A 54827-nucleotide genomic window follows, 5' to 3' on the forward strand; every position below is an offset into this window, starting at 1 on the left:
CTCTCACCGGCTCACTGAGAGCGGTACATCTCCGCCACCAGGAAAGCCAGGTCCAGAGACTGGCTGCGGTTCAGCCGCGGATCGCAGGCCGTCTCGTAGCGCTGGTGCAGATCGTCCACGAAGATCTCGTCGCCGCCGCCCACACACTCGGTGACATCGTCGCCCGTGAGCTCGACGTGGATGCCGCCCGGGTGCGTGCCGAGCTCCTTGTGGACCTCGAAAAAGCCCTTGACCTCGTCCAGCACATCGTCGAAGCGGCGGGTCTTGTGGCCGGAGGCCGCCTCGAAGGTGTTGCCGTGCATCGGGTCGGTCACCCACACCACCGTGGAGCCCGAGGCGGTGACCTTCTGGACCAGCTCCGGGAGCTTGTCCCGCACCTTGTCCGCGCCCATCCGCACCACGAAGGTCAGCCGACCGGGCTCGCGCTCCGGGTCGAGCTTGTCGATGTAGCGCAGCGCCTCGTCGACCGTGGTCGTCGGGCCCAGCTTCACACCGATCGGGTTGCGGATCTGCGAGGCGAACTCGATGTGCGCGCCGTCCAGCTGGCGGGTGCGCTCGCCGACCCAGACCATGTGGGCCGAGACGTCGTACAGCCGGCCCGTACGGGAGTCGACGCGGGTCAGGGCGGACTCGTAGTCCAGCAGCAGTGCCTCGTGAGAGGCGTAGAACTCGACCGTACGGAACTCCGCCGGGTCGGTCCCGCAGGCCTCCATGAACGCCAGCGCGTTGTCGATCTCCCGGGCGAGCTGCTCGTAGCGCTGGCCGGAGGGGGACGACTTCACAAAGTCCTGGTTCCAGGCATGCACCTGGCGCAGGTCGGCGTAGCCGCCGGTGGTGAAGGCGCGCACCAGGTTGAGCGTCGCCGAGGAGGCGTTGTACATCCGCTTCAGGCGCTCGGGGTCCGGAATGCGGGACTTCTCGGTGAAGTCGAAGCCGTTGACGGAGTCGCCCCGGTAGGTGGGGAGCGTCACACCGTCGCGGGTCTCGACCGGCTTGGAGCGCGGCTTGGAGTACTGCCCCGCGATCCGGCCGACCTTCACCACCGGCACGGACGCGGCATAGGTGAGCACCGCGCCCATCTGGAGGAGCGTCTTGAGCTTGTTACGGATCTGGTCGGCGGACACCGCGTCGAAGGCCTCGGCACAGTCACCGCCCTGGAGGAGGAACGCCTCGCCCTTGGCGACGGCTCCCAGTCGGGCGCGCAGCTGGTCGCACTCGCCCGCGAAGACGAGTGGCGGATACGACTCGAGGTCGGCGATCACATCGCGCAGGGCCTCGGCATCGGGGTACTCCGGCTGCTGCGCCGCGGGCAGGTCTCGCCAGGTGTTGCCACCGGCAGAGGTGGTCTTAGCGGGCGTATTAGCGTTCACGGTCACGCCGCCAACATTACGGGGTCGACGCGTACGACCATCCGGCAGACCACTAAATGAGACGGGAAATTCATTGTCCGCCGGCACGCGCCCGGCGAGGACGGCCGGCGCTTTCCCCTGACGGGCGCGGCCGACCGGGCGGATCCGGCGGCGGCGAGCGGTCCGCTCAATCGATACGCGAGCCCGGCCGCCGCACCTCGGTTTCCGGCCAATAGGACTCACACCGAGCCGTGTCCGGAATGTCGTGTCGCTCCAAGCCACCCCCTCCCACCTGCTACCCTCTCGCCGCTTCCACGATCTGCAAACAGTGAATAAGGGGTGGGCAGTGGCCAGAACACATCGTCGGAACCGCAAGAAACAGTTGCTTATCTACGGGATCGCCACGGCCGTGGTCGCCACCGCCACCATCGGAACCATCGCGGTCGCCTCCCCCGGCCTCCTCGACTCGTCGGCCGACGCCAAGGCGACAGCCCCGGAATCGGCGCTCCAGGCCCAGTTCGAGAACGCGGCACGAGAGTTCGACGTCCCCAAGAGCGTGCTGATGGCCGTGTCGTACCGGCAGACGCGCTGGGAGAGCCACGACGGGCTGCCGAGCACGTCCGGCGCGTACAACGTCATGGGTCTGACCCAGGTGACGCCGGAGGACATCGAAGAGCACTCCGACGAGGACCTCCTCTCGCACCTCAACCGCAGCGGCGACCCGGTGGTGACGAAGAAGTTCAACCGCGCCCTCGCGCTGAAGGCCGTCAAGGACCACGTCGACACGACCGACCCGCGCCTGCACACGCTGGATGAGGCCGCCAAGCTCATCGACAAGTCGGCGGACACGGTCCAGAAGAGCCCCGAGGAGTCCATCCGCGCGGGCGCGGCGCTGCTCGCCGAGTACCAGCGCGACGCCACCGGCTCACTGTCCGACGACCCGGGCAAGTGGTACCCGGCCGTCGCCCGGTTCAGCCAGGCGCCTGACGCCAAGGGCGCGGAGCTCTTCGCCAAGCGCGTCTACGAGTCGATCAAGACGGGTGAGCGCGCACTGACCACGGACGGTCAGCTGCTCTCGCTCCCCGCCGACCCCTCGGTGACCCCCGTCATTCCGTCGAAACTCCCGCTCGCCGCGTCGTTCGCGTCCACTTCGGCGACCCCGACACCTGAGTGCCCGACCGGCCTGAACTGCAATTTCGTCGCGGCCGGCTATGCCGAGAACAAGGGCAACTACAACATCGCCAGCCGCCCGGCGAACGGCTTCGACATCCGTCAGATCGTCATCCACGACACGGAGGGCGGCTACGCGGGTTCGCTGGCCCACTTCCAGAACCCGGATGTCTGGGCGAGCGCGCACTATCTGATCCGCGCCTCCGACGGCCTGGTCACACAGATGGTGGAGACCAAGAACGAGGCGTGGCACGCGGCCAACAAGACCGTGAACATGCACTCGGTCGGCATTGAGCACGAGGGCTTCGCCATCAAGGAGGGCAGCTGGTACACCGAGCCTCAGTACGAGTCCTCGGCGGCCGTGGTCAAGTACGTGGCGGCCAAGTACTCCATCCCGCTGGACCGCGAGCACATCATCGGCCATGACGAGGTGCCCGGCGTCCTGGACGCCAACGTCAAGAGCCAGCACTGGGACCCGGGCCCGTTCTGGGACTGGAACCACTACATGTCCCTGATCGGCGCGCCCACGGGCGCCGGTGGCGCGGGCTCCCCGGTCAAGGCCGGACAACTCGTCCGCATCGTGCCCCCGTTCACCACGGCGAACCAGCCCAAGCTGACCAACGGCGGCACGGCGGTCGCCACGCAGCCGGCGAACTTCGGCTACCTGTACACCTCGCCCGTGGCGGACCCGGAGGCGACGGTCCAGGACGTCTACATGGGCAGTGTCACCTATAGCGACGGCGCGAACTGGGAGAACAAGGTCCTCGCCGGCGGTGAGTACGTTGTCGCCGAGGCCCGGACCAACTGGACGGCGATCTGGTACGGCGGACAGAAGGCCTGGTTCCACAACCCGGGCGGCCAGTTCACCGCGCCGGTCGGCAAGACCTCCCAGACCGTGCTGGCCGCCAAGGCAGGAGCCACGTCGGTCCCGGTCTACGGGCGCGCCTACCCGGAGGACGCGGCGTACGAGGGGACCGGTGTCCCCGTCCAGCCCAACAACACCGCGTCGCTGACCAAGTACAGCCTGCCTGCCGGGCAGCGCTACGCGATGGCCGGTGCGGCAGTCAACGGTGACTACTACTACAGCGCGTTCGCCACGGACGGCACCCTGGTCAAGGGCACCAACTCCTTCTACCCGATCCGCTTCAACCACCGCCTGGTCTACGTCAGGGCGAGCGACGTCCAGGAGGTCAGCAGCACCGCTCCCGACCTGGGCACCACCCGCTACAACACGCTGGCCCGGGACCCCTCGGGCGTGCTGTGGCAGTACCAGGGCACCGGCTCCGCCACCGCGCCGTATCTCACCCGCTACCGCCTCGGCAGCGGCTGGAACGCCTACAACGCGGTGACCTCGATGACGGCGCTGCGCGCCGACGCCGTGGGCGACACCGTGGCCCGCGACACCACCGGAGTGCTCTGGTACTACCGGGCGAGCGGCAACCCGTCCGCGCCCTTCCTCAACCGCCTTCAGGTGGGCAAGGGCTGGCAGATCTACAACCAGCTGACGGGCGCCCGGGACGTCACCGGCGACGGCAAGCCCGACCTGATCGCCCGCGACGCGGCAGGCGTGCTCTGGCTCTACAAGGGCACCGGTACCCCCGCGACGCCGTTCGCCGCGCGCGTGCAGGTGGGCAAGGGCTGGCAGATCTACAACCAGCTGACCGACACCGGGGACATCACCGGCGACGGCAAGCCCGACCTGATCGCCCGCGACACCTCCGGGGCGATGTGGCTCTACAAGGGCTCCGGCAGCGCCACCTCGCCGTACGCCGCCCGTACGGCCGTCGGCAAGGGCTGGCAGATCTACAACACCCTCGGCGGTCCGAGCGACCTCTCCGGCGACGGCAGGCCGGACCTCATCGCGCGGGACGCGGCGGGTGTGCTGTGGCTGTACAAGGGCCGCGGCAGCGCCACCGCGCCGTTCGAGGGCCGGGTGCAGATCGCTACCGGCTGGCAGATCTACAACCTGCTGGTCTGAGTGACTACGCGTCCGCCCGCGGTGCTGCGGCACCGCGGGCGGATGCGTTAGGGTCTGCGTCATGTTCGCGCACTCGACCCGAAACTGGTGGTGGACCGCTCATCCGGCGGCCCGCTGATTGCGCGCGTACATCTGACGCGAAGGCCGCCCGAGGGGCGGCCTTCAGTGTTTTCCGGGCCCCGCGCCCACGGGAAGCGGCCGTTCCTCCCACTCGGAAGGAACACACCCGTTGATCATCAACCGACTGCTGGACGAGGACTGCCCGCCCTTCGCCCTGCTGCGCAGACGTACCCCCGGCCGCGACCACGACACCGTCGAGGTCCTGATCGGCGCCGTGCACGAGGCCGAGCGGCTCGCCGACATCCCGGTGGGCGACCGGCCCTCGCTCGCCCTGGTCCCGTTCCACCAGATCAGGGAGCGCGGTTTCGACGTACGGGACGACGGGACGCCGCTGTCCGTCCTCGTGGCCGACGAGAGCTGGGAACTCCCGCTCAGCGAAGCCCTGGAGAGCCTGCCCGCGCATGAAGTACGGGTCGACGGCGGCGGTTTCGACGTCGACGACGAGGAGTACGCGGGCATCGTCCGGCGGGTCATCGAGGACGAGATCGGCCAGGGCGAGGGCGCGAACTTCGTCATCCGCCGCACCTACAACGGCCACATCCGGGGCTTCGGCCGGGCCGACGCGCTGGCCCTCTTCCGGCGGCTGCTGGCCGGCGAGCGCGGCGCGTACTGGACCTTCGTCGTACACACCGGCGAGCGCACCCTCGTCGGCGCGTCGCCCGAGGTCCATGTCCGTATGAGCGGCGGTACGGTCGTGATGAACCCGATCAGCGGGACGTACCGCTATCCGCCGCAGGGCCCGACCCCCGAGGGGCTGCTCGGCTTCCTGGACGACCGCAAGGAGCGCGAAGAGCTCTCCATGGTCGTCGACGAGGAACTGAAGATGATGTGCACCGTCGGCGACATGGGCGGCGTCGTCGTCGGGCCCCGGCTCAAGGAGATGGCGCATCTCGCGCATACGGAGTACGAGTTGCGGGGGCGCTCGTCGCTCGATGTGCGGGAGGTACTGAAGGAGACGATGTTCGCGGCGACGGTCACCGGGTCGCCCGTACAGAACGCCTGCCGGGTCATCGAACGCCATGAGGTGGGCGGCCGGGGTTACTACGCGGGCGCGCTGGCCCTGATCGGCGAGGACGCGAGCGGGGCGCGGACACTGGACTCCCCGATTCTGATCCGTACCGCCGACATCGACGCAGAGGGATTCCTGCGGGTGCCGGTCGGTGCGACGCTGGTCCGGCACTCCGACCCGGCGGGCGAGGTCGCGGAGACCCACGCGAAGGCAGCGGGTGTACTGGCGGCGCTGGGGGTGGTGCGTCCGGCGGGGCAGCGGTCGGCGGCGGGTTCGGCGGTCGCGCGACTCGCCGACGACCCACGCGTCCAGGCCGCCCTCGACGCCCGCCGCGCGGGCCTGGCGCCGTTCTGGCTGCGGATGCAGGAACGGTCCGCGCGGCTGACCGGCGACGCGCTGGTCGTCGACGGCGAGGACACCTTCACGGCGATGCTGGCGCATCTGCTGCGGTCCTCGGGCTTGGCGGTGACGGTACGGCGGTACGACGAGCCGGGTCTGCGGGAGAGGGTGCGGGCACACGAGGGGCCGGTGGTACTGGGCCCGGGGCCGGGTGATCCGAACGATCCCGGCGATCCGAAGATGCGGTTCCTGCGGGGGCTGGCGGCGGAGCTGCTGCGCGAGCACCGGCACGGAGTGCTCGGGGTCTGCCTCGGGCACGAGCTGATCGCGTCGGAACTGGGCCTGGAGATCGTACGGAAGGACGCGCCGTACCAGGGGGCGCAGGAGCGGATCGACTTCTTCGGGCGCGAGGAGACGGTGGGCTTCTACAACAGCTTTACGGCGCGGTGCGACGAGGAAGGGGCGGCGGGGCTGGCGGCGCGGGGGATTGAGCTGAGCCGGGACGGGGTGAGCGGGGAGGTGCATGCGGTGCGGGGGCCGGGGTTCGCGGGGATCCAGTTCCACCCGGAGTCGGTGCTGACGCTGCGGGGACCGGGGGTGGTCCGGGAGCTGCTGGCCCTTGTCGGGGGCGCTGCCCTGGGGCCCTTGTCGGGGCTCCGCCCCGAACCCCGCGCCTCAAACTCCCCCTACGCCTAGCGGCGTGGGAGGTGCCCCCAGCGAGGCTGGGTTTTCCGCCGGCGGGGCTTGAGGACACGCCCGGAGGGTGTACGGGGGGGCGGGGGCGGGGCGTAACCCGCACCCCGCCCCCCGAACCCTCAGCCGAAGAACACCCCCACCTCCGCGTACAACGCCGGCTCCACCGTCTTCAGCTTCGCCGTCGCCTCCGCGATCGGCACCCGCACAATGTCCGTCCCCTGAAGCGACACCATCTTCCCGAAGTCCCCGTCCCGCACCGCCTCAATCGCGTGCAGCCCGAACCGCGTCGCCAGCCACCGGTCGAACGCGCTCGGCGTACCCCCGCGCTGGACATGGCCCAGCACCGTCGTACGCGCCTCCTTGCCCGTGCGCTTCTCGATCTCCTTCGCCAGCCACTCGCCCACGCCCGAGAGCCTCACATGCCCGAACGAGTCCAGCGTTCCGTCCTTCAGAACCGCGTCCCCGTCCTTCGGCATCGCGCCCTCCGCGACCACCACGATCGGCGCGTAACTCGCCTTGAAGCGCGACGTCACCCACGCGCACACCTGGTCGACGTCGAAGCGCTGCTCCGGAATGAGGATGACGTTCGCGCCTCCGGCCAGCCCGGAGTGCAGCGCGATCCAGCCCGCGTGCCGCCCCATCACCTCCACCACCAGGACACGCATATGCGATTCCGCGGTGGTGTGGAGCCGGTCGATCGCCTCGGTCGCGATGCCGACCGCCGTGTCGAAGCCGAAGGTGTAGTCGGTGGCGGACAGGTCGTTGTCGATGGTCTTCGGCACGCCGACGCACTTGATGCCGTACTCGTCGTAAAGACGTGCCGCGACGCCGAGGGTGTCCTCACCGCCGATCGTGATCAGCGCGTCCACCTCGGCCTTCGCGAGGTTGTCCTTGATCCGGCGGATGCCGTCCTCCGCCTTGAGCGGATTGGTGCGCGAAGATCCGAGAATGGTGCCGCCACGGGGCAGGATGCCCCGCACGGCCGGGATGTCGAGCGGAACCCTGTCGTCTTCGAGAGGTCCGCGCCAGCCGTCGCGATAGCCGGTGAATTCGTACGCGTACTCCTGCACACCCTTGCGGACGATGGCACGGATAACCGCATTGAGCCCGGGGCAGTCGCCGCCCCCGGTCAGTACTCCGACGCGCATGGAAGGTTCCCTTCGCCTGGTGAGCCTGTGACCGCCACGCTAATGGTGATCCAGGTCACTAAGGGATGGGGCGGAGCGTCAATTCCTGTGCGTCATGCGGCGGTTGTCGCCTCAGCTGTCACTCGTACGGGTAACGGCAGGCAAGGGCGGAAAACTTACGCGTCGTCAAGCCCCCACTCGATCGCGTACCGCACAAGCTCCACGCGGTTGTGCAGCTGGAGCTTGCCCAGAGTGTTCTGGACGTGGTTCTGCACGGTCCGGTGGGAGATCACCAGACGCTCGGCGATCTGCTTGTACGAGAGCCCCTTGGCGACCAGCCGCAGCACCTCGGTCTCCCGCTCGGTCAGCTGCGGCGCCGCCTTCCCCGCGTCACCGCCCACCGCCGGAACGGGCTCGGAGGCGAGCCTGCGGTACTCGCCGAGCACCAGGCCCGCGAGGCCCGGGGTGAAGACCGCGTCGCCGACGGCGGTGCGCCGCACGGCGTCGGTCAGCTCCTCCGTGCTCGCGGACTTGAGCAGATAGCCGGTCGCACCGGACTTCACCGCTTCCAGTACGTCGGCGTGCTCACCGCTCGCGGAGAGGACCAGGACCCGCAGGGCGGGCTGCGAGCCGACCAGTTCCTTGCACACCTGGACCCCCGGCATCCCGGGCAGATTGAGGTCGAGGACGAGGACATCGGGCACGACCGCCGTGGCCCGGCGCACGGCCTGCGGGCCGTCGCCCGCCGTCGCGACCACGTCGAACCCCGCCGCGTCCAAGTCGCGGGCGACCGCGTCCCGCCACATCGGGTGGTCGTCCACCACCATCACCCTGATCGGCTGCGCCGTCTCCCCCGCCGTACCGGTCGCGGTCGTCGTCTCGCTCATCGTCGTGCCTTCCCCCGTGGAACCTTCAGTTCGACTTCTGTGCCCTGGCCCGGCACCGAGATCAGCTCGGCCGAGCCGCCCAGCTCCCGCAGCCTGCCGCGGATCGAGAGGGCGACCCCGAGCCGCCCCTCCCCCTCCGCCTGCGCGAGCCTGCCTTCCGGAATGCCCGGGCCGTCGTCCCGTACCGTCACGATCACCTCGTGCGGCCAGTCCTCGACCAGCATCCAGGCGCGGGCGTCCTCCCCCGCGTGTCTGCGGACATTGTCCAGGGCGGCACCGACAGCGGCGGCGAGCTCCGCCGCCGCCCGGGGCGGGAGGAGCACCGGGGCGCCCGGGTCGGAGAGCGTGACGCGCGAGCCCACCTGGGGCGCGAGGAGCGTCCGTACATCGCAGTCCTCGCCCCCGCCCTCGTCCGCCGACCCGCGCCCCGACTCGGAACCGGATGCGTACGAGGATCCGTACGAGTCCGTGGGGACCAGACCGCTGGAGACCAGGGTCCGCAACGCGACCTCCTGCTCCCCCGCCATCCGGCCGAGTTCCGCCGCCTCCCCGCCCAGAGCCGTACCCCGCCGCTGCACCATCGCCAGCACCTGCAGCACGCTGTCGTGGATGTCGCGGGCCAGCCGCTCCCGCTCGCGCGTCGTCGCCTCGATCTCCAGGGCGCGGGCGAGCGTGCGCTCGGAGGCGCGGGCGACCTCCACGACGTAACCGATGGCTATGGAGGCGATCCAGACCAGCAGGACGTTGTGGAACGTGTCCCGGTTGGGCTCGCCGCGCTCGATGGTGTTGGCCACGGCGACGAGCGAGGACGCGAAAGCCGCCCAGCGCCAGCCGCCCTTGATGGCGTACGCGAGGACGGAACCAGCGGCCCATATCGTCGGCAGGGTGGGGCCGTCGATGCTCTGCGCCTGCGCGTCGGCGAGCGGCGTGAGCAAAATGCCGGTCAGGGCTACGGCGAGATCGGCGACCAGGAAGCCTCTGGTGCAGCGGGCGGCTCCCGCCACCTTGGGGAGCGTGGCCAGCGTCCAGACGGACATCACCGTGAGGAAGGCCACCGCGACCCAGGGGCGCTCGAATTTGTCGCTGGTGAAGAGGAAGAGAAGCACCGCGTAGATCATGGTCAGTACGCGGTAGCCCGCCAGCGCGCGCCACAGCGGCTGCTCGACCGACATCCGCACGACACGCTCGCGCTTGGCCAACTCTCCCACCCCCGATTTTCCCACCCGGCGAATGAACCGCGGAACCGCGCGACTACGCGGCCGGGCGCTGTTCCGTCGTCGTCGCCGCTGACTTCTGTTCCGCGAGCCGGCGCTTGGCGGCGGTCGCGTAGATGTCGACGTACTCCTGGCCGGACAGCTTCATGATCTCGTACATGACCTCGTCGGTCAGCGAGCGCAGGATGAAGCGGTCGCTCTCCATGCCGCGGTAGCGGCTGAAGTCGAGCGGCTTGCCGATCCGGATCCCCGGGCGCATCAGCTTGGGCACCACCTTGCCGGGCGGCTGGATCTTCTCGGTGTCGATCATGGCTACGGGGATGACAGGAGCGCCGGTGGCGAGCGCCACGCGCGCGAGGCCACCCGGCTTGCCGCGGTAGAGACGGCCGTCCGGGGAACGGGTGCCCTCGGGGTAGATGCCGAAGAGGCCGCCCGCCTCGATCACCGCCATACCGGCCTTGATCGCCGCCTCGCCCGCGCCGCGGGCGCCCGAGCGGTCCACCGGGAGCTGCCCGACGCCCCTGAAGAAGGCCGCGGTGAGCTTGCCCTTCACACCCGGCGAGGTGAAGTACTCCGCCTTGGCGATAAAGGTGACCTTGCGGTCGAGGACCGCCGGGAGGAAGAACGAGTCGGAGAAGGACAGGTGGTTGCTCGCCAGGATCGCCGGCCCCTCGGCGGGAATGTTCTCAAGGCCCTCCACCCACGGCCTGAAGGCAAGCTTCAGTCCGCTGCCGAGAGAGAGCTTCAGCGCGCCGTAGATCAACTCGAATGCCTCCTGTGTGCTGTCGAACAGACCTTAACCCTTGGTGGAGGAGCAGGGATGCCTGCGCATCTGGTCGGTGTCGGCCCCGTCGCGTACGGTGAAGGACACCTTCAGACACTGACGCGCTTACGAACAGGAGCCCCTGGTGCCGGTCCTTCCTGGAGCCGAGCCATACCGCCACGAGGGCGGAGAGGTCGGCGTTCTTCTCTGCCACGGATTCACCGGTTGCCCCCAGTCGCTGCGCCCCTGGGCCGGATATCTGGCGGAGCGCGGTCTCACGGTGTCGCTGCCGCTGCTGCCGGGACACGGCACGCGCTGGCAGGACCTGCAGGTAACCGGCTGGCAGGACTGGTACGCGGAGGTGGACCGCGAGCTGCGGGAACTGCGGCAGCGGTGCGAGCAGGTCTTCGTCTTCGGGCTCTCGATGGGCGCCGCGCTCGCGCTGCGGCTCGCCGCGAAGCACGGGGACGCGGTGCGGGGCCTGGTCCTGGTGAACCCGGCCAACAAGGTGCACGGCCTGTCCGCGTACGCCCTGCCCGTCGCCCGCCACCTTGTGCGTACGTCAAAGGGGATCACGAGCGACATCGCCAAGGAGGGCGTGACGGAGCTCGGCTACGACAAGGTGCCGCTGCACGCCGCGAACTCCCTGCGGAATCTCTTTCAGCTGGTCGACGGCGAGCTGCCGCAGGTCACGCAGCCGATGCTGCTGCTGCACAGCCCGCAGGACCATGTCGTGCCGCCCGCCGACTCGGCCCGGATCCTGAGCCGGGTCTCATCGGTCGATGTTTCCGAGGTCCTGCTGGAACAGAGCTACCACGTCGCGACGTTGGACCACGATGCGGAGCGAATTTTCGACCAGAGTTACGCGTTCATCGGCCGGCTCGCTCCGAGTATCGGGAAGAAGGGGAGCACGACCGGTGGCTGAGCAGCACGACGCGGACCGCGAGCCGCAGCCGATTGACGAGGAGGCCGCCTGGGCGGCCATCGTCGCCGGGTACGGCGATGAGCCGGCGGACCCGCCGGGTGCGAAGCCCTTCAAGTCGGTGGAAGACCTCGCCGTGCTGGAGGGCGGGGTGAACACGTCCCCGAAAGACACGAAGGACCGGAAGAAGCCGAAGGACACGAAGGACACGGACGCGGACGCGGACGCGGAGAAGGACAAGGGCGCGGAGCCTGAAGCCGGGGCTGGGGCCGGGGCCGCGGCTGACCTCGAAGCCGATCCGGAGGGGGACAAGCCCGCTCTGGGCAGCTCGATCACCTTCGCCCCCGGCGTCGGGGGCGGCGGCCCGCGCGACTACAGCGTCGCCGAGCCCAAGGAGGAGGACCTCGACGAGAGCGACGAGGGCCACTTCGTACCGCCGGAGCCGCCGCCCCTGCCGGAAGCCGATGTCACGGCCAAGTTCGGCTGGATCGGGGTCCTGGGCGGGCCGATGCTGATGCTGCTCGCCGTGCTGTTGCAGTGGAACATGACGTGGTGGCTGACCACGCTCTGTATCGGCGGTTTCCTGGGCGGCTTCGTCACGCTGGTGGCCCGGATGTCGCACGGCGACGACGAGGACGACGACCCGGGCCGCGGCGCGGTGGTCTGACCTCTCCGGTCAGGGGGCGGGGACGCGTAGCGCTGCCAGCACCGGCAGGTGGTCCGTGGCCGCGAGCAGATCGGAGCGGGTGAGGCCGGGGAGGTGCGAGGGCACGCCGCAGCCCAGCACTTCGATGCCTTTCGTCGCGAAGATCGCATCGATCCGCTGGTGCGGGTTCTCGGGCGTCGAGGTGTACTCGTCCCCCCAGGGCGCGACCGCCCAGCAGTCCTGGAGCTCCGCGGCGAGCCGGCGGAAACTCCGCCCGGTGGGCCGGTCATTGAGGTCGCCGGCCGCGATCGCGTACGGCGCGTCCAGGGCCTTCAGCCGGTCGAGGAGCATCCCGGCCTGCGCGTAGCGTTCGTCGGCCTGAAGGCTCAGATGGCAGCTGAGCAGCCCGATCCGGGCCTCACCGATCCGTACCACCGCCGTGGCGAAACCGCGCCGGTGCAGGCCGGGTGTGTGCGGCAGCAGCACATCCTCCGTGCGCTCCGCGCTCGCGCGCAGCGAGCAGAGCAGCAGCGGTCCTGTCGCGGTCGCTCCGCCGGTCAGGACGACCAGATCGGTCTTGGCGGCGAGCCGGGCGGCGTGCTTGCGCCAGCGGAAGAAGCGCGGGGCCTCCTGGATGAACACCAGGTCGGGTTCGCAGGCGCGGATTACGCGGGCGACGGCGTCTTCGTCGTCGCGGAGGGAGCGGATGTTGTAGCTGAGGACGCGGATGACGGTGGAACCGTCTGGGTCGGTGCGGGAGTTGGGTAGTGGGGTGATCGCCATGCGCAGCAAGATACGCGGCGGGCCGCTTGTCGGGGCGCTGCCCCGAGCCCCGCGCCTCAATCGCCGGCGGGGCTGGTTTTCCGCCGGACAGGCTCACTAGCCCGCCCGGCGAATACCGCAACCATCAATTGAGCAACCCCAACGGCGACCAGCCACATCCGCGAGAGCGGCGGCGGTTCAGCCGCAAAAGAGGGCGAGAGCGGCGGCGGTTCAGCCGCAAAGGCCTACTAGCCCTGGCGGGCCAGGTCCGCCGCGCCCACCAGGCCCGCCTTGCCGCCCAGCTTGGCCGCCAGCACTTGGGCGTGCGGGCGCCACTGGCCGCCGATCAGCCAGCGGCGGAAGGACTTGCGGATCGGGTCGAGGACCAGTTCGCCCTCGTCCGAGACGCCGCCGCCCACGATGAACGCCGACGGGTCGAAGAGCGACGCCAGGTCCGCCAGGCCCGCGCCCGCCCAGCGCGCCAGTTCGCGGAAGGAGTCGATCGCGACCGGGTCGCCCTGCCGGGCCGCGGCGCTGATGTGCTTGCCCTCGATGCCTTGGGGCGTGCCGTCGCCGAGGGCGAGGAGGATCCCCGCGTTCTCCGGGGTGGCGTTGGCGCGCTGCTTCGCGTACCGGACGAGGGCGCGCCCGGAGGCGTACTGCTCCCAGCAGCCCTGACTGCCGCAGCCGCAGAGCAGACCGTCCGGGACCACCCGGATGTGGCCGAACTCCGCGGCCACGCCGAAGCGTCCGCGGCGCAGCTTGTTGCCGATGATGATGCCGCCGCCGAGCCCGGTGCCGAGGGTGATGCAGATGACGTCTTCGTGGCCCTGGCCCGCGCCGAAGCGGTACTCGCCCCACGCCGCGGCGTTGGCGTCGTTCTCCACCACCACGGGCAGCCCGACGCGCTGTTCGACCTTGTCCTTCAGCGGCTCGTGACGCCAGTCGATGTTCGGCGCGAACAGGACGGTGGCACGCTTGTTGTCCACGTATCCGGCGGCGCCGATGCCGACGGCCTCGATCTGGTGGCCCTTGCCCGCCCCGGCGACGGCCGCGCAGATCGCGTCAACGATGCCTTCGGGGGTCGACGGCGTCGGCACCTTGTGTGTCTCAAGAATGGTGCCCTCTTCGTCGACGACACCCGCCGCGATCTTCGTGCCGCCGATGTCGACGCCGATGGTGAGTCCCATGTGTCCCTCAGTATTCGGTCAAGCCCCGCTACCGCCAACGTTACCCGAGGGCAAGCGCCCGACCGTCAGTCGTCCAGGTCGATCTGCTCGCTCGGCCCGGGCCCCTCGTCGCGCGGGTCACTGGGTTCGTTGGCTGCCTTCTCGTCCTTCGGGCCCTGTGTCCAGCGTCGCTCATGCCCCTCGACTGCCGAGCGATAGGCGGCCAGCAGTTCGCCGCCCGCCGCCGCGAGGTGGTCGAAGATCGCCGGGTTCCGCTCGATGACCGGCTCGACGGCCGACTTCGCCTGGTTGACCAGCTGCTGTACGGCGCTCTGCGCGGCCATGCCCGGCAGCGACGACTGGAACGAGGTGACCTTGTCGGCGACCGCGTCGAGGAGTTTGCGCAGCTCTTCACCCGCGGAGCCGGGCGGCGTCCCGTACTGCTCGCGGCGGCGGGCCTTCTCGGCCTCCAGGTCCTCGGCGCACGCCTTGGCCCAGGCGTCGGCGTCGACGTCGGGACGCTCGGTGGCATCGCTCATGGCGTACTCCTGCGGAATGAGGGGGTTCGTACACTCGACGTTACCCGAACAGTGGTACGGCGTTCAGCGGGCACGCGGCCACAGTTCGGGGTCCGGTGTGAAGCGGACGCCGAGTACGCCGTCCGCCAGGCCCGCGCCCGAGACCGTGCAGCGGCGCAACGCGGACGGCAGCGGAAGGATTCTGCGGAACGGGCCCACGGTGAGCAGCAGTTCATCCCCACGGCGGACCAGCCCGAGTTCCTCCTTGACGGCGCCGGGCAGCGGGAGCCGCCAGACCAGCACCCCTTCCTCCGCGCGCCGGTCCTCGACCTGCCACCCGGCAGTCTCGGTGCCGGTCGCCTCGGTCCCGGGCAGCGTGAGGCCGTCGAGGCCGTCAAGGTCATCGAGGTCGTCGAGGCCGCGCGGGTCCCGGCCGAGGTGGCGCACCTCGTGGAGCGCGACCCCGGGCGCCCACTCCTCGTACCACTCCCGCAGGCACTTTTCCTGCTGTGCGAACAGTCCCGCCAGCCAGGGATCCGCCGAGACCGGCGGCAGCAGCCGGTTCGGTACGAGGGCGTCGACCCGCAGTTCGTGCAGCGCGAGCCCGGTGCGGGCGGTGCGCAGGGCGTCGGCCGCCGTGGGCCCCGGCTCGGCGACCACCCGTAGCGTCGTGGCGGCGGATCCGATCAGCGTCTGGACGTCCGCGAGCTCCGCGTCCCAGCGGTCGGCGGTCTCGTACAGCCACTGCGCGGGCATCGGTACGCCCGCGAGCTGGGCGAGCATCGGGCGCAGCGCGCGGGCCGCCTGCCGTTCGGGTGGCAGCAGCCTGCCCAGATAGCGGCGCAGCTGCTCGGGCAGCGCGAGCAGGGCGATGGTGTCACGCAGCGGTGGCATATCGGCCACGACGACGTCCCAGGAGCCGTGCGCGGCGGTCCGCAGCGCACGCAGCAGGGCGAACTGCTCGCTGCCGGGGAGTTCGGTCAGCTCCTCGTCCTCCAGCCGGCCCGCGCCCAGCAGGTCGAGCGCGCCGGAGCTGCGTTCCTGGAGTGAGAGCAGTTCGGCGCGGAAGTCGGCGCCGGAGTCGATCCGGGCGGCCCAGAGACCGGGCGTCACCTCGGTCGGCTCGTCGGGGGGAGCGGTGACGGGCACACCGAGGATGTCGCCGGGTTCGGCGGACAGGAAGAGCGCGCGCCTGCCGCGCCGGGCGGCGGCGAGGGCGGTCGCCGCGGCGACGGTGGTACGGCCCGCGCCGCCCGGTCCGGTGACGAGGACCGTACGCATCAGGCCGCGGGGCCGACTGCGGGACCGCTCTCGACGCGCTTCTTCAGACCCGCCAGGGCCCGGTCGATGATGACCTTCTCGGCCTTGCGCTTGATCATGCCGAGCATGGGGATCTTGACATCGACGGTCAGCTGGTAGGTGACCTCGGTGCGGTCACCGCCGCCCACCGCGGCCAGGCTGTACGAGCCGTCGATGGCGCGCAGCATCTGGGACTTCACCAGCGTCCAGCTGACCTGGTTGTCGCCGTTCCAGGTGTACGCGAGGGTGTGGTCGTCCTTGATCGCTCCCGCGTCGAGGACGAGGCGGACCTGCTCGGCACGGCCCTTGGCGTCGGTGGAGAGGACTTCCGCCTCCTTCACCTCGCCGGTCCACTCCGGATAGCGGCCGAAGTCGGAGATCACGCCCATCACATCGGCCGGCGCCGCCTCGATCGTGATGCTAGAGCTGGTGTGTTCCGCCATTGCTGCGGCTCCTCACAATGCGGTACGGACCGGGGGTGTGGTGTGCAGGCTATCGCGACCCGGCATGCCATCACTCCAGGGCCCGGTCCGGCCCGGTCTCACCCCCCGATCTCACCACTGGAGGGAGAAGGGCCGCCCGGTCGAGGCGAAATGACCGACGTTCACGCACTCCGTCGCGCCGACGCGCATCCGGCGGACGATCGGCTGGTGCACATGGCCGAAAAGCGCGTACCGGGGGCGGGTTCTGCGGATGGCGTCCAGCAGGGCGTGGCTGCCGCGCTCGAAGCGGCGCGCGACGGTGTCGTACGTCAGCTCCGGGACCTCCGGCGGAATGTGCGAGCAGAGCACATCGACCTCGCCCAGCGCCTCGATCTTGGCGGCGTACTCCTCGTCGGAGATCTCGTACGGGGTGTTCATGGCGGTGCGCAGACCGCCGCCGACGAAGCCGAAGACCCGGCCGCCGATCTCGACGCGCTCGCCGTCGAGGACGGTGGTGCCCGGCCCCGCGTACTCCTGCCAGAGCGCCGGCATGTCGACATTGCCGTAGGTGGCGTACGTCGGCGTCGGGAAGGCCGCGAACAGCTCGGCGTACTGGCGCCGCACGGCCGACTCGATGGCGCTCGCCGGGTCCATGTCCAGCTCGGCCCAGAGTCTGCGTCCCAGCTCCCGGGCCTCCTCGTACCGGCGCGCGGTGCGCAGCGCCACGATGAGGTGGGCGTTGTCGACGCCGAACAGGTCCGGGAAAATGCCGCGCGAGTGGTCGGCGTAGTCGAGGAAGAGGACGAGGTCGCCGAGGCAGATCAGCGCGTCGGCGCCATCGCCCGCCGTGGCGAGATCTTTGGCGTTTCCGTGCACGTCACTGATCACATTGACCCGCACAGTTCGCCTGTCGCCCATGGCGATCACCCTAGAACGCCCGCCGTCCGGCTGGTAGATCGGGGACCCACCGGGCGGGCGGACCAGCCGTTCTTCCTGCCCGTAACACGCGTGGACTACTCTGCGCGAAGTACTGCCATATACGTGTGACGCAGCGAACATCTGGCCGGAACCCCCTATCCGGAACCAGTACTGATCGGTAACGTCCGAGCAGTCCAGCCGTGCTCGACCCCACCGAGCATGCCCGATCTTGGACCGCAGTCGGTGCATCACACAGAGCCGTGGCGCCGGCGCCCGATGAGGAGCAGCAGTCTTGCGCGAGTTCAGCCTTCCGGCCCTGTACGAGGTCCCCACGGACGGCAACCTGACGGATCTCATCCGCCGCAATGCCGCTCAGCATTCCGATGTGGCGGTCATGGCCCGCAAAGTGGCGGGCGTCTGGACGGACGTCACCGCCACCCAGTTCCTCGCGGAGGTGCGCGCCACCGCCAAGGGCCTGATCGCCGCGGGCATCGAGCCCGGTGACAGAGTCGGGCTGATGTCGCGTACCCGCTACGAATGGGTGCGGCTCGACTTCGCGATCTGGAGCGCCGGAGCGGTCAGCGTCCCGGTGTACGAAACGAGTTCGGCTGAGCAGGTGCAGTGGATCCTGAGCGACTCGGGCGCGGTCGCGGTCGTCGTGGAGAGCGAGACGCACGCCGCCGCCGTAGAGTCCGTACGCGACCGGCTGCCCGCCCTGCGTGACGTCTGGCAGATCGAGAAGGGCGCGGTCGAGGAACTGACCGTGGCGGGCGCGGAGATCAGCGAGGAGACCGTCGACAAGCGCAGCGCCAGCGCGAAGGCGGACGACCCGGCGACGATCGTCTACACCTCGGGCACCACCGGCCGCCCCAAGGGCTGTGTGCTCACGCACCGCAGCTTCTTCGCGGAGTGCGGCAATGCGGTGGAGCGGCTGGGGCCCCTGTTCCGTACGGGCGAGTGCTCGGTGCTGCTGTTCCTGCCCGCCGCGCATGTCTTCGGGCGGCTGGTCGAGATCGCCGCCGTGATGGCGCCGATCAAGCTCGGCTGCGTACCGGACATCAAGAACCTCACCGAAGAGCTGGCCTCTTTCCGGCCCACGCTGATTCTCGGCGTGCCGCGCGTCTTCGAGAAGGTCTACAACGCGGCGCGCGCCAAGGCGCAGGCGGACGGCAAGGGCAAGATCTTCGACAAGGCGGCGCAGACGGCGATCACGTACAGCCGCGCGCTGGAGAACCCCGGCGGGCCCTCGCTGGGTCTCAAGGTCAAGCACAAGGTCTTCGACCGGCTCGTGTACAGCAAGCTGCGGGCGGTGCTCGGCGGGCGCGGCGAGTACGCGATCTCCGGCGGCGCGCCGCTGGGCGAGCGGCTCGGGCACTTCTACCGCGGTATCGGTTTCACGGTGCTGGAGGGCTACGGCCTCACCGAGTCGTGCGCGGCGACCACCTTCAACCCGTGGGACCGGCAGAAGATCGGCACGGTCGGTCAGCCGCTGCCGGGCTCGGTGGTGCGGATCGCGGACGACGGGGAGGTGCTGCTGCACGGCGAGCACATCTTCCAGGGGTACTGGGACAACAAGGCGGCGACCGCCGAGGCGCTGGCCGACGGCTGGTTCCACACGGGCGACATCGGCACCCTGGATGAGGACGGCTATCTCGCGATCACGGGCCGCAAGAAGGAGATCCTGGTCACCGCGGGCGGCAAGAACGTCGCTCCCGCGGTGATCGAGGACCGCATCCGCGCGCACGCTCTGATCGCGGAGTGCATGGTGGTGGGCGACGGGCGGCCGTTCGTGGGCGCGCTGGTCACCCTGGACGAGGAGTTCCTGGGGCGCTGGGCCGCGGAGCACGGCAAGCGGGCCGGGTCCACGGCCGCTTCACTGTGCGACGACCCTGACCTGCTGGCGGAGATCCAGCGGGCGGTGGACGACGGCAACGCGGCCGTCTCCAAGGCGGAATCGGTGCGGAAGTTCCGCATTCTCGGCTCCCAGTTCACTGAGGAGGCGGGGCATATCACCCCGTCGCTGAAGCTGAAGCGGAATGTGGTGGCGAAGGACTTCGCCGACGAGATCGAGGGGATCTACCGGAGCTGACCTCGGCTACCGGAGCTGATCCTCCAGCAGGATCCGTTCCAGGGCGCGTTCGGCGAGCGCGGTGATGGTGAGGAACGGATTGACGCCGATGGAGCCGGGGACGAGCGCTCCATCGGTGACGTAGATCCCCGGCGCGCCGCGCACACGGCCGTAGTCGTCGGTCGCCCGGCCGAGCACGCAGCCGCCCAGCGGGTGGTACGTGAAGTCGTCGGCGAAGGTCTTGTTGCCGCCGAAGAGGTCGTACCGGTAGATGGTGGCGTTGGCTCTGTTGACGCGGTCGAAGAGGTTCGTGGCCGCGGTGACGGAGGGCTGGTTCTGGGACCGGGACCAGTGGAGTTTCGCGGAGTCGGTGGCGGCGTCGTACGAGAGAGTGCCGCGCTCGGGGTTCTGGGTGATCGCCAGGTAGAGGCTGATCCAGTGCTCGAAGCCCATCGGCAGCGGCGCTATCTCCGCGAAGACGGGGTGCGTGGGGTTGGCCCAGTCGTCGATGGCCAGGGCGGGCATGGTCGCCTGGTTCGCGCCGACGGTGTCCCAGACGTGGTTGGCGCGGCCCGTCATCACATTGCCGTTGTTGCCCCAGCCCTTGCCGACCTCGGGGCTGAGGTCGGGCAGGGTGCCTCTCTCTCGGGCGCGCAGCAGGAGTTCGGTGGTGCCGAGGCTGCCCGCGCCGAGGAAGAGGCGCTGACAGCCGATCTCCCGCGTTTCGACAACCTTGCCCAGTTCGTCCGTACGGTCGACGGTCAGGACGTAGCCGGTGGCGGGCTCCTTGCGGATCGCCCTGGCCCGGTTCATGGTCTGGATGGTGACGTTGCCGGTGGCGAGCGCGGCGGCGAGGTAGGTCTTGTCGAGGCTGCGCTTTCCGTGATTGTTGCCGTAGATGACCTCACCGGCGAGCGCCGACTTCGTGGCCTGGCCCGCGGCCTCGCGCCGCATATGAGCGAAGTCGTAGACGCTCGGCACGAAGACGGTCTTCAGGCCGGTGTTCTGGGCGTGGGTGCGGGAGATCCGCGAGAAGCGGTACCACTCGGTGGACTCGAACCAGGCCGGGTCCACGGTGTTGACGCCCAGCAGCTGCCGGGCCCGCGGGAAGTAGGTGCCGTACATCGCCGCGGCGTCGACCCGGGGCAGGACCTGCGAGAAGTACGTACGCGGCGGGGTCACCGCCATGGCCCCGTTGACGAGCGATCCGCCGCCGACGCCCCGGCCGAGGAAGACGGACATGTCGGTGTGGCGTACCCGGTCGAGTACGCCGGGGTAGGGGCTGATGTTCTTGTTGACGACGTCCAGCCAGAGGAATGTGGCGAGCGGCGCCTCGGTGCGGGTGCGGAACCACATGGAGCGGTGGTCGGGCGCCGAGGTGGAGCAGAAGACCTTGCCGTCCGGGCCGGTGCCTGTGGTGCTGTCCCAGAGCCGGCCCATCTCCAGGACGAGGGTGCGGATGCCCGCCTGACCGAGGCGGAGGGCGGCGACGGCCGCGCCGTAGCCGGAGCCGATGACGACGGCGGGGGCGTAGTCGGCGGCGAGGGGCTCCCGGGCGGCTGCCGAGGCCAGACCAATGCGGGTGAAGCCGAGCGCGGAGGCCACCTGCAGGGCGGCGATGCCCAGCATGTGACGGCGCGTCAGTTGTGGGTTCATGTCGCGAGCATGGGCGGAATTTCAAGTTCCGGCCATATCTGGCGCGTGTTGAACTGACGCTCCGTCAAAAAATGCTGTACGTGCCTCACCGGAATGTACGGAGAAGTGTTCGGAAAGCGGTCAGACAGGCCAGGGAGGTTCAGAGAGGTCCAGAGAGGTTCAGAGAAGGGCGCGCAGCTGCTCGGCCAGCAGGTCCCAGCGCCACTTCTCCTCGACCCACTCCCGGCCGCGCTCCCCCATCCGCCGCCGCAGCTGCGGATCCTCGAGCAGCGCGACGATCCGCTCCGCCGACTCCGCCGGCGAACCGCCGCGGACCACCCACCCCGTCTCTCCGTCGAGTACGGCGTCGGGCGCCCCGCCCGAGTCGCCCGCGACGACCGGCAGCCCGGTCGCCGATGCCTCCAGGTACACGATTCCGAGGCCCTCGACGTCGAGACCGCCCCGCCGGGTACGGCAGGGCATGGCGAAGACGTCGCCCGCGCCGAAGTGGGCGGGCAGCTCCGCCCACGGGACGGGGCCCGTGAAGCGTACGGAGTCGGCGACCCCGGTCTGGCGGGCGAGCCCGCGCAGCTCCTTGTCGTACGGGCCGCCGCCGACGATCAGCAGTACCGCGTCCGGCACCTTCGCCAGGATCGCGGGCAGCGCGCGTATCAGCGTGTCCTGGCCCTTGCGCTCCACCAGCCGGGACACGCACACCACGACCGGCCTGCCGGCGAGACCGAGCCGCTCGCGGACCGCGTCCCCGCCCGAGCCGGGGTGGAAGGTCTTCTCGTCGACGCCGGGCGGCAGTTGCACCATGCGTCCGGCGGCCTCGGCGGTGAGCGCGGTCGCGATGCGGGAGCGGGTGTACTCGCCGAGATAGGTGATCGTGTCCGTGGACTCGCCGATCCGGCGCAGCAGCTGCCGCGCCGCGGGCAACTGCGCCCACCCCGCCTCATGCCCATGGGTGGTGGCCACGAGCCTGCGCGCGCCCGCCTTGCGCAGGGCGGGCGCCATCAGCCCGAGCGGGGCCGCCGCGCCGAACCACACGGACGTACAGCCGTGCTCGCGCAGCAGCTGGGTCGCCCTCCGGGTGACGCGGGGGGTCGGCAGCAGCATGGTCGTACGGTCCCGTACGACGGTGAAGGGCTGCTCGGCGTCGAACGCGGCGGTCGCCTCGGCGCCCTCGCGGCCACGCTTCCAGGTGGAGGCGTAGACGACGACGCGCTCGGGGTCCAGGCGCAGCGCCATGTTGTGCAGGAACGCCTGGATGCCACCGGGCCTGGGCGGGAAGTCGTTGGTCACGACGAGGGTCTTGTGCATCGCCGCCGACAGTACCGAACGGCCCTGCCTGATCGCTCCGGCGCGGTCTCGCCCGGCATCATGGGCACGTCCCATCCCGGACGAACAGGGACGAGGTGCCCATGAGCGGCGGCAGCGGGAGCAGCGAACGGCTCTCCTTCGGTGTGTGGATCCCCACTGCGTGGATCCTCACCAGGACCGCGCTGCTGCTCTGCGTGCTCAAGGTCGTGGCGTTCCCCGGCCCCGATGTCACGACCGACGTGTCGGTGATCTACCAGAGCTGGTACGAGGTGCTGCAGACGGGCGTCTATCCGCTGGACGACGTCACCTGGCAGTACCCGCCCGCCGCCGCGCTCGCGATCCTCTCGCCCGGCCTGTTGCTGCCCTTCCTCGGCTATCCCACGGCCTTCTTCGTTCTCACGCTGCTGTGCGACGCGTTCGTGCTCGGCCTGCTGCGGGTCAAGCGGGTCGAGGAGAAGGAAGGCGGCGGCTCGCGGCGCGGCATGTGGGTGTGGGTGGCGGGCGTGCCGCTGCTCGGCCCGACCGCGTACGCCCGTTACGACCTGATGGTGACGGCCGTCGCCGTCGCGGCCCTCCTCGCCGCGGCGCGCAGTCCGCGCGCGCTGGGTGCGCTGGCGGGCTTCGGCGCGCTGCTGAAGGTGTGGCCGCTGCTGCTGCTCACGGGGACCCCGCGCGGCGAGACCACGCGCCGCTCGTGGGCCACGGCGGCGGGGACGGTGGCCGTCCTCACGGTGCTGCTCGCCGCCGCGCTGCCGGGGTCGCTGGCGTTTCTGACCTTCCAGCGCGACCGGGGCACGGAGGTGGAGTCGCTGGGCGGGCTTGTCTTCCATGTGGCGCGGCACTTCGGCTGGCGGGGGGACGTGCTGCTGAGCTACGGCTCGATGGAGTTCCTGGGCCCGTATGTCCCGCTCGTCTCCACTCTCTCGCTCGCGCTCACGGTTCTCGCGCTGGGCTGGCTGGCGGTGTGGCGGCTGCGAGCCCGCGAGTTCGGGCCGAGTACGCCGTGCGACGCGGCGTTCGCGGCGGTACTGCTGTTCACGACGACGAGCCGGGTGATCAGCCCCCAGTACATGATCTGGCTGGTGGGCCTGGCCGCGGCGTGCCTGGCCTTCCGGGCGAGCCGGATGGCGCGGCCCGCGTGGATGGTGCTGGCGGCGACGGGCGTGACGCTGCTGGAATTCCCGCTCTGGTTCTCGCATGTGGTGGCGAGCGACGCTCTGGGGGTGCTGCTGATGGCGGTACGCAACGGGCTGCTGGTCGCGGCGTCGCTGACGGCCTGCCGGCGGCTGTGGCGGCAGACGGTGACCGGGCCGGACCGCCGGGGGGCCGGAGCCGCGCGGTCGCCGCGCGACGACTCACAGCTGGCGTCATGAGCCATGGCAGGTCAGTGGGACGGCAGGTCGGTGTGCCGCCCGCTCGGCCTGCCTGCGCAGCGATCAGCCGTCCAGCCGCTCCCGCAGATACGCCCGCCACCGCACCGTGAAGTCCTCCGGCGTCGTGGAGAGCACCTCGCCCATCGCCTTCTCCACCGCGCCCTGCCGGTGCTTGCCCGCCCCCACCGCCCGGTAGAACCCCGTCAGCCGCTTCTCGCCCCACCGCTCGCCCATCAGCTCGCACGCCAGCCAGCCCCCCTCGTACGCCCGCCCCAGCGCCTCGGCGTCCCCGCTGAAAGCGAAGTCCTTGTCCTCCGGCAGCGCGGCGGGCACCTCGCCGCGCCGCACCGCTCGCTGGAGCTCGGGGGCGATCTGCGCGGCCGTACGGCTCGTGGAGCGGTACGCGACCCAGTCCGCGAAGCCCTCGGAGAGCCATACCGGAGTGGCCGCCGACGTATGCGCGCGGGTGGCCACGTGGGTGGTCTCGTGGGTGAGCACGATGTTCTGGCCGAAGTCGCCAAGCACTCCGTACGCCTCGGGGTTGACGATCACCCGGTCCGCGGGCGCCGACCCGGGAGCCGAGCCCGTCTCGCCCGTGGTGACCGCCGCGATCCCCCGGTACCCGGCCGCCTCTCCGCCCAGCAGCGCGCCCATCGCGTCCAGCGAGGCGGGCACCAGGACGACCACGCGCCCCGCCCACCGCGACGGCCAGGCGCCGGAGACCGCGGGCACCGCGCGGTCGGCGGTCGCCGCGAGGGCGCGCAGGCGCTCGGTGTCCTGGCCGACGGCGAGGACGAGGCTGTGCCTGCCCCGTACGACCTGGACGGCGCCCTGCTGCCAGAGCTGCTGGGCCGCGGCCCCGGCCGCGCCCCTGGCCGCGCGGTCGGCCGTCACATACCAGCGGCCGTCGCCTTCGCCGTCATCCTCGCCTTCGCGGAGCTCCAGCGTGCGCGAAACACTTACGGGGGCGGTGTCGTACCCGGTCAGCCGGTAACGCAGTTCGGCCTCGGCGACGGCCCCGTCCCCCTGGCGCCTCACCTCGCCCAGCCGGTACTCCCAGGAGCTCAGCGGTACGTCCGCGAGGTTCTGAAACTCCCGCAGCTGCGCCGCCCGCAGCTGCGGGACGTCGGGCGCGAGGGCGGCCAGATACGCGGCGCGGTCGCGGGCCAGGACCGCGGCGGCCCGGCCGTCCAGCGTCCGCCGGATGCCGCGCACGGCGGCCCGGGACACCTCGGGGCCGCCCGAGCAGCCGGACGCCAGCAGTACGGCGAGGCCCAGCCCCGCCGTACTCCGTATCGCCTCACGCCTGGTGCGCCCCTGACCTGCCACCCTGCCGATCGTACGGAACGCGGAAGGAGTCAGAGACCCCTCAGACGCGCGTGACCCCCGTGACCGGCATCATTCCGACCGGGTCGTAGCGCACCGGCGCGCCGGGGTAGGGCGCGTGCACCACCTGGCCGTTGCCCATGTACATCGCGATATGACTGGCGTCGCCGCGGTACGTCACCAGGTCGCCAGGTCGCGCCTCGGCCGGCGCGACCTGGCGGCCCGCGTACCGCTGCGCCTGCGAGGTGCGCGGCAGCGCGACGCCCGCCTGCGCGTACGCCCACTGGGTGAGCCCCGAACAGTCGAAGCCGTACGGCCCGTTGGCACCCCACACATAGGGGCGGCCGATGGCGGTGCGGACCGCCATCATCGCGACGGCCGCCCGCGCCGACGCGGGCGCGAGGGCGGAGAGGCCGGGCAGCGCCTCGCGGCCGGAGCCCGAGCGCGAGGCCCGGTCGAAGGCCGCGCGTTCCCTGGACGTCAGGGAGTTCAGCAGCCGCCGGGCCGCGCCGAGTTTGTGCTCGACGGCACGCTTGTGACGGGCGACGGCGGCCCGGCTGCGCTCCAGCTCGGCGAGGTCGCGGCCCGCCTCCGCGCGCTCCTGGCCGAGCTCCCGCTGTGCCCGCCGCAGCTCCCGCAGAAGGCTCGTCTGCCGCTCGCCGGCCCGGTCCAGGTGCGCGGCCTTGTCGAGGTAGCTGTCGGGGTTCTCCGAGAGCAGCAGGGCGAGCGCGGGGTCCATGCCGCCCGAGCGGTACTGCGCGCTCGCCGCCGAACCGAGCGCTCCCCGCATGCGGTTGATGCGCTCCTGGCCACGGGCCACGCTGTCCCGGGCCCGCGTCACCCGCTCCCGTAGCCGCTCCACCCGCTCACCGGCCTTGTTGAACTCCTCGGTGGCCCGCTCGGCCTCTTCGTAGAGCCGGTCGACCCTGGCGCGCGCCGCCTCCGGGGTGTCGCGCGGGTCTGCGCTCGCGGGTCCGCCGCCGAGGGCCGCGGCGGCCGTCGCCGCCGCGGCCGACAGGACGGTGACCCGGGCGCTCTGGGTGAATCCGGGCTGTGCGGGTCGGCGATGGGACGCCACAGGCCGCGCTCCCTTCCGCTGCACTCAGCTGCAGCCGGCTGGTACGAGGGATCTTGCGCGGCAGAGAGTAGCGGGGCGCACACGGAACGGCCAAAGACCGTGCGGGCACAAAAACTGACGCCCCGCCGGAGACCACAGGTCACCAGCGGGGCGTAGCGTCAGCGAGAGTTGACCTACATCGCCCGTTCGGGCGTCATATGCGTACGCCGAACTGGAAGTCGCCGGCCCACTCCATGGACTCGTAGCGCACCACGGTGCCCGGCTTGGGGGCGTGGATCACCGTGTCCCCGCCCACGAAGAGGCCCACGTGGCTCAGACCGCTGAAGAAGACCAGATCGCCGGGGCGCAGGTCGCCGCGTCCGATCCGGGTGCCTTCCTCGGCCTGGGTGTAGGTGGTTCGCGTGATGCTCACACCGGCCTGGCGGTACGACCACTGGGTCAGGCCCGAGCAGTCGTAGGAGTTGGGGCCCTCGGCGCCGGAGACGTACGGCTTCCCGAGCTGGCTCTGAGCGGCGGAGAGAGCGGCGGCGGCACGGCCCGAGGCCGCGGGAGCATCGCTGCCGAGATCGGCCCGGGGGGTGGCGCGGCTGGCGCGGTCTTCGTCGGCGCTCTTGATCGCGGCGCGCTCCTGCGCGGTGAGCGAGTTCAGCAGCTTCTGCGCGGCAGCGAGCTTGACCTGGACGTCCTTCTTCTTCGTACCGAGTTCCTTGCGGATCTCAGCCAGGTCGTCGAGCTTGCCTTCCGCCTCCGCACGCTGCTGCGCGAGGGTCCGCTGCTTGGCCTGGATCTTGGTGAGCGCCTCGGTCTGCTTGGCACCGAGCTGGTCCAGCGCCGAGGCCTTGTCCAGATAGGTGTCCGGGTCGGCGGAGAGGAAGAGCTGCAAGGAGGGGTCGATGCCGCCGGAGCGGTACTGGGCGCTCGCCACCGAACCGAGGCCGTCGCGCAGGGTGTTGAGCTCGTCCTGACCGCGGGCGACCTTGTCCTGGAGGGCGTCGATCTCCTTGTCGAGCTTCTCCTGCTTGACCTCGGCCGCCGTGGCCTTCTCGGTGGCCACCTCCGCCTCTTCGTAGAGCTTGTCGACCTTCTCCTTGACCTCGCTCTTGCTCGGCGTCGGGGCGGCCTGAGCGGCCTGGGAGGTCAGCGCTACGGCAGCGGCGGCGGTCGCGGTGAGCACGGTGACGCGGGCGCGGCTCGGCTGCTTGGGACGACGGTGGGACGCCACGAAGGCGAGCTCCTTCTTCCTCAGAGCCGCCTACCGGGCAGTGCGGGGGACGAGCCCCGGCGTCCGCGCTTCATATCCCCGGGGAAAGGATCGAACTTCACGGACTCGGCGGTTCCTTCGCTGTCGCCCCGGATGGGCGATCAACCGCGCGAAGGTTCGAGGCCTGACCTTAGTGATGTTCTTGTGATCAGTTCAAATCCTGATGAGGAAAATTCTTACCCAGGAGGGAATTCTTTACTCACACCACACGCGTAGTAGTGGCAACTTGACACTACGTCCGCCTATCGGGCGGCTAATTCGGTCATTTGGCATGCGAGTTGGCCAGACGCGACATACGCGCCTAGACGCGCGAAAGCCGCCTCAGCAGCAGCGCGGACGCGACCGGGCGGGCGCCCGCCTTCGCCACTCCGTCGGCGACCTCGCGGTCGGTGGAGACCACGACCACGGGACGGCCCGGCGGCTCCGCCCGTACCAGCTGACGGATCAGCTCGTCCGCGGTCACGCCCGCCTTCGAGAACAGCACCCGCACTCCGCGCGGCGGCGCGAGCAGCACGGGCGCGGCCAGCTCCGCCCCGTCGAAGACACAGGTGATCTCGGCGCCGGTCTGCGCCGCGAGCATCGAAAGACCGCCCAGCAGCCGCAGCCGCTGCCGCTCCAGCGGCATCGTCGGATAGCCGCTCTTGGTGACGTTGTAGCCGTCGACCACCAGGTGCGCCTGCGGCAGCGCCATCAACTGGTCCAGCAGGGCCGGATCGGTCTCGGAGAGCGCGCGGGCCGCGATGTCCTTGGGCGACATCCGGCCGGGCTGGACCGCGTCCACCGTGTCCGCGGGATGGATACCCGCGGGCGGCAGAGCCAGCTCGCGGCGCAGCCCCTGCGCCGCGTCGAGCACCGTGTCCAGCAGCAGCCGCAGCCGCATGTCCTCGACCGACCGGCCCTCGCGGGCGGCCCGGCGGCCCGCCTCCACGGCCGCCTCCGCCTCGGTGAGGCGCGCCCTGAGCCGCCGGCCCTCGCTCTCGGCGGCCGAGACCCGCGCCGCGGCCTCCGACTTGACCGACTCCAGCTCGGCGTCGCTGCGGCGCAGGGCGGCCTCGCCGCGCTTGATGTCGCTGTGGGCGCTGCGCAGCTTGCGGCGGAGCGATTCGGCTTCCTTGCGGGCCGTCTCCAGCTCCGTACGCAGCCGCTCGGTCTCGCTCTTGATCTGGCCTCGCGCCTCGGTGAGCTCTTCGCGCAGCCGCTCCAGCTCGCGCCTGCCCGCCTCGTCGGCGCGCTCGGCGTCCGCGCGCTGGGCCTCCTCGCCCGCGGCGGCGACGAGTTTCACCCATCCGGTGGGGCGCAGTACGTAGGCGAGGGCGGCCACATCGACGGGATCGGCGGCGGCGGGCGGCGACCCGGACTCCAGCGCCCCGACGAGCTCCGGCTCGGCCTGGCTGAGCTTCTCGCCGATACGCTGCCGGAACAGCGGGTCGCTCTCCAGCGCGGCGGCCATCGCGTTGCCCGCGAATTTGACGCGCCGGGTCGGGGTGAACCGGGCGTACTGCCGCAGCTGGACGGGAAGTTCGGTGACGGTCAGACCGCCGAAGGCGTCCGAGACCATCGCGACGACCCTGCGCCGTACCCTTTCGGGCAGCGGGCGGTCGAGCGCCTCGGCGGCGTCACCGGCCGCGCCGGCCGGTTCCGCGCCGCTTGCAGGCTGCTCCACAGTCCGTCACCCCACTACCCGTTCGGACCGCTCCGTCAGGAGCCGACGCCCGGCCTGTCCACCAGCTCGATCTGGTCCACCGCATTGCACCAACGGCAGCGCACCGACTCGATGGTCTCACTGACCACGTCACGCTCTTCGACCTTGGGTTCTCCCGCAAGGTCCAGATGGACGTATTCGACGACCTTGGAGGAGCGAGTCACATCGAAGCGAGTGAGGTTGCCGCATAGGGTGCAGCGCCAGCGGGTCAGGGCCGTCGGCTGGGGAACCGTCGTCATCGTGCTGTCCTCTTTCGCCGTGCGCGTGCACCTGCGGGTGCGAGTGCCGTCGAGCTGTGCGTGTACGGAGGTACTGCCTGTTCACTTCCTGCAACCCTACGGCCTCGCGGGTACCCGCCGACGCGGCGAGGCACTCTGTACCGTTCGGCCCCGGTACGCCATGCTCTGTCCATGATCGGTTGGTGGGGTACGGTCCGGGGCGCGGCCTCGGGACCCGCGGTGACATACGGCACGATCGCGGCCTGCTGTGCGGTGTTCGTCCTCAGCCCCATCTCGGGCCTCAATCCTTCGTACGGCATCGGTGACGCGCTGCTCACGGCGCAGAGCGCGTACTTCGAACGCTGGGGTGTGATCCCCGCGGACCTGATGAGCAGCTCCCCCGGCACCCTGCTCACCCCTCTCACCGCACTGTTCATCCATGGCAGTTGGCTGCACCTGCTGGGCAATATGCTCTTTCTGTACGTCTTCGGCGCGATGGCCGAGGAACGGATGGGCCGGCTGGAGTTCGGCCTCTTCTACCTGGGCTGCGGTTACCTGGCACTGCTCGCGTACGCGGCGGCCAACGCCGAATCGGAACAGACCCTGGTGGGAGCGTCCGGGGCGATCTCGGGTGTGCTCGGCGCTTTTCTGTACCTCTTCCCGAAGGCCCGGGTCACCAGTCTTTTTCCTTTCCTGTTCTTCCTGCCGCTGCGTTTCCCGGCGTGGATCGTGCTGATCTTCTGGTTCGTGCTGCAGTGGCTGGCGGCTCGGGGAGCGGGCAGCGGGCCGGGGGTGGCGTATCTGGCGCATCTGGTGGGGTTCGGGATCGGGTTTCTCTACGCATGGGGACGTTTCCGGCAGGGGACTAGAGTGAAGGCCCCATCAGCGGCCACCGAGGGAGAAAGCCAACCGTGATCACCGCGATCGTGCTCATCAAGACCAGCGTGGACCGCATCCCGGAGATCGCCGAGTCGATCGCCGCGCTGGACAGCGTCAGCGAGGTCTTCTCCGTCACCGGTACGTACGACTTGATCGCCATGGTGCGGGTGGCCAAACACGACGATCTGGCGGACGTCATCCCGGGCCGGATCAGCAAGATCCAGGGCGTGGAGGGCACGGACACCCATGTGGCGTTCCGTACGTACTCGCAGCACGACCTGGAGGCGGCCTTCGCGATCGGCCTGGACGCGTAGGCCGGGTTGGTCTCAGACCGCCGGGACGCAGCGGCCGTCCTCGGTCCGGTACGTCCACTGCGCGCCGTCGCTGACCAGCTCCTTCACCGCCCGTACGAAGCGCTCCACGTGCTCGTCCGGGGTGCCCGCGCCGAAGCTGACCCGGATCGCGTTGAGCGACTTCTCGCCCGGCTCCGCCTCCGGCGCGCCGCACTCGCCCGCCTCCTGCGGGTCGCTGCCCAGCAGCGTCCGCACCAGGGGGTGCGCGCAGAAGAGGCCGTCGCGTACGCCGATCCCGTACTCCGCCGAGAGCGCCGCCGCGAAGTGCGAGCTGTTCCAGCCCTCGACCACGAAGGAGATGACGCCCACGCGCGGAGCGTCGTCCCCGAAGAGCGAGAGCACCTTGACCTGCTCCACCTCCGCGAGGCCCGCACGGACCCTGGTGACGAGCCGCTGCTCACGTGCGACGAGTGTGTCGAAGCCCGCCTCGGTGAGCGCCTTGCAGGCGGCGGCGATCGCGTAGACCCCGATCACATTCGGCGAACCGGCCTCGTGGCGGGCCTCCGTGGTGTGCCAGTCGACGTCCACGCCGCCGTCCGCACGCCGGGCGACCCTGCGGGAGGCACCGCCGCCCGCGAGGTACGGCTCCGCATCCTGAAACCAGTCCGCACGGCCCGCGAGGACACCCGAGCCGAACGGCGCGTACAGCTTGTGCCCGGAGAACGCGACCCAGTCGACGTCCAAGTCCCGTACGGATACGGGGTGGTGGGGCGCGAGCTGGGCAGCGTCCAGCACGATCCGGGCGCCGTGCGCATGGGACGCGGCCGCCAGCTCCCGTACCGGCCACAGCTCGCCGGTGACGTTCGACGCGCCCGTGACGCAGACCAGCGCGGGGCCGTACGGGTCACGCCCGGCGAGGGCGCGCTCCAGCGTCGCGACGGCCTCGGCGGGGGTGCGCGGGGCGTTCAGGTAGGTCACCTGGGCGTTGCGCCACGGCAGCAGTGAGGCGTGGTGCTCCGTCTCGAAGACGAAGACCTGGCAGTCGGCGGGGAGCGCCGCGGCGAGCAGGTTGAGGGAGTCGGTCGTGGACCGGGTGAAGACGACCTGGTCGCCGGCGCGGCAGTCGAGGAACTCCGCGACCGTCGCGCGGCTGCTCTCGAAGAGGTCGGTGGACAGCTGCGAGAGGTAACCGGCACCCCGGTGCACGCTGCCGTAGTACGGGGCGTAGGCGGCCACGTCGTCCCATACGCGCTGGAGGGCGGGGGCGCTCGCCGCGTAGTCGAGGGCGGCGTAGGTGACTTCGCCGCCGGTGACGAGTGGAACGGTCACATCGTGGCCGAGTACGGGGAGCGGCGCGGCGGAGAGCGTGGTGGGCGTGGTCAGGCGTGCGGACATGGCGATATCTCCTGGCAGGGCAAGGCGGAATGAGACTCTGCTGAAGAGGGGGGCGTGACGCCCTATCGCATTCGCTTGCTCACGAGACTGCTCCCTTGAGGACCAGGACCCCAGGGTGTGCAGGGGCCCGCGCTTGCCGCAGACCTCACTGCCTGCGGCCTGGTCTTCACCCGGGGCACCCCGCCACGGACGGAGGGTTGCCGGACAGCGAGCCGGGGCTTTTTCGCTGTCGCTCATGACCTGGGGAGGAGTATGCCATGCGGCTCTGCGGCCGCGACGTCTGTGTCCGCATCCCGAAACGGGGCCCCGGGCCCTTGTCGGGGGCGCTGCCCCCGAGCTCCGCTCCTCAATCGCCGGAGGGGCTGAAAATCCAGCCCGTCCGGCGATTGAGGACACCGCCCGAAGGGCGGTACGGGGGTCCAGGGGCGCAGCCCCTACGAGTGGCTCACCGTCACCCAGCGGTCAAGCACCGCGCCCGCCGCGCCCGAGTCGATCGACTCCGCCGCCCTCGCCATCCCCACCGCCAACTGCTCCGTCAGCGTGCCCTCCGTCGGCTCCAGCGCCACCAGCGCCGCCGCCGAGTTGAGCAGGACCGCGTCCCGTACCGGGCCCGTCTCGCCCGCCAGCAGGCGGCGCGCCACGTCCGCGTTGTACGACGCGTCCGCGCCCCGCAGCGCCTCCACCGGGACCAGCGCGATGCCGAGGTCCCGGGGGTCGAAGGCCTCCTCGCGGACCGTGCCGTTCCGTACCACCCACACCCGGGACGTCGCGGTCGTCGTCAGCTCGTCCAGGCCGTCGTCTCCCCGGAAGACCAGCGCCGACGAACCGCGCCGCGCCAGCACCCCGGCCATGATCGGCGCCATCCGGGCGTCAGCGACACCCGTCGCCTGGGCCTTCACCTTCGCCGGGTTGGTGAGCGGGCCGAGGAAGTTGAACGTCGTGCGAATGCCCAGTTCCTTGCGTGCCGCCGCCACATGCCGCAGCGCCGGGTGGAACTTCACCGCGAAGCAGAAGGTGATGCCCGCCTCGGCCGCGACCTCGACGACCCGCTGCGGGGTCAGCGACAGATTGACGCCGAGCTTCTCCAGCACGTCCGACGCGCCGCTCGCCGACGACGCCGCGCGGTTGCCGTGTTTGACGACCTTCGCGCCCGTCCCGGCGACGACGATCGCGGACATCGTGGAGATGTTCACGGTCCGCGCGCCGTCGCCGCCGGTCCCGACGATGTCGACGCTGGGGCCCGGCACCTCGATCAGGTTCGCGTGCTCGTACATGGTCCGTACGAGACCGGTGATCTCCTCGACCGTCTCGCCCTTGGCACGCAGCGCCACCGCGAACCCGGCGATCTGCGCGTCGGTCGCCTCACCGCTGAGGATGCGGTCCATGGCCCACGCGGTGGCATCCGCGCTCTGGTCACGGTTGTCCAGGAGAGCGTTCAGGACAGCCGGCCAGGAGAGGTCCTGCCCGCTGCCGCCGCCAACCGGGGTCACAACGTTCATGGTCCACTCCAGGGGTCCACAGTCCGGACAAGGGGGTACACGGATACAGCCCCACCCTATCCAGCCCCGGGCACGGCAAAGGGCCCCGTCCAGCGAATGGACGGGGCCCTGCCGCGACAGCTGTGGGGATCAGTGGTGGCCGTGGCCGCTGCTGATCTCCTTGTACTCCTCGTTCGTCGCCTTGGGGATCTGGTTCCCCTCGCCGTAGTACCCCTTGGTCAGCTTCGCCCGGAGCTTCTCCCCGCGCGTCACCTTCCGCCGTACGCCGTGCTCGTCCACCGACGGGCCGATCTCGGCCGGTTCGTACTGCTCGTGCGCCGTGAGCGTGTGCCGCTGGGCCTGGCTGAGCGGCTCGTGAACCTCCACGAACTCACCGTGCGGCAGCCGCTTGATGATGCCGGACTCGCGTCCGTGCAGCACCTTGTCGCGGTCGCGCCGCTGGAGGCCCAGACAGATCCGCTTGGTGACGATGAAGGCGACGACCGGACCGACGAAGTAGGCGATCCGGACGAACCAGGTGATCGCGTTGATCGACAGATGGAGGTGGGTGGCGAAGATGTCGTTGCCACCGCCGATCAGCATGATCACGTACCCCGTGACCCAGGCGACGCCAAGACCGGTCCTGGTCGGCGCGTTGCGCGGCCGGTCCAGGATGTGGTGCTCCCGCTTGTCCCCGGTGATCCAGGACTCGATGAACGGATAGACCGCGATCGCGACAAGCACCAGACCGAAGAGCGTCAGCGGGATGAAGACGCCCAGCGCGAGCGTATGGCCCGCGATGTTGATCTCCCAGCCCGGCATCACGCGGATGAGTCCCTCGGCGAAGCCCATGTACCAGTCCGGCTGGGCGCCCGTGGACACCTGGTCCGGACGGTACGGGCCGATCGCCCACACCGGGTTGATCGTGAACGTCGCCGCGATCATCGCGATGACGCCGAAGACCAGGAAGAAGAAGCCTCCGGCCTTGGCCGTGTAGACCGGCATCAGCGGCATGCCGACGACGTTCTTCTCCGTACGGCCGGGGCCCGCGAACTGGGTGTGCTTGTGGTAGAAGACCAGGATCAGGTGGGCCACCACGAGGCCGAGCATGATGCCCGGCAACAGCAGGATGTGGATCGAGTAGAACCGCGCCACCATGTCGTGGCCGGGGAACTCCCCGCCGAACAAGAACATCGAGATGTACGTGCCGACGATCGGCGTCGCCAGGATCGCGCCCTGCGTAAAGCGGACACCGGTGCCGGACAGCAGGTCGTCGGGGAGCGAGTAACCGGTGAATCCGGTGAACATGCCCAGCACGAACAGCAGGAAGCCGAACAGCCAGTTGATCTCACGCGGCTTGCGGAACGCGCCCGTGAAGAAGACACGCATCATGTGCACGAACATCGCCGCGAGGAAGATCAGCGCGGCCCAGTGGTGGATCTGCCGGATCAGCAGACCACCGCGTACGTCGAAGCTGATGTTCAGGGTCGAGGCGTACGCCTCGGTCATCCTGATGCCCTGCATCGGCACGTACGAGCCGTGGTACTCGATCTCGTTCATGCTCGGGTGGAAGAACAACGTCAGATACACACCCGTGAGGATGATGACGATGAAGCTGTAGAGGGCGACCTCACCCAGCATGAAGGACCAGTGATCCGGAAAGATCTTCCGCATATTGGTCTTGGCCATGGAGTAGATCCCCAGCCGACCGTCCGCCCAGTCGGCTACCCGCTCGCCCGCGGGTGCCTTGCGGTTCCCGGGCGCGTCGGCGCCCGATGATTTTGTCGTCGTCGTACTCATCCGCGCTCCCAGAAAGAAGGACCGACGGGCTCTTCGAAGTCACCGAGGGCTTCAAGATTGCCCTCGGCGTTCACACCGATCCGCAGCTGCGGGAGTGCGTGCCCAGCAGGACCGAAGATGACTCGGGCGCCGTCGGCAAGGTCGAAGGTGGACTGGTGACACGGGCAGAGTACGTGGTGCGTCTGCTGCTCGTACAGGCTGATCGGGCAGCCGACGTGAGTGCAGATCTTGGAGTAGGCCACGATTCCCTCGTGGGACCACTCAAGCTCACGCTTGTCCTTGATGTCCTCCGGCTGGATCCGGATGATCATCAGGGCGGCCTTGGCGATCTGGTTGTTGAACTCGTGGTCGTCCTCTTCCAGGCCCTCGGGCTTGGCGAAGACCAGCGAGCCGACGGTGATGTCCTCGGGACGCAGCGGCTCATCGGTGTTCATGTTGATGAGCTGCTTGCCCTTGGCCCACAGCGTCTTGCGGAGCCTGTCCTCGGGCAGCGGGCCCAGGTCGCGCAGCAGCACGATCCCGGTGAGCGGCACCAGCGCGAGCGCGCCGAACATGGTGTTCCGGATCAGCTTGCGGCGGGGAAGCGCGGATTCCTGGGTGCCCACCGCCCAGTCGGCCATGACCTTGGCCTTGACCTCGGGCTCGGCGGCGACCGCGTGGCGCTCGTCGGCCATCTCGACATCGGCCATCAGGGTGCGGGCCCAGTGGACCGCGCCCGCGCCGATGCAGAAGAGCGCGATGCCCAGCGTCATGCCCAGCGAGAAGTTGAGCGCGCTCACATGGCCCAGCGGCCAGATGTACACGATCTTGTCGACCGGGAAGATCACGAACGCGGCGATGAAGCCGACCGTGGCCAGCATCGACAGCATGAACAGGAAAGCGACCGTACGCTCGGAGCGCTTCGCGGCCCGCTCGTCGATGTCCTGGATACGCGGCCGGTGGGCCGGCAGTCCCGGGTCGGCGAACGCGTCTTCCCCGGCGCGCTCGACCTCTGCCGTGCCTTGCACAGCTCTCTGCTCCGACGGCAGGTTCTCTTCTGGATTCTCTTGGCTACTCATGACTTCTTGGCCTTAGCGGTGTGGGCCGCGATCCAGACGGCGATGGCGATGAGCGCTCCCAGGCCGAAGATCCAGCCGAACAGGCCCTCGCTGACCGGGCCGAGGCCGCCCAGCGCGAAGCCGCCGGGGGTCGCGGTCTTCTCGCCGTTCACGGTCTGGACGTACGCGATGATGTCCTGCTTCTGCTTCTCGGGCAGGAGCGTGTCAGGGAAGCCCGGCATGTTCTGCGGGCCGGTCTGCATGGCCTCGTAGAGGTGCTTCGCGCTGACGCCCCCCAGGCCCGGGGCGTACTTGCCTTCGGTGAGGGCACCGCCCTCACCGGTGAAGTTGTGACACTGGGCGCAGTTGGTACGGAACAGGTCGCCACCCTTGGCGATGTCCGCGCCCTGCGGGTTGTACTGCTTCTCGGTCGGCGTGATCGGTCCTGCGCCGAGAGAGGCGACGTACGCCGCGAGCTGGTCGATCTTGTCCTGCGTGTAGATGACCTTCTTCTTCGGCACCTGGACGCCGGGCTGCTGCGCGGGCATCCGGCCGGTGCCGACCTGGAAGTCGACGGCGGCCGATCCCACGCCGACCAGGCTCGGACCGTCAGAGGTGCCCTGCCCGCCGGTTCCGTGGCAGCTCGCGCAGCCGACGGTGTAGAGCTTCTGGCCCTCCTCGATGGCGAGGGACTGGGCGGCCTCGTTGGCCTGCGCCTCTTCGACGGGGGCGAAGGCGGCGTACAACCCCCCCGTGGTCGCCAGCGCGAAGAGAAGGACGACGACGGCCGCCAGCGGATGGCGTCGTCGTGCGGAGAGCTTTTTCACGGATTACCCCGGTGTCAGGATTTTCTGCGTCGATGCTTGCTGGACGTGTGTCGGGTTCGGCCCGACTACTTGATCATGTAGATCGTGGCAAAGAGGCCGATCCAGACGACATCGACGAAGTGCCAGTAGTAGGACACGACGATGGCGGCGGTTGCCTGCTCGTGTGTGAATCTCTTGGCCGCATACGTCCTCCCGAGGACCAGCAGGAAGGCGATGAGACCGCCCGTCACATGCAGGCCGTGGAAGCCGGTGGTCAGGTAGAACGCCGAGCCGTACGCGTCGGAGGACAGCGACAGGCCGTCCTTCTTGACCAGCTCGGTGTACTCGAAGATCTGACCGCCGACGAAGACCGCGCCCATCACGAAGGTGAGGATGAACCACGATCGGAGCTTCTTCACATCGCCCCGCTCGGCGGCGAAGACGCCGAGCTGGCAGGTGAGGGAGGAGAGCACCAGGATCGTGGTGTTCGTCGCGGCGAACGGGAAGTTCAAGGCCGAAGCCTTTTCCTCCCAGAACTCGGCGCCGGTCACCGATCGCAGGGTGAAGTACATCGCGAAGAGGGCCGCGAAGAACATCAGCTCGGAACTCAGCCAGATGATGGTTCCGACGCTGGTGAGGTTCGGCCGATTGACCGACGGGTGCGCGTGCCCGGTTTCTACTGTCGTTGCTGTCGCCACGACCGACATTATGTCGGTCGCTTATCCCGCGCTCACCCCCGGGGGTGCCGTTTGGTGTGTCAGAGGCGTGTGTCCAGCCCGAACAGCCCATCACAGCCCTCCCGGAGCCGGGACGGAGTAGCATCCGCGGCATCGGGCTGTGACCTCGACAAGCGCGTGCCATCGACAAGCGTGTGCCATCAAGAAGCGTGGAGGAACAATGCAGGCGACTGCCACGGTGCTGGTCTACAGCGATGACGCGGGCACCCGCGAGCAGGTCCGGCTGGCGGCGGGGCGCAGGCCTGCCGCCGATGTGCCGCCGGTGGAGTTCCTGGAGTGCGCGACCCTGCCCGCCGTTCTCAAGGCGCTGGACGAGGGCGGCATCGATGTCTGCGTACTGGACGGCGAGACGGTTCCCGCGGGCGGCATGGGCGTCTGCCGGCAGATCAAGGACGAGATCTTCAACTGCCCGCCCGTGCTGCTGCTGATGGGGCGCCCGCAGGACGCCTGGCTGGCCACGTGGAGCCGCGCGGAGGCCGCGGTGACGCTGCCGGTCGACCCGGTGGAGTTCGCGGACGCGCTGGCCGCGCTGCTGCGGCGCAGACTGGCCGTGAAGGCGTAACCCGGAGGGCGTAACCCCGTCGGCCGTGTCAGACCCGGGGGCGCAGCCGTGCCACGTCGGCGGGGCTGCTGCCCTCCCTGGTGGTGTCGGTCACCAGTGCACTGCCCTTGCGCCAGGCGTCCCAGGGCAGGTTCCAGTCGCCGAAGCCGTTGCCGAAGGGCGTCATCTCGGCCCCGCCGCTGTTGACGACGGTGACGAGGTCACCCGGGCGCACGGTCTTGTAGAACCAGGCGGCGTTGGCGGTGGACATGCCGGTGCAGCCGTGGCTGACGTTCGCGGAGCCCTGTGAGCCGACGGACCACGGCGCGGCGTGGACGTACTCACCGCTCCAGGTGACGCGCGTGGCGTAGTAGACGGGCAGGTCGTACGAGTCCGCACTGCCTTCGGCGATGCCGACGGTCGTGCCGCGCATCCGTACGAAGTACTCCTTGCCGAGCACGACCTTGACTCCGTTGCGGGTGGAGAAGCCGGGCTTGCCCGTGGTCACCGGAATGGTGTTGATCACTTCTCCGTTGCGCTTGACGGTCATCTGGTGCGCGCTCGCGTCGGTGATGGCCTCGATACGGTCCCCGATGGTGAGCTTCAGCGGCTTGGACACGCCGCCGTAGAGCTTGTCGGCGACCTTGACGCCGTAGAGTCTGCTGGCGGCGCTGACGATCGCGCCTGGCGGCCAGTACTCCTTCGGGCGGAAGTGCAGCTTCTTGTCGTCCACCCAGTGCCAGGCGCCCTCAACGGCCGGCTCGGACTCGATCTTCAGCGCGCGTTCGACGACGGCCCTGGCGCTCATGTCCCGGACGGGGGCGCTCAGTTCGGCGGTGATGGGCTGTCCGACGCCGTACGTGCCCGCCTCGGGACCGAAGGCGACCGTCAGGACCTTCTTGGACGGCGCCGTCTCGAAGGTGAGCGTGCGGGTGCCCGGGGAGCCGTCCTTGTCCTCCGTGGAGACCCTGACGGTGTAGGTGACGCCTGCCGCCAGGGGGGCGGTCGATCGCCAGCGGCTGCCGTCGGGGGCGAGTTCACCGGCGAGGCGGTGGCCCGCGTCGTCGGTGACCGTGACGTCGGTGATCCGGCCGCCGGAGCCCTTGACCGTGACCTCCAGGGGCTTGGCCGGGTCGGCTTTGGCCCCTTTGACTCTGCCCGCGGGCGTGTTGAAGGCGATCTGTTCCGCCGCGTCGTACGGCTGCGCGGCGAGCGGGTTGGCGTCGGAGCCGCCACCGCACGCGGTGGCACTCGCCCCGAGGAAGACGACCACCAGAGTGCAGCTGAGAACGGTGCGGATGCGCGACGTGTGGGGCGTGTGGTTCATAAGCACACGTTATGAAGATCGGTTGGCAGCGGCGCGCCGGGTGACTGCAAACGGCGGGCCCGGATCCCCCTCAGGAGTGAGGGGAATCCGGGCCCGCCGATCTCGTACGGAGTGCTGATTACTACTGCTACTGGCTCACTGGTTCTGGCTCTCGCCGCGGTAGTACTCGAACACCCAGCCGAACAGACCGATCAGGATGACCGGGACCGAGAAGTACAGCAGCCACCAGCCGAAGATGACGCCCATGAAGGCGAACGCGCCGCCTACCGCCAGGGAGAGCGGCTGCCAGCTGTGCGGGGAGAAGAACCCCACGTCGCCTGCCTCGTCCGCGACATCGGCCTCCTTGTTGTCCTGGGCCATGATGTCCACTCGCCGGGCCGTGAAGGCCAGGTAGTAGCCGATCATGATGGACAGACCGAAGGCCATGAAGAGCGCCGTGGTGCCGACCGGCTCCTTCGACCACACGCCGTAGAGGACGGCGATGGCGAGAATGAAGACAGCGAGCCAGATGAACATCCTGCCTTGGATCTTCACTTGCCGGTCTCCTTCTCACGCGTGAGGACGCTCGCGCCGTGGCCCGCGTGCTCAAGCTGGTCGAGCGCCGCGATCTCCGGGTGGTGCAGGTCGAACGCCGGGGATTCGGAACGGATCCGCGGCAGGGTGAGGAAGTTGTGCCGCGGCGGCGGACACGTGGTCGCCCATTCGAGCGAGCGGCCGTAGCCCCACGGGTCGTCGACCTCGACCTTCTTGCCGTACTTGGCGGTCTTCCACACGTTGTAGAGGAACGGCAGGACCGACAGGCCGAGCAGGAACGAGCTGATCGTGGAGATGGTGTTCAGCGCGGTGAAGCCATCGGCGGCGAGGTAGTCCGCGTACCGGCGCGGCATGCCTTCCGCTCCCAGCCAGTGCTGCACCAGGAACGTGCCGTGGAAGCCGATGAACAGCGTCCAGAAGGTGATCTTGCCGAGCTGCTCGTCCAGCATCTTGCCCGTCATCTTCGGCCACCAGAAGTGGAAGCCGGCGAACATCGCGAAGACCACGGTGCCGAAGACGACGTAGTGGAAGTGCGCGACGACGAAGTACGAGTCGGAGACGTGGAAGTCCATCGGGGGCGAGGCCAGGATGACGCCGGTCAGACCACCGAAGGCGAAGGTGACCAGGAACCCGATCGTCCAGAGCATCGGTGTCTCGAAGGACAGTGAGCCCTTCCACATGGTGCCGATCCAGTTGAAGAATTTCACACCGGTCGGTACCGCGATCAGGAAGGTCATAAAGGAGAAGAACGGCAACAACACGCCGCCTGTGACGTACATGTGGTGCGCCCACACCGTCACCGACAGACCCGCGATCGAGATCGTCGCGGCCACCAGACCGATATAGCCGAACATCGGCTTGCGGCTGAAGACCGGGATGATCTCGGAGACGATCCCGAAGAACGGCAAGGCGATGATGTACACCTCTGGATGGCCGAAGAACCAGAAGAGGTGTTGCCAGAGCAGGGCCCCGCCGTTGGACGCGTCGAAGATGTGCGCGCCGAATTTACGGTCCGCCTCCAGCGCGAAGAGCGCCGCGGCCAGCACCGGGAAGGCCAGGAGCACCAGCACACCGGTCAGCAGCACGTTCCAGCAGAAGATCGGCATCCGGAACATCGTCATGCCGGGCGCGCGCATGCAGATGATCGTGGTGATGAAGTTGACCGAGCCGAGGATCGTGCCGAAGCCGGAGAAGGCCAGACCCATGATCCACATATCGGCGCCGATGCCCGGCGAGCGGACCGCGTCCGACAGTGGGGAGTACGCGAACCAGCCGAAGTCGGCCGCGCCCTGCGGGGTGAGGAAACCGGCCACCGCGATCAGCGAGCCGAAGAGGTAGAGCCAGTACGCGAACATGTTCAGCCGCGGGAACGCCACGTCGGGCGCGCCGATCTGCAGCGGCATGATCCAGTTCGCGAACCCGGCGAACAGCGGCGTCGCGAACATCAGCAGCATGATCGTGCCGTGCATCGTGAACGCCTGGTTGAACTGCTCGTTCGACATGATCTGCGTGCCGGGGCGGGCCAGCTCGGCGCGCATGAAGAGCGCCATCACCCCGCCGATGCAGAAGAAGAAGAACGACGTGATGAGGTACAGCGTGCCGATGGTCTTGTGGTCGGTTGTGGTCAGCCACGACACGACCACGCTGCCCGGCTTCTTGCGCCGTACCGGCAGCTCGTCCTCGTAGGAGTCGTCAGCCGCTGCGGCGGCACCCTGGGGTTCGTTGAGGATGCTCACAGTTGGTTCGTCTCCGCATTCCTGGCCGGGTCCGTCTGCTCAATGCCCGACGGGATGTAGCCGGTCTTGCCCTGGTCCCGCAACTCCCTCAGGTGCTGCTGGTAGCGCTCCGGGGAGACGACCTTGACGTTGAAGAGCATCCGCGAGTGGTCGACGCCGCAGAGCTCGGCGCACTTGCCCAGGAAGGTGCCTTCCTGGGTGGGGGTCACCTCGAAGGAGTTGGTGTGCCCCGGGATGACGTCCTGCTTCATCAGGAAGGGGACCACCCAGAAGGAGTGGATGACGTCACGAGAGGTCAGGACGAACCTGACCTTCTCCCCGAGGGGCAGCCACAGTGTCGGACCCGGGTTGCCGGTCTGCGGGTTCCGGGTGCCGGGGATGCCGGCGTCGTAGACACCTTCGGCGCCCGCGGGGAACTGCTTCTGGAACTTGTCCGGGATGGTCTCGAGCTCCGCGGGGACCTTGGCGCCAGTCTTGGCGTCGCCGTCCAGGTTCTCGATGTAGTTGAAGCCCCAGCTCCACTGATAGCCGACCACGTTGACCGTGTGGGCGGGCTTCTCGGAGAGGGCCAGGAGCTTCGACTCATCACGCGCGGTGAAGTAGAAGAGCACCGAAACGATGATGAGCGGGACCACGGTGTACAAGGCCTCGATGGGCATGTTGTACCGGGTCTGCGGAGGTACCTCGATCTTGGTGCGGCTGCGCCGGTGGAAGATGATGCTCCACAGGATCAGGCCCCACACCAGCGCGCCCGTGACGAGCGCTGCCGCCCACGAGCCCTGCCAGAGGGAGAGGATCCGCGGCGCCTCTTCCGTTACCGGGGTGGGCATACCAAGGCGGGGGAAATCCTTGTATGTGCAACCGGTCGCGGTCGCGAGGATCAGGGCCGCAGTCAGCACCTGCGGCAGCTTCCGCCGCATCGGGCGCCGCGACGAGCGGTCGGAGCCGTTGGGACTCACGTAGCGCCTTCCCGAGAGTCTCGGCCCGCGCGACCGGCTGCGGCCGTCATGCTGGTCGGTCGCCGGCCCTGACGCGGGCAGGGGGTTTGGATGTTTATGCGGACCAAACCCTACTGGACGCTATTTGGGGTCGCGCGGGGAGGGTGCCCAACGCGCCGCCGGCCACCCCGAAGGGGTGGAATGGGGGTGGGATACCTACGGAAATGCCCCGTCCCGATCTTGCGAGGGGGCTGTTCCGGAGCGCTCCGGGAGCCGTCCGGGAGCGCTCCGGCGCTGTCCAACGGCCGTCTGACTCTGTCTCCGCGCGGGCGGGTTAGCGTGGCTGTGTGCCCTACTTCGACGCCGCATCCTCCGCTCCCCTGCACCCCGTTGCCCGCCAGGCCCTGCAAGCCTCCCTGGACGAGGGCTGGGCCGATCCCGCCCGGCTCTACCGCGAGGGGCGGCGGGCCAGACTCCTGCTGGACGCGGCGCGGGAGGCGGCGGCGGAGGCGGTGGGCTGCCGCCCCGACGAACTCGTATTCACTCCTTCGGGGACGCACGCGATCCACCTCGGAATCTCCGGCGCGCTCGCGGGCCGTCGGCGTGTCGGGCGCCATCTGGTCGTGTCCGCGGTGGAGCACTCCTCGGTGCTGCATGCGGGAGGCGCGCTTCGGGACGACGGGGGCGCGGTGACCGAGGTCCCGGTCGACCGCTCGGGGGCGGTGTCCCCCGACGCGTACGCCGCGGCTCTGCGCGAGGACACGGCGCTGGCCTGCCTCCAGTCCGCCAACCACGAGGTGGGCACGGAGCAGCCGGTGGCGCCGGTCGCGGAGGCGTGCCGCGCTGTCGGGGTGCCGCTGCTGGTGGACGCGGCGCAGTCGCTGGGCTGGCGGCCGGTGGAGGGCGCGTGGTCGCTGCTGACGGCGAGTGCGCACAAGTGGGGCGGCCCGGCGGGGGTGGGGCTGCTCGCCGTACGCAAGGGTGTGCGGTTCGCCCATCAGGGCCCCGCGGACGAGCGGGAGTCGGGCCGCAGCGCGGGGTTCGAGAACATCCCGGCGATCGTGGCGGCGGCGGCGTCGCTGCGGGCGGTACGGATGGAGGCTGCGGCGGAGGCGGTGCGGCTGCGGGCCCTGGTGGACCGTATCCGCGCGAGCGTGCCGGAACTGGTCCCCGATGTAGAGGTGGTGGGCGATCCGGTGCGCCGGCTCCCCCATCTCGTCACCTTCTCCTGTCTCTATGTCGACGGAGAGGTGCTGCTGCACGAGCTGGACCGGGCGGGGTTCTCGGTCTCGTCGGGTTCCTCCTGCACCAGCGGCACGCTGACGCCGAGCCATGTGCTGCGGGCGATGGGGGTGCTGTCGGAGGGAAACGTGCGGGTGTCGCTGCCGATGGGGACGGGAGAGGAGGAGGTGGAGCGTTTTTTGGCGGTGCTGCCGGGGGTGGTGGCGGGGGTGCGGGAGCGGCTCGGCGCGCCGTCTTCCGCTTCGTTTGCCGCCTCGTTTGCCGGGTCTCCCTCCGGGAGCGGGGAGGACGAGGACGCGTCGGTCGTGGTGGACGCGCTTGGCAAGCTGTGCCCGATCCCGGTGATCGAGCTGGCGAAGATCTTCGGGGATGTGCCGGTGGGCGGCACGGTGACGGTCCTGTCGGACGACGAGGCGGCGCGGCTGGACATTCCGGCGTGGTGCGAGATGCGGGGGCAGGAGTTTGTGGGGGAGCGGGGCGCGGGGAGGGGTGTGGGGTATGTGGTGCGGCGGGTGTCGTAGCGGCGCGGGTGCGGTCGCCTGCGGCGGGCCTGTTCCCCTACCCGCCCTCCCCCCTACTCCCCCTACGCCCTGAGGGCGTGGGGGGACCCCCAGCGCGGCGTGGGTGGGGGCACCTCCCACGCCGCTAGGCGTAGGGGGAGTACCCCCATCCCGAACTGGGGCGCTGCCCCAGACCCCGCGCCTCGATCGCCGGCGAGGCTTGAATTGCGGGCGATTGAGGCGCTGGGGGCAGCGCCCCGACCAGGGTCTATGGGAGGTGGGCCTGGACCTCCGTGGCCGACTCGTCGCCGTACGCCTTCGTGAAGCGCTCCATGAAGTGCGCCCGCCGCAACGTGTACTCCTGCGTCCCCAGCGTCTCAATCACCAGCGTCGCCAGCATGCAGCCGATCTGCGCCGCCCTCTCCAGGCTCACCCCCCACGAAAGCCCCGACAGGAACCCCGCACGGAACGCGTCCCCGACACCCGTCGGGTCGACCTTCGCCTCCTCCTCCGGGCAGCCGACCTCGATCCCGTCCTGGCCCGCCTGCTCGACGCGCACACCCCGTGAGCCGAGCGTCGTGATGCGGTGGCCGACCTTGCTCAGGATCTCGCTGTCGCTCCAGCCGGTCTTGGACTCGATGAGTCCCTTCTCGTACTCGTTGGAGAAGAGGTAGGTCGCGCCGTCGAGGAGGGTGCGGATGTCCTCGCCGGTCATCCGCGCGATCTGCTGCGAGAAGTCCGCGGCGAACGGAATGGAGCGGGTCTTGCACTCCTCCGTATGGCGGAGCATCGCCTCCGGGTCGTCCGCGCCGATCAGGACCAGGTCCAGCCCGCCCACCCGGTCGGCGACGGCCTTGAGCTCGATCTGGCGGGCCTCGCTCATCGCGCCCGTGTAGAAGGAGCCGATCTGGTTGTGGTCCGCGTCCGTCGTGCAGACGAAGCGCGCGGTGTGCAGGACCTCCGAGATACGTACGGACGCGGTGTCCACGCCGTGCCGGTCGAGCCAGGCGCGGTACTCGTCGAAGTCGGCCCCCGCCGCGCCGACCAGGATCGGCGCGCTGCCGAGCTGGCCCATGCCGAAACAGATGTTGGCGCCGACACCGCCCCTGCGTACGTTGAGGGTGTCGACCAGGAAGGAAAGGGAGACCGTGTGCAGCTGGTCCCCGACGAGTTGGTCGGCGAACCGGCCGGGGAAGGTCATCAGGTGGTCGGTGGCGATGGAGCCGGTGACTGCGATGCGCACGGCGAAGCGCTCCTGGGGGTCGAAGGGGGCGACGGGTGGGAGTCGACAGTCCACGCTAGCGGGTCGGCACCCATACTGAAGTGCGAAAACTACCCAATAGTAGGGCTTTTTTCGTCGACTCTCGCGTGCGTACGGTGCGGACATGACGACCCACACAGAGTTCACCCTGGACCAGCTGCGCGGCGACTGCGCACGAATGGCCCCGCACTGGGTGGTGCCCCCCGCCGCCGTGCCCGCGCCTGTGCCGCCGTCCCGCATCCATGGGGTGGTCGTCCCGGCCGCCTCCGCCCGGCTGGTCGACGCGATGACGGAGTATTCGGCGTATCGCGATACCGCGACGGAGAGCTAGGGCGCGGGGGAACCGCGCGCGCCCCCGCTCCGTCCCAGTCATGTCCCCGCGGAGGGGGACATGAGACAAGGAGCGATGCGGTGAGCAGTACGGAGCGACCTCCCAACAGCCCGGACATTCCTCGCCGCCGGCGTTCCCCGTTCGCTGTCGCCTCGGTGGCCGCCGCGGTGCTGGTCGCGGGCGGTGGTACGTACTTCGCGGCGGCCGGCTTCAGTGGAGGCGACGGGGGCGGAGGCGGGGGCGGAGGCAGCGCGGAAGCCGGAAGCAGTGTGGGGAGCGGCGACGTCCAGCCTCCGCCGCTCTCCCTCGACATCGGCGAGCCCGACCCGTCGGGCGGCGGGACCGTCTACCGCGCCAGGGGCGAGCTGCCGGACGGACCGGACAGGGCAGCCGTCCACCGCCCGCAGGGCGCTGTCACCGCCGCCGAGGTGACCCGGCTGGCGAAGGCGCTCGGGGTGCCCGGCACGCCGCGGGCGGTCGGCTCGGCCTGGAAGATCGGGGCCGAAAAGGATGGCGCGGGCCCGCTGCTCCAGGTCAATACGCGGGCGCCCGGCACCTGGACGTTCGCCCGGTTCCTGGCCACGCCGGGCGGTGACAACTGCCTGAAGGGCAAGGCCTGTCCGCCGTCCGACACGGGGGCGACCAGCCCGGACGCGGGCGCGGCGGTGAGCCCGGAGGCCGCGAAGAAGGCTGCCGCCCCCGTACTGAAGGCGCTCGGCCAGGACGACGCCAAGCTGCGCGCGGACCAACTGATGGGCGCTGTACGGGTGGTGAACGCCGACCCGGTGGTCGGCGGGCTGCCGACGTACGGCTGGTCGACCGGGATCCAGGTCGGTGCCGACGGGCAGGTCGTCGGCGGCAGCGGGCAGTTGAAGGAGCCGCGGAAGGGTGCCGAGTACCCGGTGCTCTCGGCCGAGGAGGCGCTGAAGCGGCTGAACAACGCGAGCAAGGACGCGGGCCGGGTCGGGATCGGCGGATGCGCCACGCCGGTGCCGCTGGAGGGCGAGCAGAAGCCCGCGGCCCCGTGTGAGCCGGAGACCGGGGCGACGCCGAGCGGGCCGGAGCGGCTGACGATCGCCAAGGCGGTCTTCGGACTGGCCGCGCAGTACGTGGACGGGCAGCAGGCGCTCGTACCGTCGTGGCTGTTCGAGGTGGAGCGGAAGGGCGACGGCGTCAAGACGTTCACGGTCACGCAGACGGCGGTGGACCCGAAGTATCTGAACGACGACTCCGCGCCGTCGCCCGATCCGGTGGCACCCTCCGAGCGGCGCGTCCTGTCGTACAGCGTGGACGGGGCGGAGAGGCGGACGCTGAGCGTGACGTTCTGGGGCGGTGTGTGCAGCGACTACGCGGCGACGGCGAGCGAGAGCGGCGGCCAGGTGAAGATCGCGATCACCGAGTCGAAGCCGGATCCGGAGCGGGTCTGCATCCTGATCGCCAAGGAGCTGACGGAGAAGGTCACGCTGGACAAGCCGCTGGGCGACCGGAAGGTCGTGGACGCGGCGACGGGTGAGGCAATCCCGATGATGAAGTAGCGCGTACGACGAAGGCGGCGGTCCCGGAAACGGGGCCGCCGCCTTTCGGCGCGCTGGGTCTGGGTCTAGCTGAAGGAGTCGCCGCAGGCGCAGGAACCGGAGGCGTTCGGGTTGTCGATCGTGAAGCCCTGCTTCTCGATCGTGTCCACGAAGTCGATCGAGGCGCCGCCCAGGTACGGGGCGCTCATCCGGTCGGTGACGACCTTGACGCCGTCGAAGTCCTTGAGGACATCGCCGTCGAGCGAGCGCTCGTCGAAGAACAGCTGGTAACGCAGGCCGGAGCAGCCGCCGGGCTGTACCGCTACGCGCAGGGCCAGGTCCTCGCGGCCTTCCTGGTCCAGCAGGGCCTTGACCTTGGCGGCGGCGGCGTCGGACAGGAGGATGCCGTCGCTCACGGTGGTTTTCTCGTCCGATACGGACATCTGCTTCTCTCCAGGGTTGTACGGAGACTGCTTGCCGACGGTTGCAACCGGCGTGGCCGCGGATTCATTCCATGGCCGCGGACAGGTCGTTCGTTCCCTTTCATGCTCGCACACCACCGGTGACAGCTGGCAAGGGGCAAGGGGTGCGTCACATCGACGCTATGGGCATCGTCAAAGTGACGTGAAGCGGTTATGATAGATAACGTCAATTAGACGAAAAGGCTTCTCGGTAAGAACAGGAAGGGTGCGTGTCGTGACCACCGCCCCAGCTCGTCCGGCCCGTCCGGAACTCGACGTCCAGCCGACGCCACTCGCCCTGCTGCTGCTCGGCCGCGAGGCCGACCCCCGGAGTGAGCGCGGTGTGGAGTGCCCCGGCGACCTGCCGTCGCCGTCCGACCCGGACCTGGTGGAGCGCGCCCGCGCGGCCAAGGAGAAGCTCGGGGACAAGGTCTTCGTCCTGGGGCACCACTACCAGCGCGACGAGGTCATCCAGTTCGCGGATGTCACCGGCGACTCCTTCAAACTGGCCAAGGACGCGGCGGCGCGGCCGGAGGCCGAGTACATCGTCTTCTGCGGTGTGCACTTCATGGCCGAATCCGCGGACATCCTGACCTCGGGCACGCAGAAGGTCGTGCTGCCGGACCTGGCGGCGGGCTGTTCGATGGCGGACATGGCGACGGCCGAGCAGGTGGCGGAGTGCTGGGACGTGCTGACCGAGGCGGGCATCGCGGACCGGGTGGTGCCGGTCTCGTACATGAACTCGTCCGCCGACATCAAGGCGTTCACCGGCAAGCACGGCGGGACGATCTGCACTTCCTCGAACGCCAAGCGCGCGCTGGAGTGGGCCTTTGAGCAGGGCGAGCAGGTGTTGTTCCTGCCCGACCAGCACCTGGGGCGCAACACGGCGGTACGGGACATGGGCATGTCCCTCGACGACTGCGTGCTCTACAACCCGCACAAGCCGAACGGCGGGCTGACGGTCGAGGAGCTGCGCGCGGCGAAGATGATCCTGTGGCGCGGGCACTGCTCGGTGCACGGCCGCTTCTCGGTGGACTCGGTCAATGACGTGCGCGAGCGGATACCGGGCGTGAATGTGCTCGTACACCCGGAGTGCAAGCACGAGGTCGTGACGGCGGCGGACTACGTCGGCTCGACGGAGTACATCATCAAGACGCTCGACGCGGCTCCGGCGGGCTCGAAGTGGGCCATCGGCACCGAGCTCAACCTTGTCCGCCGGGTGGCGAACGCGCACCCCGACAAGGAGATCGTCTTCCTCGACAAGACGGTGTGCTTCTGCTCGACCATGAACCGGATCGACCTGCCGCACCTGGTGTGGGCGCTGGAGTCGCTGGCGGAGGGCAAGCTGGTGAACCGTATCCAGGTGGATGAGGAGACGGAGAAGTTCGCGAAGCTGGCGCTGGAGAGGATGCTGGCGCTGCCGTAGCACTGCCTGCGTTTTCTACGTCGGCCCTCCCCCAGCACGCGGGGGGAGGGCCGACGCCGGACGGGCTCGAATTGCCGGGCCATCGGGCAGTGCCCCCGACCAGGGCCCGCCCTGGTCGGCGGTTCACTCCACCCTTGGACGTACCAGGCCCGATTCGTACGCGATAACCACCAATTGCGCCCGGTCGCGCGCGCCGACCTTTGCCATCGTCCGGTTGACATGTGTCTTCACCGTCAGGGGGCTGACCTCCAGGCGCTCCGCGATCTCGTCATTGGAGTGCCCGCCCGCGACCTGCACGAGGACTTCGCGCTCGCGCACGGTGAGCGCGGTGAGCCGCTCGGAGCGTGACCCGGCCTCGTCGTCGTCCGATGTGCCGCCCTGCGCGAGAAACTTGGCGATCAGGCCCTTGGTGGCGACCGGGGAGAGCAGCGCGTCGCCCGCGGCGGCGATACGGATGGCGTTGAGCAGCTCCTCCGGTTCCGCGCCCTTGCCCAGGAAGCCCGAGGCGCCCGCGCGCAGCGACTGCACGACGTACTCGTCCACCTCGAAGGTGGTGAGCATGACGACGCGTACGTGTGCGAGCTCGGGATCCGCGCTGATCATGCGGGTGGCGGCGAGCCCGTCCGTACCGGGCATCCGGATGTCCATCAGGACGACATCGGCTTTGGTGGAGCGGGTCAGGGCGACGGCCTCCGCGCCGTCGGCGGCCTCTCCCACGACGAGCATGTCCGGTTCGGAGTCCACCAGTACCCGGAACGCGCTGCGCAGCAGCGTCTGGTCGTCGGCGAGCAGCACCTTGATCGTCATCTGTTCTCCCCTGTCCGGGCCTTGAGGGGCAGTATCGCCTGCACCCGGAAGCCGCCGCCGTAGCGGGGCCCGGCGGAGAGGGTCCCGCCGAGCGCGCCGACGCGTTCGCGCATGCCCAGCAGACCGTGGCCGCCGCCGTTGCTGTCGGGGTCGCCGTTGCTGTCGGGGCCGCCGTTGCCGTCAGGGGGGACTTGCTCCTCCGCGCCGTTGTCCAGCACCGTGACCTCCACGGTCGTTCCGACCCGTACGACGCTCACCTCGGCCTTCGCGTCCGGGCCCGCGTGCTTCCGCACATTGGTCAGTGCCTCCTGGATGATCCGGTACGCCGCGAGGTCCACGGCCGCGGGCAGCCGTACACCGTCCTCGCGGCCCTCGCAGCGGGCCACCTCGACCGGCAGACCGGCCTGCCGGAACGTGGTGACCAGATCATCGAGGACGCCCAGGCCGGGGGCCGGTTCGGTGGGGGCCTCCGGGTCGCCGGACTGGCGGAGCAGGCCGACCGTGGCCCGTAGCTCGTTGAGCGCGGAGCGGCTGGCCTCCCGTACGTGGGAGAGGGCCTCCTTGGCCTGGTCGGGCCGCTTGTCCATGATGTGCGCGGCGACGCCCGCCTGGACGTTGACCAGCGCGATGTGGTGCGCGACCACATCGTGGAGGTCGCGGGCGATCCGCAGCCGCTCCTCGGCGACCCGGCGGCGGGCCTCCTCGTCGCGGGTGCGCTCGGCGCGCTCGGCCCGCTCCCGTATGGCGTCGACGAAGGCACGGCGGCTGCGTACGGCGTCTCCCGCGGCCCCCGCCATGCCGGTCCAGGCGAAGACCCCCAGGTTCTCCTGGGTGTACCAAGGGGTCGAGCCGAAGATCATCGCGGCGCCGGTCAGCACGGTCATGGTCAGCAGGCCGACCCGCCAGGTGGTGGGACGGTCGGTGCGCGAGGCGACTGTGAAGAGCGCGATCACGGCGCTCATCACGACCGGGACGGGCCGGTCGCCGACAGTCAGTTCGACCACCGAGAGCACTCCGGTGAAGACGAGCACGGCCATCGGATTGCGGCGGCGGAAGACGAGCGCGCCGGTGACCAGGAGCATCAGCACGACGCTGCGCAGCTCGGGCATACGGCTGTCGAACACGGGCCCGTGCCGTCCGTTGGGGTTCGCGAACGAGCCGGCGACCATGCAGATCAGCGCGCCCATGGCCAGCGCGCCGTCGAGCGCGAGCGGGTGCGCGCGGAGCCAGCGCTGGGTGCGGAGCAGGCCGGTCGCGAAGGAGGTCACATCGAGCAACGGTACGGCGTGCCGCGACAGCCGCGTACGTCCGCGCGTCCGCATTCGGCTACGTTCGGCTGCGTACGTCCCGTACCGGCAGCGCGCCCCGCCCCCAATCGGTCCGGGGCGGGGCGCGCTGACTGTTGGAGTGCGGTTGGAGTGCGGTTGGATCAGCCGGGCAGGTCGCTGACGTCGCCGGCGGCGGGGATGAGACCGTCGTCGCCGAGCATTTCCCGTACCTCCTCAAGACTCGCCTCCGGGGCGGGCAGGATCAGCTCGGACGGCTCCAGGGAGTCGTCCGGCAGCGTCTCGCCGAGCTCGCGAACCTTCTCCAGGAGCGCGTGGAAAGTCCTCCGGAAGCCTTCGCCGTCGCCGCTCTCCACCTCGGCGAGCAGTTCGTCGTCCAGCTTGTTGAGTTCGGCGAAGTGGCTGTCTGCCAGCTTCACCTGACCCTCCCCCATGATCCGTACGATCATGACGAGTCCCTATTGTTTGTCGAACTTGTTCGGGGTGTTCTGCTGCGGGGCGGCGTCCTGCCGGCCCGCCGGTCCGCCTTCGATCGCCGGCTTCGCGGTCGAGCCGCCCGCGAGCTCGGCCTTCATCCGCTGCAGTTCCAGCTCTACATCCGTACCACCGGAGATGCGGTCCAGCTCGGCGGCGATGTCGTCCTTCGCCATTCCGGACTGATCGTCGAGAGCGCCGGAGGCGAGCAGTTCGTCGATCGCGCCGGCCCGCGCCTGGAGCTGGGCGGTCTTGTCCTCGGCCCGCTGAATCGCCAGGCCGACATCGCCCATCTCCTCCGAGATGCCGGAGAAGGCCTCGCCGATCCGGGTCTGCGCCTGGGCCGCGGTGTAGGTGGCCTTGATCGTCTCCTTCTTCGTACGGAAGGCGTCGACCTTGGCCTGGAGCCGCTGGGCCGCGAGAGTGAGCTTCTCCTCTTCACCCTGGAGCGTGGTGTGCTGCGTCTCCAGGTCGCTGACCTGCTGCTGCAACGACGCGCGGCGGGAGAGCGCCTCACGCGCCAGGTCCTCGCGGCCGAGGGCCAGCGCCTTGCGGCCCTGGTCCTCCAGCTTGGAGGACTGGCCCTGCAACTGGTTCAGCTGCAACTCCAGCCGCTTGCGGGAGGTCGCCACATCGGCGACTCCGCGGCGCACCTTCTGCAGCAGCTCAAGCTGCTTCTGGTACGAGTAATCAAGGGTCTCGCGCGGATCCTCGGCCCGGTCAAGGGCCTTGTTAGCCTTCGCGCGGAAGATCATCCCCATACGCTTCATGACACCGCTCATGGGCTTCGCGCGCCCCCTTCTGACGGACTCAGCTGACGGACTCAGCTTCAGCACTCCAACAGAACCCACAGTACGGGCCCTGCATCCATTACCGCACTGTTCGAGCGCGGATGCGCTCCTCCCCAAGGACGACTGCGTACGGCTCCGATCCGGCTCAAGGAGTAGGTGACCGTCAGGGAAACCGCGGGTGACGTCCGCTCTGTCCGGCTTGGGACCGGCTTCTGTCCCCTACAGACGCATGGTGTTGCGGGATCGTTCCCCACCGGAGTGGGGATACCCGGTTTCAACCCCGTACCCTTGGGTTTTGTGTTCCGTAGCCGTTCGAAGGAAGAGAAGGCCCCCACCGACAAGGTGACGGCGGACCTCTCCAAGCAGCCCCGCGATCCCGAGGCCCCCAAGGGCCGCCCCACGCCCAAGCGGAGTGAGGCCCAGACCCAGCGTCGCCGCGCGTCGTCAAGCGCGCCAGGTGACCGCAAGGAGGCGATGAAGCGCCAGCGGGAAGCCCGCCGCGCGGACATGGCCAAGCAGCGCGCGGCTCTCGCCAGTGGCGACGAGCGCTATCTGCCGGCCCGCGACAAGGGACCGGTACGCCGGTTCGTACGGGACTTCGTGGACTCGCGCTTCTGCGTCGCCGAGTTCTTCCTGCCGCTCGCGGTGGTGATCCTGGTGCTGAGCATGGTCAGGATCGGTTCCCTGCAGAACATCGCGCTGCTGCTGTGGCTCGGTGTGATCGTGCTGATCGTCGTGGACTCGATCGGTCTGACGATCCGTCTGAAGAAGCAGTTGAACGAGCGCTTCCCGGACGAGCCCAAGCGTGGCGCGGTCGCCTACGGCCTGATGCGTACGCTCCAGATGCGCCGACTGCGTCTGCCGAAGCCGCAGGTCAAGCGCGGAGAGCGACCCTGAACACGGGGGTCCCTCGCAGTTTCTCGGGCGCGTCGGCCGACTGGCTGGCGGGGCTCGGGGGGCTGCGCAACACCGTGCGCCAGGAGCTGGTGGCGCGCCAGCTGGAGGAGCAGATATCCAGCCGCTACCCGGTGGGGCAGCGGCTGCGGATCCTCGACGTCGGAGTGGGCCAGGGCACCCAGGCCCTGCGGCTGGCGCGGGCCGGGCACACGGTGACCGGTCTGGAGGCCGAGCCCGAGATGCTGCGGGCGGCGCGTGAATCGCTCGCGACGGAGCCGGCGGGGATCCGTGAACGGGTCCGGCTGATGGAGGGCGACGGCCGGGAGACCGGTGTGCACTTCCTGCCGGGCAGCTTCGATGTGGTGCTCTGCCACGGGGTGCTGATGTATGTCCAGGAGCCGGACGCGCTGCTCGCGGGTCTGGCGAGGATGCTGGCGCCCGGGGGTCTGCTCTCGCTGCTCGTACGCAACGGGGACGCGCTGGCGATGCGGCCGGGGCTGGCGGCGGACTGGTCTCAGGCGCTGACCGCGTTCGACACGGATACGTATACGAACCGGCTCGGGGTCCCGGTGCGGGCGGACCGGCTGGAGGCGCTGACGGCGACGCTGGCGGGGATCGCGGCGCCGTTGCACGCGTGGTACGGGGTGCGGGTCTTCACGGACAATGTCGGCAACGAGGTGGAGCTGCCGGCGGCGGAGGAGCTGGAGCGCCTGCTGGCGGCGGAGGACAGGGCGGGCCGCACGGAGCCGTACCGGAGGGTGGCGGCGCTGCTGCACCTGTGCGGGGTGCGGGGCGGCTGAGGGGCGGGCGGTGCTTGCGGGGGCGGGGCGCGGGGTTTGTTCCCCCACCCCGCCCTTTCCCGTAACTGGGGGCTGCGCCCCCAGACCCCCTGGCGGGGGGAGGGTTACGTGGGGGCTGACGCCCCCACACCCCCGACCGCCCTGCCAGCCGGACCTTCACGGCTGACGCCCCGCGTTCCAGCGGCTTCGCCGACCCAGAACTGGCCGCGCAGCTCCCCGGTCAGCGCCGCACCCGCCCTGTGCG

At 69.8% G+C, this 54827-nt stretch carries 50 protein-coding genes and 1 riboswitch; of the genes, 16 read left to right on the forward strand and 34 right to left on the reverse strand.

The window, feature by feature from the left end; genetic code table 11:
* Positions 1-11: 11 nt before the first annotated feature.
* Entirely contained in the window at positions 12-1376 is a 1365-nt protein-coding gene (locus ACIHCQ_RS36870) for a class II 3-deoxy-7-phosphoheptulonate synthase (RefSeq protein WP_399672575.1), read from the reverse strand.
* 319 nt (positions 1377-1695) lie between these two features.
* Between ACIHCQ_RS36870 and ACIHCQ_RS36875 the strand changes: the two genes are divergently transcribed.
* The 3 genes from ACIHCQ_RS36875 to ACIHCQ_RS36885 all read left to right on the forward strand — a co-directional run bounded on the left by ACIHCQ_RS36875 (position 1696) and on the right by ACIHCQ_RS36885 (position 6661).
* Entirely contained in the window at positions 1696-4497 is a 2802-nt protein-coding gene (locus ACIHCQ_RS36875; protein WP_399672577.1) for an N-acetylmuramoyl-L-alanine amidase, read from the forward strand.
* A gap of 61 nt (positions 4498-4558) precedes the next feature.
* Positions 4559-4615 carry a trp operon leader peptide gene (locus ACIHCQ_RS36880; protein ID WP_073968448.1) on the forward strand — a complete coding sequence of 19 codons (57 nt, stop codon included), beginning with the start codon at positions 4559-4561 and terminating at the stop codon, positions 4613-4615.
* 111 nt (positions 4616-4726) lie between these two features.
* Entirely contained in the window at positions 4727-6661 is a 1935-nt protein-coding gene (locus ACIHCQ_RS36885; protein ID WP_399672579.1) for an anthranilate synthase family protein, read from the forward strand.
* Positions 6662-6780: 119 nt separating this feature from the next.
* Here the strand turns inward: ACIHCQ_RS36885 and ACIHCQ_RS36890 are convergent, their stop codons facing one another.
* The 4 genes from ACIHCQ_RS36890 to ACIHCQ_RS36905 form a co-directional block, all read right to left on the reverse strand.
* Positions 6781-7809 (reverse strand): 6-phosphofructokinase, encoded by a 1029-nt coding sequence (locus ACIHCQ_RS36890; protein WP_399672581.1) that lies wholly within the window; start codon positions 7807-7809, stop codon positions 6781-6783.
* A 155-nt stretch (positions 7810-7964) separates the two neighbouring features.
* Positions 7965-8675, reverse strand: coding sequence for a response regulator (locus tag ACIHCQ_RS36895; protein WP_399672583.1), 711 nt, complete (start codon positions 8673-8675; stop codon positions 7965-7967).
* On the reverse strand, positions 8672-9874 hold the full coding sequence (gene macS / locus ACIHCQ_RS36900; RefSeq protein WP_399672585.1) for a MacS family sensor histidine kinase: 1203 nt from the start codon (positions 9872-9874) through the stop codon (positions 8672-8674). The genes ACIHCQ_RS36895 and macS overlap by 4 nt, the downstream gene beginning before the upstream one ends.
* Positions 9875-9926: 52 nt before the next feature.
* Positions 9927-10652 (reverse strand): lysophospholipid acyltransferase family protein, encoded by a 726-nt coding sequence (locus ACIHCQ_RS36905; protein ID WP_399672587.1) that lies wholly within the window; start codon positions 10650-10652, stop codon positions 9927-9929.
* A gap of 145 nt (positions 10653-10797) precedes the next feature.
* Between ACIHCQ_RS36905 and ACIHCQ_RS36910 the strand changes: the two genes are divergently transcribed.
* Both ACIHCQ_RS36910 and ACIHCQ_RS36915 read left to right on the forward strand, forming a co-directional pair.
* Positions 10798-11577: an alpha/beta hydrolase gene (locus ACIHCQ_RS36910; RefSeq protein WP_399672589.1), complete on the forward strand. Its 780-nt coding sequence runs from the start codon at positions 10798-10800 to the stop codon at positions 11575-11577.
* The gene (locus tag ACIHCQ_RS36915; RefSeq protein WP_399672591.1) at positions 11570-12241 is read left to right on the forward strand and encodes a hypothetical protein; all 672 of its coding nucleotides are present in this window, start codon (positions 11570-11572) and stop codon (positions 12239-12241) included. The genes ACIHCQ_RS36910 and ACIHCQ_RS36915 overlap by 8 nt, the downstream gene beginning before the upstream one ends.
* A gap of 9 nt (positions 12242-12250) precedes the next feature.
* On the opposite strand, the gene ACIHCQ_RS36920 is transcribed toward ACIHCQ_RS36915, so the two are convergent.
* The 6 genes from ACIHCQ_RS36920 to ACIHCQ_RS36945 form a co-directional block, all read right to left on the reverse strand.
* Positions 12251-13003: an endonuclease/exonuclease/phosphatase family protein gene (locus ACIHCQ_RS36920; protein ID WP_399672593.1), complete on the reverse strand. Its 753-nt coding sequence runs from the start codon at positions 13001-13003 to the stop codon at positions 12251-12253.
* 227 nt (positions 13004-13230) lie between these two features.
* The gene (locus ACIHCQ_RS36925; protein ID WP_399672595.1) at positions 13231-14172 is read right to left on the reverse strand and encodes an ROK family glucokinase; all 942 of its coding nucleotides are present in this window, start codon (positions 14170-14172) and stop codon (positions 13231-13233) included.
* Between the two features lie 65 nt (positions 14173-14237).
* Positions 14238-14690 carry a DUF5304 domain-containing protein gene (locus ACIHCQ_RS36930; RefSeq protein WP_399672597.1) on the reverse strand — a complete coding sequence of 151 codons (453 nt, stop codon included), beginning with the start codon at positions 14688-14690 and terminating at the stop codon, positions 14238-14240.
* A 63-nt stretch (positions 14691-14753) separates the two neighbouring features.
* Entirely contained in the window at positions 14754-15950 is a 1197-nt protein-coding gene (locus ACIHCQ_RS36935) for an ArsA family ATPase (protein ID WP_399672599.1), read from the reverse strand.
* Positions 15950-16411, reverse strand: a complete 462-nt coding sequence (locus tag ACIHCQ_RS36940; RefSeq protein WP_399672601.1) for an SRPBCC family protein — start codon at positions 16409-16411, stop codon at positions 15950-15952. Before ACIHCQ_RS36940 ends, ACIHCQ_RS36935 begins: the two co-directional genes overlap by 1 nt.
* A 111-nt stretch (positions 16412-16522) precedes the next feature.
* The gene (locus ACIHCQ_RS36945; RefSeq protein WP_399672602.1) at positions 16523-17308 is read right to left on the reverse strand and encodes a metallophosphoesterase; all 786 of its coding nucleotides are present in this window, start codon (positions 17306-17308) and stop codon (positions 16523-16525) included.
* A 292-nt stretch (positions 17309-17600) separates the two neighbouring features.
* Between ACIHCQ_RS36945 and ACIHCQ_RS36950 the strand changes: the two genes are divergently transcribed.
* Positions 17601-19397 (forward strand): AMP-dependent synthetase/ligase, encoded by a 1797-nt coding sequence (locus ACIHCQ_RS36950; RefSeq protein WP_399672604.1) that lies wholly within the window; start codon positions 17601-17603, stop codon positions 19395-19397.
* Positions 19398-19403: 6 nt separating this feature from the next.
* Here ACIHCQ_RS36950 and ACIHCQ_RS36955 read toward each other — a convergent pair whose 3' ends face one another.
* Positions 19404-21032 carry a GMC oxidoreductase gene (locus ACIHCQ_RS36955; protein ID WP_399672606.1) on the reverse strand — a complete coding sequence of 543 codons (1629 nt, stop codon included), beginning with the start codon at positions 21030-21032 and terminating at the stop codon, positions 19404-19406.
* A 159-nt stretch (positions 21033-21191) separates the two neighbouring features.
* Positions 21192-22334 carry a glycosyltransferase family 4 protein gene (locus ACIHCQ_RS36960; RefSeq protein ID WP_399672608.1) on the reverse strand — a complete coding sequence of 381 codons (1143 nt, stop codon included), beginning with the start codon at positions 22332-22334 and terminating at the stop codon, positions 21192-21194.
* Positions 22335-22435: 101 nt separating this feature from the next.
* On the opposite strand from ACIHCQ_RS36960, the gene ACIHCQ_RS36965 reads away from it, so the two are divergent.
* Entirely contained in the window at positions 22436-23707 is a 1272-nt protein-coding gene (locus tag ACIHCQ_RS36965; protein WP_399672610.1) for a glycosyltransferase 87 family protein, read from the forward strand.
* Positions 23708-23770: 63 nt separating this feature from the next.
* On the opposite strand, the gene ACIHCQ_RS36970 is transcribed toward ACIHCQ_RS36965, so the two are convergent.
* From ACIHCQ_RS36970 to ACIHCQ_RS36990, 5 genes are all read right to left on the reverse strand, one after another.
* Positions 23771-25036: a hypothetical protein gene (locus ACIHCQ_RS36970; protein WP_399672612.1), complete on the reverse strand. Its 1266-nt coding sequence runs from the start codon at positions 25034-25036 to the stop codon at positions 23771-23773.
* A gap of 40 nt (positions 25037-25076) precedes the next feature.
* Positions 25077-26111: an NlpC/P60 family protein gene (locus ACIHCQ_RS36975; protein ID WP_399672614.1), complete on the reverse strand. Its 1035-nt coding sequence runs from the start codon at positions 26109-26111 to the stop codon at positions 25077-25079.
* A gap of 193 nt (positions 26112-26304) precedes the next feature.
* Positions 26305-27333: an NlpC/P60 family protein gene (locus ACIHCQ_RS36980; RefSeq protein WP_399672616.1), complete on the reverse strand. Its 1029-nt coding sequence runs from the start codon at positions 27331-27333 to the stop codon at positions 26305-26307.
* Positions 27334-27673: 340 nt separating this feature from the next.
* Entirely contained in the window at positions 27674-29035 is a 1362-nt protein-coding gene (locus tag ACIHCQ_RS36985) for an NYN domain-containing protein (RefSeq protein WP_399672618.1), read from the reverse strand.
* Positions 29036-29070: 35 nt separating this feature from the next.
* Complete coding sequence (locus ACIHCQ_RS36990) at positions 29071-29313, reverse strand: hypothetical protein (RefSeq protein ID WP_399672620.1); 243 nt, start codon at positions 29311-29313, stop codon at positions 29071-29073.
* Positions 29314-29484: 171 nt separating this feature from the next.
* Between ACIHCQ_RS36990 and ACIHCQ_RS36995 the strand changes: the two genes are divergently transcribed.
* Positions 29485-30207 (forward strand): rhomboid family intramembrane serine protease, encoded by a 723-nt coding sequence (locus tag ACIHCQ_RS36995; RefSeq protein WP_399672622.1) that lies wholly within the window; start codon positions 29485-29487, stop codon positions 30205-30207.
* The gene (locus ACIHCQ_RS37000; RefSeq protein WP_266543481.1) at positions 30204-30485 is read left to right on the forward strand and encodes an Lrp/AsnC family transcriptional regulator; all 282 of its coding nucleotides are present in this window, start codon (positions 30204-30206) and stop codon (positions 30483-30485) included. Before ACIHCQ_RS36995 ends, ACIHCQ_RS37000 begins: the two co-directional genes overlap by 4 nt.
* Before the next feature lie 12 nt (positions 30486-30497).
* Here ACIHCQ_RS37000 and ACIHCQ_RS37005 read toward each other — a convergent pair whose 3' ends face one another.
* From ACIHCQ_RS37005 to ACIHCQ_RS37030, 6 genes are all read right to left on the reverse strand, one after another.
* On the reverse strand, positions 30498-31859 hold the full coding sequence (locus ACIHCQ_RS37005; RefSeq protein WP_399672624.1) for an aminotransferase class V-fold PLP-dependent enzyme: 1362 nt from the start codon (positions 31857-31859) through the stop codon (positions 30498-30500).
* A 124-nt stretch (positions 31860-31983) separates the two neighbouring features.
* Positions 31984-32100: riboswitch (SAM riboswitch) on the reverse strand.
* Between the two features lie 193 nt (positions 32101-32293).
* Positions 32294-33358, reverse strand: a complete 1065-nt coding sequence (gene trpD, locus ACIHCQ_RS37010; protein ID WP_399672626.1) for an anthranilate phosphoribosyltransferase — start codon at positions 33356-33358, stop codon at positions 32294-32296.
* Between the two features lie 129 nt (positions 33359-33487).
* Positions 33488-35137 carry a cytochrome bc complex cytochrome b subunit gene (locus ACIHCQ_RS37015; protein ID WP_399672628.1) on the reverse strand — a complete coding sequence of 550 codons (1650 nt, stop codon included), beginning with the start codon at positions 35135-35137 and terminating at the stop codon, positions 33488-33490.
* Positions 35134-36195: a Rieske 2Fe-2S domain-containing protein gene (locus tag ACIHCQ_RS37020; protein ID WP_399672630.1), complete on the reverse strand. Its 1062-nt coding sequence runs from the start codon at positions 36193-36195 to the stop codon at positions 35134-35136. The genes ACIHCQ_RS37015 and ACIHCQ_RS37020 overlap by 4 nt, the downstream gene beginning before the upstream one ends.
* Positions 36192-37001: a c-type cytochrome gene (locus ACIHCQ_RS37025; protein ID WP_399672632.1), complete on the reverse strand. Its 810-nt coding sequence runs from the start codon at positions 36999-37001 to the stop codon at positions 36192-36194. The genes ACIHCQ_RS37020 and ACIHCQ_RS37025 overlap by 4 nt, the downstream gene beginning before the upstream one ends.
* Positions 37002-37066: 65 nt before the next feature.
* A complete protein-coding gene (locus ACIHCQ_RS37030) occupies positions 37067-37687 on the reverse strand; it encodes a heme-copper oxidase subunit III (RefSeq protein ID WP_399672634.1) in 621 nt (206 codons plus the stop codon).
* 190 nt (positions 37688-37877) lie between these two features.
* Between ACIHCQ_RS37030 and ACIHCQ_RS37035 the strand changes: the two genes are divergently transcribed.
* Positions 37878-38279 carry a hypothetical protein gene (locus ACIHCQ_RS37035; RefSeq protein ID WP_399672636.1) on the forward strand — a complete coding sequence of 134 codons (402 nt, stop codon included), beginning with the start codon at positions 37878-37880 and terminating at the stop codon, positions 38277-38279.
* Between the two features lie 28 nt (positions 38280-38307).
* Here the strand turns inward: ACIHCQ_RS37035 and ACIHCQ_RS37040 are convergent, their stop codons facing one another.
* The 4 genes from ACIHCQ_RS37040 to coxB form a co-directional block, all read right to left on the reverse strand.
* Positions 38308-39585, reverse strand: coding sequence for an Ig-like domain-containing protein (locus tag ACIHCQ_RS37040; protein WP_399672638.1), 1278 nt, complete (start codon positions 39583-39585; stop codon positions 38308-38310).
* Between the two features lie 135 nt (positions 39586-39720).
* Entirely contained in the window at positions 39721-40119 is a 399-nt protein-coding gene (locus ACIHCQ_RS37045) for a cytochrome c oxidase subunit 4 (protein ID WP_399672640.1), read from the reverse strand.
* On the reverse strand, positions 40116-41855 hold the full coding sequence (gene ctaD / locus ACIHCQ_RS37050; RefSeq protein WP_399672642.1) for a cytochrome c oxidase subunit I: 1740 nt from the start codon (positions 41853-41855) through the stop codon (positions 40116-40118). Before ctaD ends, ACIHCQ_RS37045 begins: the two co-directional genes overlap by 4 nt.
* Positions 41852-42814: a cytochrome c oxidase subunit II gene (gene coxB, locus ACIHCQ_RS37055; RefSeq protein ID WP_399672644.1), complete on the reverse strand. Its 963-nt coding sequence runs from the start codon at positions 42812-42814 to the stop codon at positions 41852-41854. Before coxB ends, ctaD begins: the two co-directional genes overlap by 4 nt.
* A gap of 326 nt (positions 42815-43140) precedes the next feature.
* On the opposite strand from coxB, the gene ACIHCQ_RS37060 reads away from it, so the two are divergent.
* Positions 43141-44556: a cysteine desulfurase/sulfurtransferase TusA family protein gene (locus tag ACIHCQ_RS37060; RefSeq protein WP_399672646.1), complete on the forward strand. Its 1416-nt coding sequence runs from the start codon at positions 43141-43143 to the stop codon at positions 44554-44556.
* Positions 44557-44803: 247 nt separating this feature from the next.
* On the opposite strand, the gene ACIHCQ_RS37065 is transcribed toward ACIHCQ_RS37060, so the two are convergent.
* A complete protein-coding gene (locus ACIHCQ_RS37065; RefSeq protein WP_399672648.1) occupies positions 44804-45778 on the reverse strand; it encodes a carbohydrate kinase family protein in 975 nt (324 codons plus the stop codon).
* A gap of 142 nt (positions 45779-45920) precedes the next feature.
* Between ACIHCQ_RS37065 and ACIHCQ_RS37070 the strand changes: the two genes are divergently transcribed.
* On the forward strand, positions 45921-46127 hold the full coding sequence (locus tag ACIHCQ_RS37070; protein ID WP_399672650.1) for a hypothetical protein: 207 nt from the start codon (positions 45921-45923) through the stop codon (positions 46125-46127).
* A gap of 80 nt (positions 46128-46207) precedes the next feature.
* Positions 46208-47662 carry a hypothetical protein gene (locus ACIHCQ_RS37075; protein WP_399672652.1) on the forward strand — a complete coding sequence of 485 codons (1455 nt, stop codon included), beginning with the start codon at positions 46208-46210 and terminating at the stop codon, positions 47660-47662.
* 65 nt (positions 47663-47727) lie between these two features.
* Here the strand turns inward: ACIHCQ_RS37075 and ACIHCQ_RS37080 are convergent, their stop codons facing one another.
* Complete coding sequence (locus ACIHCQ_RS37080; protein ID WP_399672654.1) at positions 47728-48084, reverse strand: HesB/IscA family protein; 357 nt, start codon at positions 48082-48084, stop codon at positions 47728-47730.
* A gap of 244 nt (positions 48085-48328) precedes the next feature.
* Between ACIHCQ_RS37080 and nadA the strand changes: the two genes are divergently transcribed.
* The gene (gene nadA, locus ACIHCQ_RS37085; protein WP_399672656.1) at positions 48329-49528 is read left to right on the forward strand and encodes a quinolinate synthase NadA; all 1200 of its coding nucleotides are present in this window, start codon (positions 48329-48331) and stop codon (positions 49526-49528) included.
* Between the two features lie 123 nt (positions 49529-49651).
* Here nadA and ACIHCQ_RS37090 read toward each other — a convergent pair whose 3' ends face one another.
* The 4 genes from ACIHCQ_RS37090 to ACIHCQ_RS37105 all read right to left on the reverse strand — a co-directional run bounded on the left by ACIHCQ_RS37090 (position 49652) and on the right by ACIHCQ_RS37105 (position 52877).
* Entirely contained in the window at positions 49652-50335 is a 684-nt protein-coding gene (locus ACIHCQ_RS37090) for a response regulator (RefSeq protein ID WP_399672658.1), read from the reverse strand.
* Entirely contained in the window at positions 50332-51657 is a 1326-nt protein-coding gene (locus tag ACIHCQ_RS37095) for a sensor histidine kinase (RefSeq protein ID WP_399672660.1), read from the reverse strand. Before ACIHCQ_RS37095 ends, ACIHCQ_RS37090 begins: the two co-directional genes overlap by 4 nt.
* 107 nt (positions 51658-51764) lie before the next feature.
* The gene (locus ACIHCQ_RS37100) at positions 51765-52070 is read right to left on the reverse strand and encodes a hypothetical protein (protein ID WP_399672662.1); all 306 of its coding nucleotides are present in this window, start codon (positions 52068-52070) and stop codon (positions 51765-51767) included.
* A 9-nt stretch (positions 52071-52079) separates the two neighbouring features.
* Positions 52080-52877 (reverse strand): PspA/IM30 family protein, encoded by a 798-nt coding sequence (locus ACIHCQ_RS37105; RefSeq protein ID WP_399672664.1) that lies wholly within the window; start codon positions 52875-52877, stop codon positions 52080-52082.
* A gap of 306 nt (positions 52878-53183) precedes the next feature.
* On the opposite strand from ACIHCQ_RS37105, the gene ACIHCQ_RS37110 reads away from it, so the two are divergent.
* Entirely contained in the window at positions 53184-53783 is a 600-nt protein-coding gene (locus tag ACIHCQ_RS37110) for a DUF3043 domain-containing protein (RefSeq protein WP_399672666.1), read from the forward strand.
* An 89-nt stretch (positions 53784-53872) separates the two neighbouring features.
* Positions 53873-54583: a class I SAM-dependent methyltransferase gene (locus ACIHCQ_RS37115; protein WP_399672668.1), complete on the forward strand. Its 711-nt coding sequence runs from the start codon at positions 53873-53875 to the stop codon at positions 54581-54583.
* Positions 54584-54827 lie beyond the last annotated feature (244 nt).

It is taken from the genome of Streptomyces sp. NPDC052236, from assembly GCF_044548015.1.
Taxonomy (GTDB): domain Bacteria; phylum Actinomycetota; class Actinomycetes; order Streptomycetales; family Streptomycetaceae; genus Streptomyces.

What these genes read in the sequence shown, in the direction of transcription:
- ACIHCQ_RS36890 (WP_399672581.1), bottom strand. Translation starts at nt 7,809, where the DNA reads ATGCGCGTCGGAGTACTGACCGGGGGCGGCGACTGCCCCGGGCTCAAT.
- ACIHCQ_RS36895 (WP_399672583.1), bottom strand. Translation starts at nt 8,675, where the DNA reads ATGAGCGAGACGACGACCGCGACCGGTACGGCGGGGGAGACGGCGCAG.
- ACIHCQ_RS36920 (WP_399672593.1), bottom strand. Translation starts at nt 13,003, where the DNA reads ATGGCGATCACCCCACTACCCAACTCCCGCACCGACCCAGACGGTTCC.
- ACIHCQ_RS36925 (WP_399672595.1), bottom strand. Translation starts at nt 14,172, where the DNA reads ATGGGACTCACCATCGGCGTCGACATCGGCGGCACGAAGATCGCGGCG.
- ACIHCQ_RS36930 (WP_399672597.1), bottom strand. Translation starts at nt 14,690, where the DNA reads ATGAGCGATGCCACCGAGCGTCCCGACGTCGACGCCGACGCCTGGGCC.
- ACIHCQ_RS36935 (WP_399672599.1), bottom strand. Translation starts at nt 15,950, where the DNA reads ATGCGTACGGTCCTCGTCACCGGACCGGGCGGCGCGGGCCGTACCACC.
- ACIHCQ_RS36940 (WP_399672601.1), bottom strand. Translation starts at nt 16,411, where the DNA reads ATGGCGGAACACACCAGCTCTAGCATCACGATCGAGGCGGCGCCGGCC.
- ACIHCQ_RS36945 (WP_399672602.1), bottom strand. Translation starts at nt 17,308, where the DNA reads ATGGGCGACAGGCGAACTGTGCGGGTCAATGTGATCAGTGACGTGCAC.
- ACIHCQ_RS36955 (WP_399672606.1), bottom strand. Translation starts at nt 21,032, where the DNA reads ATGAACCCACAACTGACGCGCCGTCACATGCTGGGCATCGCCGCCCTG.
- ACIHCQ_RS36960 (WP_399672608.1), bottom strand. Translation starts at nt 22,334, where the DNA reads ATGCACAAGACCCTCGTCGTGACCAACGACTTCCCGCCCAGGCCCGGT.
- ACIHCQ_RS36965 (WP_399672610.1), top strand. Translation starts at nt 22,436, where the DNA reads ATGAGCGGCGGCAGCGGGAGCAGCGAACGGCTCTCCTTCGGTGTGTGG.
- ACIHCQ_RS36990 (WP_399672620.1), bottom strand. Translation starts at nt 29,313, where the DNA reads ATGACGACGGTTCCCCAGCCGACGGCCCTGACCCGCTGGCGCTGCACC.
- ACIHCQ_RS36995 (WP_399672622.1), top strand. Translation starts at nt 29,485, where the DNA reads ATGATCGGTTGGTGGGGTACGGTCCGGGGCGCGGCCTCGGGACCCGCG.
- ACIHCQ_RS37005 (WP_399672624.1), bottom strand. Translation starts at nt 31,859, where the DNA reads ATGTCCGCACGCCTGACCACGCCCACCACGCTCTCCGCCGCGCCGCTC.
- trpD (WP_399672626.1), bottom strand. Translation starts at nt 33,358, where the DNA reads ATGAACGTTGTGACCCCGGTTGGCGGCGGCAGCGGGCAGGACCTCTCC.
- ACIHCQ_RS37015 (WP_399672628.1), bottom strand. Translation starts at nt 35,137, where the DNA reads ATGAGTACGACGACGACAAAATCATCGGGCGCCGACGCGCCCGGGAAC.
- ACIHCQ_RS37020 (WP_399672630.1), bottom strand. Translation starts at nt 36,195, where the DNA reads ATGAGTAGCCAAGAGAATCCAGAAGAGAACCTGCCGTCGGAGCAGAGA.
- ACIHCQ_RS37030 (WP_399672634.1), bottom strand. Translation starts at nt 37,687, where the DNA reads ATGTCGGTCGTGGCGACAGCAACGACAGTAGAAACCGGGCACGCGCAC.
- ACIHCQ_RS37035 (WP_399672636.1), top strand. Translation starts at nt 37,878, where the DNA reads ATGCAGGCGACTGCCACGGTGCTGGTCTACAGCGATGACGCGGGCACC.
- ACIHCQ_RS37040 (WP_399672638.1), bottom strand. Translation starts at nt 39,585, where the DNA reads ATGAACCACACGCCCCACACGTCGCGCATCCGCACCGTTCTCAGCTGC.
- ACIHCQ_RS37070 (WP_399672650.1), top strand. Translation starts at nt 45,921, where the DNA reads ATGACGACCCACACAGAGTTCACCCTGGACCAGCTGCGCGGCGACTGC.
- ACIHCQ_RS37080 (WP_399672654.1), bottom strand. Translation starts at nt 48,084, where the DNA reads ATGTCCGTATCGGACGAGAAAACCACCGTGAGCGACGGCATCCTCCTG.
- ACIHCQ_RS37090 (WP_399672658.1), bottom strand. Translation starts at nt 50,335, where the DNA reads ATGACGATCAAGGTGCTGCTCGCCGACGACCAGACGCTGCTGCGCAGC.
- ACIHCQ_RS37095 (WP_399672660.1), bottom strand. Translation starts at nt 51,657, where the DNA reads ATGCGGACGCGCGGACGTACGCGGCTGTCGCGGCACGCCGTACCGTTG.
- ACIHCQ_RS37100 (WP_399672662.1), bottom strand. Translation starts at nt 52,070, where the DNA reads ATGATCGTACGGATCATGGGGGAGGGTCAGGTGAAGCTGGCAGACAGC.
- ACIHCQ_RS37105 (WP_399672664.1), bottom strand. Translation starts at nt 52,877, where the DNA reads ATGAGCGGTGTCATGAAGCGTATGGGGATGATCTTCCGCGCGAAGGCT.